Origin of the sequence: Shewanella sp. SM29 (assembly GCF_025654245.1) — a bacterium.
GTDB classification, from domain to species: domain Bacteria; phylum Pseudomonadota; class Gammaproteobacteria; order Enterobacterales; family Shewanellaceae; genus Shewanella; species Shewanella oncorhynchi.
In genome coordinates, this window is the sequence record NZ_JAKKRN010000002.1 from 1 (window position 1) to 57,671 (window position 57,671).

Genomic DNA, 57,671 nt, shown 5'->3' on the forward strand with positions numbered 1-57,671 from the left:
GAAGAATCGATAACCGCTGAAAGCATCTAAGCGGGAAGCGAGCCCTAAGATGAGTCATCCCTAGGAATTTAATTCCTCTAAAGAGCCGTTCGAGACTAGGACGTTGATAGGCATGGTGTGTAAGCGTTGTGAGGCGTTGAGCTAACATGTACTAATGACTCGAGAGGCTTAACCATACAACCCAGATGGGTTTTACTGAAAATGTTCCAGACATTTTCTAGCACTTCCTCCTTCCATGGAGGTCGTACGAAAGCCTTAGACAGAATACAGATACTTGATAAAGTGTGAACTCAAACAAAGCAAATCAGCTTTCCGAATTATTATTAACGTGAGCCAGAGATGGACACGGTAATAAACAGAATTTGCTTGGTGACAATAGCCTTGTGGAACCACCTGATCCCATCCCGAACTCAGAAGTGAAACGCAAACGCGCCGATGGTAGTGTGGGGTCTCCCCATGTGAGAGTAGGTCATCGCCAAGCATCCAAATAAACACAAAAGCCCTAGCCTAAACCGCTAGGGCTTTTGTGTTTTACGCTTCGCGAAAACTTATCTCGATGTCAACCCGCCGCTGAGCGGGGTTCCCAGCTGCGCAATACATTGCTCCGCGCGACACATCATCAAAATGCTGCGCATTTTAGGCAATGATGACTCGCCCACATGTATCCCCTTCGGGGATAAAAGAAAGTAGGTCATCGCCAAGCGCCTAATTATCTCATTGAGATGCAACGAAGCCAGCTGAATAAGCTGGCTTTTTTGCGTCTGGAATTTGCACGTTTTAGTATTTTTGAAAGGGCTTTATTGGTTAGGACGTTGATAGGCTTAAATTACATTAAGCTGTGAAGTGGGAATGGGTTTACTGAACGCTTTCTTAATGAGATTAAGTTTTACTAAGTTCTCATTTTATGAACTGTAATAGAGCCGCCAGCTCATAGTGACACTAAGCTGGCGGTCTGAAATAGATAGCTGAAGCAATGTTGATGGTTAGAGGACAAATATCCTCTTCAACGCTTGCGTGCTCTATGCATCACTCTTTGTTGATTTTGGCTTTGAAGCTGGCTTTGGTATTGTCGTTAGCTTGTTTGTACCAGTAATCCAGCATTTGACTGATTTCAGCTTGGCTAGGTGTGGTCGCAGGAGTAGTTTGTTGAGCCTTATCATTGTTCGCTGTGGCTGCTGACGACATAACAGCTGGCGCGATCAAGCTCGTGGATGTGACTACTGCTGTTTGGCGTATTTGTGGCTGGCTTGCCAATACGGGTGCAATGGCGTCGCTTGCTTGCGTTGTTGCGGTATTCATAGTGAGATTTAATGAAGCAGGATGATTGCTAAGGTTGTACTGCAGTATCTCGTGTTCGAAATCCCGTCCCAGTTGAATGCCATTCTTAATCAATTTATCGCTGGTAAAACCCACGGCTTCATCTTGAGCATTTAATAGTGTCAGCTTAGGTGACTCATCAAATTTCTTTGCATCTCTGGCTGAGTTGATGGCGGGAAGTGTCAGCGTGAGTGTTTGTGCTGACGCATCAAAACGGACGATGAGCACGTCGGAGAGATAATGTACTGAGTCAGCTTGTTGTCGATATTGCGCGGCATAACGGAAGGCAATCTGATTGGTCCCATCAGCTAAAACGAGATCGCCACTCTTTACGGCTGGCTTGCCATTGACCGTTAGCACTTCAGCATTTTTAGGCAGATTGAGATGAACATCGGCCGTTGCAGGTTGCACTGCGCCCAGCATTAACGCAGTGGCACATAAGATTGATTGATATTTCATAAGCTTTCTCTGTTGTTGCGAGGACGCCGCTAAATAATAAGGCAGATATTTGGCGACACAAAGCAGGTTTAACCTTTAGTGTGGAGCATGATGAACTAAATGGCGACACACTGTTTATAGCGCGCAGATTAGCGTTAATTTAATCGGTAGGGAATAAAAAAGGCTCACGATGAGCCTTTTTGAGCATGATATTTCGGGATTGAACGCTTATTTGGTTAGGTTGATGCTATAAACGGCGAAACCCAGTTCATCTTTGCTTATCTTCTTCATTTCACGTTGTTTATTGGCTTCGATAAAGGCAGCGGCTTTGTCACTGTCTTGGGTTTCGAAGCGAATGTCTAATGTGACGTTGGTAGTGATGGTTTTGAAATCCCAGTTGTAATCGGCACTTGGATTGACCATAGCTTCGTACTTACCTGTGGTTTCGTTGTACTTAGATTGCGCTGTGATATAAGCAGCTAGCGCTTCACGGTTAGTATCGGGCAGTTCAAGTACCACATGGTCGCTACCAGTACCAGCAAACTTACCCCCAAAGGCGCGGTAGTTATTTGAGGTGACGATAAATTCTTTCGCGGCAAATTCTTCACCTGTGATGACTTTGCCGTTTTCGTCTTTATAGCTTAAATCAACGATACGGTTTGCGTTGGCATTAACGACGGCGCAATCGCGGTCAAACTTGCTCGGTTGGGTCACATCAATTTTATAGGTTAAGCCATCCAGTACGTCGAAGTTGTAGGTTGGATGACCATCCCAATTGATTAAACCTTGTGGGGTGGTTTTTGCAGGGTCAATTTGATTGAACTGGTTCGCTGAGCACTCGAGCCAATCTTTCAATTCGGCGCCCGTTGCTTTGACGGCCACCATAGTATTGGGATACAGGTACAGATCGGCGGCGTTTTTGAAGGTCAGTGGGCCTTTATCAACTTGCACAAATTGATCGGCATCACTGGTTGTACCGTGGCGACCGCCCGCTTTAAAGGGGGCGGAGGCTGATAGCACTGGCAACCCTTTTAATGCTGCAGGTAATTTCGCTTTCACGTTAGCGATTTGCGCATCGGAAACGATTTGTACCGTAGGGTCGTCCTGCACTAAGGTAAGGAAGCTGTACATGTCGGCTGCGGCAACGCCGATAGGTTCATCCACAAAGGCGAGGGTTCCTTGGTGCTCGGCTGCGACTGCATCTTTAATTGCGGGATCTTGGCTAACTAACTCTTCCTTAGTCGCACCATTATATATGGGGCGAGCTTGCGTTTTCGAACTAAGGACATGCCATTTACCATCTCTACGTTCAAGTTTAAAGTCAACAACCCCTAAGTTATCACCCCAACGACCTGGCATCACTGCTGGGACGCCGTTCAGTAGGCCCTTAGTGACATCGGTATTGGGTAAGTCGGCATACTTAGTATCAGGGAAGATAGAGTGGCTGTGGCCGAATAGAATCGCATTGATACCATCAACATAAGTCAAAGCGTAAGTGGCATTTTCAGCCATAGGATCGCCAGGATTTTCCGTTGAACCAATGCCAGAGTGAGGAATGGCGATAATGATATCGGCCCCTTTGGCTTTCATTTCGGGGACATATTTTTTCGCGGTTTCAATAATATCCTCGACCGTCACTTTACCCGTCAGATTTTGTTTATCCCACAATAGAATTTGCGGTGGCACAAAACCAATATAACCAATGTTAATGGTTTGATTATTACCTTCACTGTCGATGATGTTTTTTTGTTTGATGATATAAGGGGTGAATAAATGCTCACCTTTTTTAACCTCATTCCAGCAACCATTTTCGTCGGCGCAATAAACGTTTGAGTTGATATAAGGGAAATCTGCACCACTAATGGATTTATTTAAGAAATCTAAACCATAGTTAAATTCATGGTTACCGATATTACCGACTTCATAATCTAATAGGTTCATGGCTTTATAGGCTGGATGAATATCACCCATTTGCAGGCCAACTTTAGCCATGTAATCGCCCATTGGGCTGCCTTGCAGCAGATCGCCGTTGTCGACGAGTACGCTGTTTTTGGCTTCGTTGCGTGCAGCGTGGATTAAGCTTGCAGTACGGGCTAGACCGATAGTTGGGTCATTTTTGCCACTGTAGTAGTTGAAATCCATGATATTTGTGTGCAGATCTGTGGTTTCGAGTACCCGTAAATCGGCTTGAACGACTTTGTCGTCATCAGAATTACAGGCGCTTACACCAAGGGCGGCAGTGATCATCACTGCGAGTATTTTCTTATTTAACATAGTTATCTCTATTTATATTTATTTGACCCCAATGCATGCTCCGTAAAAGAACATGCCCATCATCCCGTTAATTCAGCGTAATTTAACTGTTAGGTTAATTTGCCGCTAAGTTAACGAGCGGGAATTATAAAGACATTTGATGATCTGAATGTGACATTAATCGGATAAAAGCTGTTTCAAATTGTGACTCAAGGTTTGCTTGCCTAAATAGTGAGCCGTTTAGCCTGTTTATTTGTTACGGCAATGTTTAAATAATTACAGTAAACAGTTTATTAAGAAGAATTAATATTTGTTATTGGAATGGCATTTTATTTGCTCAGCCCCTTGTCTACGTCGGGGATATTTGACGTAAAACTTCAGTAGAATTGTTTTAAATAATTCTTTTACATCAAATTTTAGCCAATGTTGATCACTTATGCTCGCATGTCTCTTGGCTTGATTGAGGTGAGTTAGGTTTAGCGTAGCGTTGGCATAGGCTTATTTAGACGGGTAATACACATAAAGTGATACAAATTAGCTGTGCTCTGGGCGGGTAAAACTTGGCTGAAATGCGCGTAACTTGTTAAGGTAGTTCATCGAAATTAACGACCGTAGCAACAAGCGTTCGTTGACTCAGACTGTTTTAAACTGAAAGCCAAAATCCGTTAGCGCGCACCTTTCACCTTAAAAATACAATCGAAAGGGCAGCAACATCCAAGGGAGTTAATATGCGTAAGTCCGTTATAACCACAGCCGTGGCCGCGGCTTTGTTACTTGGCGCTTGTTCAGACAAGCCAGCCGCCAGTGCCAATGAAGCCAAAAATGCCGTAGCGACTCAAACCGCTGCTAAAGCGCAAGCAACCAATGTGTTGCTGAGCAAGAGTCCACTGCAGGATCAAGCGCCACAATTTAACCTTATCCATACTGCAGATTATGCTCCTGCCTTCGAGCAAGGCATTAAAGCCCATGATGCTGAAATCGCTGCCATTGTGAATAACAAGCAAGCGGCCAGTTTTGACAACACCATTCTGGCGATGGAAACCTCAGGTGAATTATTAACGCGGGTGTCGCGGACCTTTTTTAATCTTGCCGGTCTGATTTCTGATGATGATTTCCAGAAAACCGAAGCAGATCTTGCACCTAAGCTATCTGCCCATCGCGATAATATTTATCTCGATCCGACGTTATTTGCCCGTGTTGAAGCGGTATATCAACAAAAAAGCAGCTTAAATGCGGAAGATCAGCGTTTAGTTGAATACTACTATGAGCAGTTTGTTCGCGCTGGTGCGAAATTGTCGGCTGAAGATAAAGCTAAAATGCGCGACTTTAACGCCGAGCTTGCAACCTTAGCGACGGACTTTTCACAAAACAGCTTAAAATCATTTAAAGATGATGTGATTGTTGTGACTGATAAAGCCCAGTTAGCTGGTTTATCTGACAGCGAAATCGCCACCTTAGCCGCTGCCGCCAAAACTGCTGGAAAAGAGGGCTATTTGATTACCTTAGTGAACACGACTCGCCAGCCTGTGCTTTCTAGCCTGAGCAACCGTGAACTGCGCCAAAAAGTGTGGGAAACCTCGGCGCACAGAGCTGTTGCAACTAATGGCCCATTGATTGTTAAAATGGCGCAAATTCGGGCTAAAAAAGCCAATTTACTGGGGTTCGATACTTGGGCATCCTATGCGGTTGCCGATCAAATGGCGAAAACCCCAGCCGCTGTGTATGAAATCCTCGACGATTTAGCACCAAAAGCCTTAGCACGTGCCAAAGTGGAAGCGGCTGATATTCAAGCTGAAATCAAAAAGGCGGGCGGTGATTTCGAACTGCAACCTTGGGATTGGGCTTATTACGCCGACAAAGTGCGTAAAGAGAAATACGATCTCGACGAAAGCAGCATCAAGCCTTATTTCGAGTTTAATACTGTGCTGCAAGACGGGCTGTTTTTCGCGATGCATAAACTGTATGGCATCAGCTTAAAAGCGCGTACCGATTTACCCGTGTGGAATCCCGATGTCTTAGCCTTTGAAGTCTTTGATAAAGACAACAGCTCTATTGGCTTATTCTACCTTGACCCTTATGCCCGCGAAGGCAAAGGTGGCGGTGCGTGGATGGATGAGTTCGTCACCCAAAGCGGTCTGCTTGGCACTAAGCCCGTTGTTTATAACGCGCTGAATATTCCTAAGCCAGCCGATGGCCCAACGTTAATGACCTTCGATGAAGTGACCACTATGTTCCATGAAATGGGTCATGCGGTTCACGGTTTATTCTCGCAGGTGAAATACCCAAGCGTGGCTGGCACATCAACCGCACGTGACTTTGTTGAGTTCCCATCCCAGGTTAACGAAGATTGGAATATCGATCCTGCTGTGATTGCTAACTATGCCAAACACTACAAGACGGGTGAGCCAATTCCTAAGGCACTGCTTGATAAAATCTTAGCCTCAAATAAGTTTGGCCAAGGTTTTGATACCGTTGAGTATCTGTCAGCTGCCTTGTTAGATATGGAATGGCACTCTATCAGCGCCGATACTCAAATTAGCGATGTAGAGAAGTTTGAGCACCAAGTGTTAGCTAAACACGGCCTCGATTTTGCGCCAATTCCCCCGCGTTATAAATCGAGCTACTTTAGCCATGCCTTCTCCGGCGGTTATTCAGCTGGATATTACGCGTATTTGTGGACCGAAGTGTTTGCCGCCGATGCCTTTGCCTACATGGGCGAGCACGGTGGATTAAAAGCCGATAATGGTGACAAATTCCGTAAGGAAGTCTTATCTAAAGGTAACAGTGAAGATCTCATGCAAGATTACATTCACTTTACCGGTAAAAAGCCGACAACCGATGCACTGTTAAAGCGCCGCGGTTTAGTCGACTAATCGATTCGTTGTAAAAAGGCCCAAAGGCTTGTTAGGGAAACCTAGCAAGCCTTTTTTATTGATGTCGGGGCGGATTTATTCATCATTTTTTCAAGACAGGAAGTTAGAGGACGGGGAAATCTACCGATAACGCTCCGATCACAGTTCCAAAATAGTTTGTTGAAATGTTGGTGAAAGGCAGCATTGAACCACTTTATTATTTTAATCAAATGTTTATGTTTGATTTTCACGCATAAAGTTAGCAATAGTGTCCTCCTTACGTTGACTCTCTAATAGCCACTCAATCCTCCATTCTGTTAGGCGCTCACCCGTTTTATGAATGAATTTTCCAGCTTCAGGTTCATCAATCCATTCAAGCTGTTTAACAAGTACTAAAGGCGCTTCAGACCCGTCAGTTTCATTCGAAAATTCAAGTGCTTCATTATAAGTATGAAATGCGTAATAGTAGATTTCACCATCAAATTCATCTGGAGCACCTTGCCAAGGGCGACACCAAACACGATATTCTAGGACTTGATCATAGAAATGACCGCCGCCTGATTTTGTTTTCGCTGGATACTCTCCAACCCTATTCTCATCGATTGAATCAGGATACATCTACAATCCCTCAATGGAATATAACGCCATATGCAACAGTGGATAAGGTTTACCCTGTCCATCAACGGGTGAGCGACCCGTTACTGAAAAACCAATATGTTGGTAAAAACCTAATGCTTGCTCATTCTGCTCATTAACATCCACCTTTGTGGCTCCTAGTTCTTTAATGGCATGTGTCGCTAGCATGGAACCAATACCTTTTCCGCGCGCGTCAGGTGAGATGAACAGCATTTCAATATTGCCATCATGTACGCCGCAGAATCCGAGTATTTCTCCATTGTCATTTTTAGCGCACTTTAAGTGAACGGCATCAAAATACTGTTCGAGGAGCAGCGGCTTTAATTGTTGTAGATCTTCTTCTGCTAAAAAGTCATGGGTTGCTCTTACCGATGCTTCCCAAATATCGAGCAGACTAAGATGATCTGCTTTTTCTACCATCTCAATATTCATCATATAACTCTATTGAAGATTTAATGTCGCCTAAGCGGTGAATTAAAGTGGGTTAACATGTGAAGCGGAAACGTACCAACATTTACGAATCCGCCTTTAAAAAGGATATGATTACGGACGGGATCCGCAGTAACCTTGTCGACAATTATGATAGAAAAGTTATGTTTTTCAAAATTTATCTGACATCGACGCCTAATTGCTCATCGTCACCCATTATCTTTTTTGGTTATATTATGGCGTGTTGTTAATGTTTTCTAATGATAAATATACTTAAACTAATATCAGATAATAGAGCTTGTATTTACTGTGCTTACTTAAATATTCGTTTTGCTAAGCTTTGTCTAAACACGATTGGATCCTTGCGTAGAGTTTCGTAAAAGCAAGGAAGGTTAGATATTTAGCAGACGACATTAACCAGTTCGCTAATAACGGAAAAATAACAAAGCAAAGAAAAATCCAGGTTTGTTTGTGTTCAAGAACTAATAAAAATAGTAAGTAACAAATGAGTTGAAAATAGACGTTTATTTTATTGATTTTAACTGCTCTAGGTCTACCTCGTATAATCAATACGTTTGGTATAACAATACTCAGGGTCATGATCACTATACTTGATGCGAAAAGGGTACCAAACTCTTCGTGTGTTAATTTACCGAATAGCGTTTCAATCGTAAGGAAAAGTAAAGGGCCGATAGCACCCGCACCAAACATAAGGAACATGATTACTGCAATACCAACGACAAATACGCCGATAGATAAGTCATGTTTCTCAAAAAATATATCTGACATTGACGTCTAGCTCCCTATAGAGACAAATTATTATTTTGTGAACCTTGACATTAAAACCAGAATTCACTGCATTTATACTAATTTAGTAGCTGTATAGGTACATTAGCAGCCTTTAATTAATACGAGATAATGGTGGTCTTTACTTTCACTGTACTTACTCAAACATTCTTTTTGCTATGCTTTGTCGAAATCCGATTGGATCTTTGCGTAGAGCTTCATGATAGGCAAGAAATGCTTGGTACTTAGTCGATAACATTAACCAGTTTGCAAATAGTGGTAAAATCACAAAAATTAGGAGAAACAAATCATTTTTGTTTTGAAACGTTAATAAAAATAGTAAGTAACAGATAAGCTGGAAATAGATATTTATCTGGTTGGCTTTAACGGCTTTAGGTCTGCCTCGTATAATTAATATGTTTGGAATAACAATGCTTAGGGTCATTATTAATTCACTCGAGACTAAAAGGATACCAAATACTTCGGATGTAAATTTGCCCAATAGTGTCTGCAACGTTAAAATCATCAGGAAACATACAATCCCTGCGCTAATCAAAATCAACATGATGACCGCAATACCAACGACAAACATGCCGATAGATAAGTCATGTTTCTCAAAAAAGTTATCTGACATCGACGCTTAACTCCTCATATATGCCTACTGCTAAATTTTTTATTGTCCCGCCGTATGCACTACCACTAATACTTAAACTGGCGCCCACTGCATCTTTAATATTGAGCGATATGGCATTCACGAGAGCTTGGCTGCTGTAGCGTGTTGTTAACTTACCAGAGTTGGTGAGTGTTTTAAGCACGCTTTGGCTAATGCCTGGTTGATTCAGCCTTTGAATTTCTAGTGTTAGGCGCTTTCGGTCTGCGCGGCTCAAACCCTTTAATATTTCTGTTAGCGACTTGGATGTGGTTTTCCTAAGGGTTTGTACCATTTTAATCGTTGTAGCACCTGCTGCCGCTGCGCCGCCCAGAGAAATGATATCCAACGCAGTATTTGCAGCATTATACCATTCCTGCTCTTCTAACCAGTCTAGGTCTTCTGGATAACGGGCTTCAGCTATTGAACGTACTGCGCCATTTAAACATTGTAAGGATGATGCAGTTGCGGCAGCTACACCGAGATAGGTGACTGCGGTACTGGCACCGCCAGTGATCGGAATCGCAGTCGTCGCACCTAGCACAACGATCCAACTCAACACAGCAGCACCACAGCTCAATCCAGTATTTAGCAATTCACCAGTCAGCTTGCTTTCACGGCGTGATGCTTTTAGCTCACTAGCATAGTTCACTGTAGATATATGTCTGGGAGGTTCGCGTAATATCAATCGAATCGGAAGTTTGCGGCAAATAGGTTCAAAGGAGCGCAAAGTTACAACGGTAAATTCATGGTCTATAAAAACCACTCCAGCACCAATTGTATTTGGATCAGCATCCAGAGCTTTGAATATTCGAGTGGTATTGAGTTCGTTCTGTAATCGCAGTGTGAGCAGTTTTTCTTTATTTGCTTGAAATGGAGAGCTTAGTAGGGCATTAGACATAATCATTTCCATTGATAATTTTAAAAATATCCTTATATGCGGCAACACAGTACTAAAATATTGAGCCAATTAATAGGTTATTGTAGAAGTTGCTGAATAAAATTATAAGAAAACGGGAGCCGAAGCTCCCGTTGTTTATTTTGCCTTTGGCAAATGATTAGCGATTACTCGGCCAGTAATCCACGGCTACGCAGCAGCGGCTCTATGCCGGCTTCTTTACCGCGGAAGTTTTTATACATCAGCATAGGATCATCGCTGCCGCCTTTCGACAGGATATTATTACGGAAGGAGTCCGCAGTGGCCTTGTCGAAAATGCCGTTTTCTTTAAAGGCTTCGAAAGCATCCGCGCCTAAAATATCCGACCAAAGGTAGCTGTAGTAGCCTGCAGAATAACCGCCTGCGAAAATATGCGAGAAGTAAGTGCTGCGATAGCGTGGGCTAATTTCTTCAATCAGTCCCATTGCCGCTAACGAGTCCGCTTCAAACTTGGCCGCATCCTTTGGCGTAGTGTCGGTCAGTGTGTGCCAATCTAAATCGAGCTTAGTGGCCGCCATGTATTCAACGGTGGCAAAGCCTTGGTTGAACTTGCTGGCCGCTTGGATTTTCTGCACTAGCTCTTGCGGGATCACTTCGCCGGTTTTGTAGTGCTTGGCAAATTGGGCTAACACTTCTGGCTGAGTCATCCAGTTTTCATTTACTTGCGATGGGAACTCAACGTAATCGCGAGGTACGGCGGTGCCGCCCTGTGAGCGATATTCCACGTTCGATAACATGCCGTGTAGGGCGTGGCCAAATTCGTGGAATAGGGTGCTGGCTTCATCGAAGGTCAGCAGCGCTGGCTCATTGCCCGCTGGGCGAGGGTAGTTCAATACGTTAACAATAATAGGTTTAGAATCAACGCCATTCATATTGTATTGTTTGCGGAAGGAATTCATCCAAGCGCCGCCACGTTTGCTGTCGCGGGTGAAATAGTCACCCATAAAGATGGCCATCAGCTTGCCGTCTTTATCGTAAACTTCCCAAGTACGAACTTCGGCATTGTATTTGGGTAAGTCGGTACGTTCTTTAAAGGTCAAACCGTATAAACGGTTAGCCGTGTAGAACACACCTTTTAGTGTACTGTCGAGAGAGAAATACGGGCGGGTTTGTTGCTCGTTAAAGCTGTACTTAGCGACACGAATTTTGTCGGCGTAGTAATCCCAGTCCCACGCTTGCAGCTTAAATTTTCCACCCTGCGCGTCAATCATGGCTTGCATATCAGCCACTTCGTTTTTGGCTTGGGCTAATGCCGCTGGCCATACTTTGTTGAGTAAGCCATAGACGTTTTCTGGCGTTTTAGCCGTGCGTTCTTCTAACACGAAATCGGCATGGGTTTTATAGCCCATCAGTTGAGCACGTTCAGCACGCAGGGCGGCAATCTTCGCGAGGATAATCTTGTTATCGTTGGCGTTATTGTTGTTACCGCGCTCGATATAGCCTTTATAGAGTTTTTCACGTAACTGGCGGTTATCAGCATAGGTTAAAAATGGCGTGATAGAAGGGCGAGAAGTGGTGAATACCCACTTGCCTTCATGGCCACGTTTTTTGGCGGTTTCAAAGGCGGTCGCAATCACATCTTCTGGTAAACCAGCGAGATCGGCTTTGCTATCAACCACTAATTCGAAGGCATTGGTTTCGGCTAATAGATTGTCACCAAAGGCTAAATTGAGTTTACCGATTTCTTCGTTCAATGCCCGCAGTTTGGTTTTATCTTGCTCGCTTAAGTTAGCGCCGCCACGGGTGAAAGATTTATAGGTATCTTCCAACAATTTGGCTTGTGCAGTGCTGAGTTTTAGGCTGTCTTTCGCGTCGTGAACGGCTTTGACTTTTTGAAACAGTTTGTCATTGAGCAGGATATCGTCTTCGGCGGACGATAACATAGGCGACACTTCTTTGGAGAGTGCTTGCAATGCTGGCGTAGTATCGGCGCCTGTCAGGTTAAAGAAGACGTTAGAAACGCGGGTCACTAGATCGCCAGAAAACTCCATGGCTTCAATGGTATTGGCGAAGGTGGGTTTGGCTTTATTATCAACAATCGCTTGAATTTGCTCGTGTTGCTGAGCTACGCCCGCCTTAAAGGCTGGGAGGAAATGCTCTGGCTTGATCTTATCAAAGGCCGGAATTTCCATAAACGTATCATAGGGCTTGAAGAATGGATTGGTCGCATTCTGACTGATAATTTGCGCTGACACGGCATTGGGTGCCGCGTTGGCTTGAACACTGGCTTCGGGTTGTTGTGTGCTACAAGCGCCCAAAGTTAAGGCTAAAGCGATGGCACTTAGCGTGAGCTTAGCCGTGCGGGCTTGCGGTTTAAGGGTTAGTCCCTTCATTATTTGTTCCCCGTTAGGTCGATTATTGTTATGGGTGATTGTTTGATGATGGCCATGGATTTCAGCAAAAATTGAAGTCTACGCGCGGCTAAAACCATTAATTTATCTTAATGTGACTGTTTAACATGTATCGGACTAGGGGTTCCATCGATTTTGTGTTTAGTTTGTAACAAATGTTTTGTTTCAGGCTTTTAAGCAAAATAATATGGCAAACTGGCTGAGGCTTGTTATCGGGTCTCGGTGCGCTTTCTTGGCAACATCATTGGTCAAGGCTGTAGTCGAAGATAATAGCCGCAAACACGTCGCAGATGACAGGCGTAAGCCACACGTTGCACTAAACCAGCTTAATCCATTTTCAACCGTCTCTTGCAGTACGGTCCTAAAACACGAATAACAATAATAGGATCTTCTATGTCTCAATCTGGTATTCAACATGCTCGCGTGCGTCGAGCGTTATCCTTGGCATTACTGAGTGCGTCCAGCTGGGTTATGCCGCAGTGTATAAGGCCTGAACGGAGACACCCAGCCTCAATGGTGCAGTAGTTAACCTCCGACTATGCTTTGATTAAGCATTCAACAAGGAGGTTTTTATGCCGCGCCCTCGTAGAACTCAGATTAGTCTTGAAGACACTCCCTTTTATCATTGCTGTAGCCGTGTTGTTCGGCGGGCATTTTTATGTGGGGATGATGCTTATTCAGGTAAAAACTATGACCATCGCCGAGCTTGGGTTGAGTCGTTACTGTTTGAACTTGAGGCGGTTTTTGCTATTGATGTGGCGGCCTTTGCGGTGATGTCGAATCATCTGCATGTGGTGTTACGCATTGATATCGAGACGGCGAATCGCTGGAGTGACATAGAAGTGCTTGAACAATGGCATAAACTGTTTAAAGGCGATGAATTAACGCGTAAGTTTGCTGAAGGTGAACTGGTTGACGCTTATGAGGTTAATAGATTAAGGCATTCTATCGCGACATATCGAAGCCGTTTATGTGACATCAGTTGGTTCATGCGCTGCTTAAACGAACCGATTGCAAGGCAAGCAAATCAAGAAGATAACTGTACAGGTCGTTTCTGGGAAGGGCGTTTTAAATCGCAAGCCTTGCTCGATGAAACTGCCGTTTTAACCTGCATGGCCTACGTGGATTTGAATCCCATCAGAGCCAAGATGGCTGATACGCCAGAAAAATCAGACCATACTAGTATTCAGCTACGTATTCAGGCGGCGATAAAGGGGGAGCAACCGAACAGACTATTGCCTTTCATTGGCAATGAGCACGGTAACCAGCCCAATGGTATTGCGTTTGTGCTCAAGGATTATCTTCAGTTACTTGAGGATACAGGGCGGATTATTCGAGCGGATAAACGCGGCTCAATCAGTGAAATGAATGCTAAGTTGCTAACAAGTTTAGATATTACCCAAGATAACTGGCTTAAGCTAACCACTGAGTTTGGTAAATTATTTCATGGCCCAGTGGGTACTTTGCAAGAACTCACCACTTACTGCGAACACTTAGAGAAGCGACGTCGGCACTTTGCTAAATGCTGCCACTACCTCAAAACGGGTTGATCTCAAGCCTATTTCATCGACTTTACCTTTCAAAATGGCCAACCAGACAATGGCTTGGATCATTCTTGCAAAAAATTACCTTTTTTCAATCAAATAGCCCGATTTAGCTAAACATCATCCATTTATCCCATACCTTATCAGCCTTTTTCGCTACTCATGTGGCTTTCCGTTGCTTGAACCTAAACGCAGAGTACATTATGTAGTTTTATTATGGGTGGCCTGATTTTACTTCAGCCTGATTTTACTTCAAGTATCGTAACTGATTTTGGTCAACTACCAAGTTTAGCTAAGCAAGCAGAACGGTTTTTCAATCATGCACGCACCTAACAAGCGCAACGCTTTCTGCGAGCGTTCAAGCGATTTATGCCCTGCAAACAGCGCAGCGCATAAATACTAAGACGTTATGCATTAACGGAGAAATTAGTAATTGAGCACAGAAAAGAAAACACGAGACGAAAGAGTTACGTTTCAAGTGAATAAAAATGTAAATAAGATTTCGTTTACGTATGACCCTCTACGAGACGGCTTAATAATTCCTGAGGCAGATCCTAGTACGATTCGTGTTGAGCGCAGTTATGAAAGGGCTTCAGGCAAGCCGAAAGTTTTAAGCAGTGTTCAAGGACATAGTGAGTTCGCAGCATTTGATGTAGATACAATGTTACTGGAAGAATACGATTACATCATTAGTGTTGACACCAATTCTCGCGAATACAATGGTCAGAAAATTAGCATTTGTACTTGTTACCAAGTGACAGGAAAAGTTTCGCAGTATGTGGGTACCGAAGGTGTTCCTTTTGTTCACCTTGGCTCGTTCATTATTGTAAACCCGCAACCTCACATAAACCCTGAGCTTATAGGTTGGCATCTTGTAATCACCAACTTTTTACGATTTCCATTTGATACAGGTAAAGAAATGCTCGCTATCATTGTTGATAGCGAAAAAGATTCATTACCAGAATTTAACAAGCGTATTAAACCCTATTTTAAATCGAGTTATCTACACCATCAGGTAAAGCTTTGTTATGCGTCAGACAAAGATAAGGATACGTTAGCAGGGCAAATGCTCAAAATGTGTCATAACACGTCAAATCAGATCTTTAGACAAATTCAGAGTGAGAAAACAGTTCTACCCAAACTAACTAATGGATCAGGCTTCTGTGATGGTTTCGTGCAAGTTGCGAGCACAAATGTATAACAAACGGTTTAAGAGGGACTGCCAACGCGTGGCGGTTTTTGTTCAAATCAGCATTTGTGATTACGGCTGTTATTTTAGGTTCAGTGTTTAGCGTTGTCAGCCCCTTAACCGGGCGTTACCCATAGAAATCTTAATCCGAAACTGACGAGTTAAAATTAAGTCTTTAACTCGGAAATGTCCAAAAGCGTGCTGGGTATCTCCTTCATACAGACAGGTTACACTAGTGCCAAAAAGGTGAGCCATGGTGATTAGCGAGACGACCGTCCGCCCCATGGATGGGGCGGTCGAGCATCCACGGACGGACTGGCTGCGCGTCGATGAGTGAATGCCATGGCAAGCCTATATGAGTGGATACCAGCCAACGCAAGTGTCCCAACGATAGAAATAACTGGCCACCCAGTACAATTCACCTACATGTTTTGTCTTGAAGTGAGTGGTGTTTAGTATGATATTTCATGATTCAGTTGCAGCGTCACTAAAGTAAAAAACAATGCAAATTAGCACAATAACTTTTCCACACAATAAAAAGCCCTGCTTATACAGTGATTTATAGCAGGGCTTTTTTAAGCGAGAGTGTGCATTCGTTGAGCGGAAGGACAAGCTTTACTCAGGGTTTATGACCTATATCGAATAGGTCATCTCTTCTCTTCCACTTATCTCATTAACTCATTTCTTTCACTAAAATCGGCATCATGGGGATGCTAGTAGCCGATGGCTTCGCTACCTGAGTGACGCGGATCAGAGGCGCCAAAAATCCCTTGTTCGGTCACCATGATTGATTGCGTACTGCCCATAGCGGATTGTACTTTCACTTTGTGTCCTTTGGCTTCGAGCAGGGAAATGGTATCGCGATTAAAGCTGGACTCGACTCGCAATTCATCGGGTTGCCATTGATGATGAACCCGCGCCGCATTACTGGCTTCCGCGATATTCAATCCATGATCAATAACATTCATGATGATCTGCAGTGTGGTGGTGATAATGCGCGAACCACCTGGACTGCCAGTGACGAGGAAGGGTTTGCCATCCTTCATCACTATTGTTGGGCTCATTGAACTGAGTGGGCGCTTATTGCCCTCGACCGCATTGGCATCACCGCCGACTAAACCGTAGCCGTTTGGCACGCCGGGTTTGGCCGAGAAATCATCCATCTCGTTATTGAGCAGAATCCCTGTTCCCTTCGCCACTAAACCTGAGCCATAGCTGAAGTTTAAGGTGTAAGTATTTGAAACTGCATTACCCCATTTATCGACTACCGAGAAGTGAGTGGTTTGATCGCTCTCATAGGGCGCGAGCTTGCCGGGCTTGATTTCAGCGCTCGGTGTTGCCTTATTCATCGCAATTTGGCTGGCGATTTTTTGGGCGTAGTCCTTACTGGTTAAGGCTTTGACGGGTACCTTATAAAAGTCGGGATCGCCTAAGTATTCGCTGCGATCGCTATAGGCGTACTTCATGGTTTCTGCCATCAGATGAATCGTCTGCGCGGTATTGTGACCGAGTTTGTCTATCGGGAATTGCTGCAATACGTTGAGCATTTCGATGATGTGTACACCGCCCGATGATGGCGGTGGCATAGACACAACTTGGTAACCGCGGTATTCGCCGCGCACGGGTTCACGTTCCACAACCTTATAATTTTTAAGGTCGTCTAAGGTCATAATGCCGCCAGCTTCTTTCACCGCATTGATGAGCTTAGTGGCGGTTTCACCTTCGTAGAATCCTTTGGTGCCTTTTTCAGCGATAAGACTTAACGAATGGGCAAGTTCAGGTTGTTTAAGAATATCATCCACTTGATAGTCACTGCCGTCAGCTTTGTAGAAGATAGCGGCCGTGGTTGGCCATTGGGTCATGCGGCGTTTGAGGCCTGCAAGGGATTGGGCAAGATCTGGCGTTACGCTAATGCCTTCCTGCGCCATTTTAATCGCGGGCGCGGCGACTTGGGCGAGTGTCATAGTGCCATATTTTTCAAGGGCTAAGCTCATGCCCATCACAGTACCTGGCACACCCACGGCAAGACCGTGTTCGCGGCTTAGTTTTTCAACTGCGTCGCCATTTTCGTCGAGGAAAATGTTTTTCTTGGCTTTAGACGGCGCCATTTCACGGTAATCGATAGCGATGGTTTTGTTTTCTTTGGCAATATGCACCAGCATAAAACCACCGCCGCCGATATTGCCAGCACGGGGTAAGGTGACTGCCAAACTGAAGGCGACAGCCACGGCGGCGTCAACCGCATTACCGCCTTGCTTTAGGATCTCAACGCCGGTGCGACTGGCGAGAGTTTCTTGGCTTGCGACCATGCCATGCTTAGCCCACACAGGTTGTGCGGTGGCCATCTGGCTGAAAATTGGCGATTCATCGGCAAGCAGACTGGGAGATGATAGTAAGGGAAGCGCCATCGCAATGGCGAGAATAAGAGGTCTAAAAGGTCTTGTTGGACGCATACTCAATCCTGAATTTATTTTAATTATGGCTATGCAATGTGCCGAGAATTAGGCTTAATTGCAACCTCGTATACTTGTTCACACCAGTAAAGGACGATAATTTACCCAATGAGACAGCTTATTTTGGCTTTTGCGAGCTCAATGTCGGATATTTCGGCCAGTGCGTGGAATGCCGCCATGGGTGAGGCGAATCCCTTTTGCCGCCATGAGTTTCTGTTGGCACTCGAGCAAAGCCGCTCCGCTTGCACTGCAACCGGTTGGACGCCTCGACATTTATGCGTGTTCGATGCGGGTGACACATTAAATGATGTCGCCAGTAAGGATAAAAGCTTGTCGCTTTTGGCTGAAGGAGGGTTTATCAGTGTGCAAACGGCTAAGCACTTCAATCAGTTCCCACTTATTGCCGTCATGCCCTTGTACCAAAAATCCCACTCCTACGGTGAGTATGTGTTCGATTGGGCGTGGGCCGAAGCCTATGAGCGCCATGGGCTCGATTACTATCCCAAATGGGTGAATGCGATCCCTTTTACCCCAGTGCAAGGTCAACGGATGGGCATTCATCCCGCAGTAGATCGCGCCGAACAACTGCGCGTGGCGGCATTACTGCTGCTGACATTGAATCGCCGACTAATATCAGCGCAGGATAATCTCGTACTTGAGGAAGCTATTCTTAATCAGCCAGGGCTGGGCGACAGCCCGATTTCTTCATGGCATAGCCTGTTTGTTACCCCAAGCCAAACACCGTTATTTGAAGGCTCGCCCAATTCGCTGTTAAAACGCTTAGGCACTCAGTTCCATTGGCATAATCGCGGTTATCGGGATTTTAAGAATTTTCTGGCGGGCTTTAGTTCCCGTAAGCGTAAAAATATCTTGAAGGAGCGGGCGCAGTTACAGCCTTTTAATCTTAAGTTTCAGTTTGTCGAAGGGGAGCAGATCACCGCTTCGCAATGGCAGACTTTTATCCAGTGTTATCAATTAACTTACCTTAAGCGCTCTGGTCATCGCGGCTATTTAACGCCAACCTTTTTTCAGCAGTTGGGGGCGCAACTCGCTGCGCAAGTCCTACTCTTGGTGGTCGAAGATGCAAAGGGCGAGATGGTCGCTGGTGCCTTGTATTTAAAAGGTGAGAATACCCGAGGGCAGAAATGCTTATATGGTCGTTATTGGGGGACGACGGTTGAGCTTGACGGTTTACATTTTGAGGCCTGTTATTACCAAGGTATTCAATATTGTATTGAACATGAGTTTCAAGTGTTTGATGCGGGCGCGCAGGGGGAACATAAGGTGCTGCGTGGCTTTGAACCCGTAGCAATGTATTCCTACCATAACATCGCCCATTTGGGATTTAAGGCGGCGATTACGGACTTTGTTGAGCAAGAAACACTGCAAATGCAGCAATATATGGCGCAGATGCAGGATGTGTTGCCCTACAAAAAAGAGCCTTCATAAAGACCGCGTTAACAGGACTTTATTAGGCTCATTTTAGGTAGAACGGGTTACATTTAAGCGGTTAGTTCAAACCGTTAGCTCATGGCTAACCAAACTCCTACGCCTATCATTAGGCTGCCTGCAATGCGGTTTAACCAGCGAATATTATCGCCACGGCTCAAGAAGATGCGCAGGCTTTTGCCACCACTGGCGTAGGCGAGCATAGAGGTAAATTCGGTCACCATGATAATGCTCAGTAAGGCGAGGAGCTGCGGCGCGACGTCGCGCTCGGCATTGATAAAAGGGGGCAATAGCGACACCATAAATGCCCAACCTTTAGGATTGGCAATGGCGGTAATAAAGCCTTGAGAGATCAAGTTAACATTGCTGGCTCTGGGGTTAGTCTCATCATCACTTAATATGGCCATCTTGCCGCGCGCGCGCCACATCTGTACGCCGATATAGCCTAAATAAATCCCGCCGATCCATTTAAAAATTTGAAAGATTTCGGGATAGTTGAGCATGATACTGGCAACGCCCATCACGGCGGCTGTCGCCACCAACGCCACGCCTACCAGTTCACCCAGCATCATCCACAGGGTGCGGCGCACACCTATACTCATGCCCAGGGTCATGGCGAGTGTCATGCACATGCCCGGCGTGATAGAAACAAAGAAAAAAGTCGGGATAAACACAGCGAGTAAGGCAAAATCAGGCATGGTTTGGTCATTCTTGGGTGAAGATGAGAAGGCCGATAGTGTAATGAAAACGGCGGATTTAGCCAATCTGCTTATTTTGAACTTGCTCTCTTTAAATGTAATCGGTTGTGTTGGCTGGCGATATTTCACGCAAAAAGCATACTGTAGTTATTATTAACAATATGCTCACTAACCCCATTGTGATTAATTCTGCAGTTGTTCGGTTAACAGCGATTAACCTCATAGTTTACAAGATAAGACATTGACTGTAGGTTCTACATCAGTATCGATCAAGTAGACACTATCGGCGCCCACCATATAATAACTGTATAGGTCTTGGTAAATATGTTCGCCTAAGTCACCATAATAAGGACGGCGAGCATTTTTTACCGACTTCCATATTGGCCAAGGTAAAGAAAAATAATCGGCATTAGATTGATTCGTGATATTTAAATCTGAATCAATAGGGAATGGCGTATTGCTTTTATCATGATGTTGAATATCGCTAAAGTTATCACTTATGTTATCTAAGAAGGTTTGATAACTTGACTCATCAATTACTTGTATTCCAGATATCGTTGGGAAATATAATTCCATCGTGAATGCATCGTTATCAAGTTCCTGCCACAGTATGGTTAAAGATAAATGGTCTAATCTGCAACTCAGGTTCGGGTGTGGTTTTAGGTTTCTGTTCAAGGGAAACCAAGGTTGATAAGCCGCTTTAATCATAGCGAAACCTCGTTATATTATTGTGTTAAGAACATATCTTAGTCGTTTGGCTGTTACTTTTTTGCATTATTTTTGCTGAAAGTACCATAACCTAAAAATAACTGAGAAGCATGTTGAGATTATCCAATATTTTTTGAAACTCATATCAACCAAATGCGCCTTATCAATCATAATTTGATTGATATGCTAACCCACATTCTCAAATCAATGGTTAATGACTGTTCTAGGACAGTTCAAAAATGGGTTCAGCACATTATGAAATCGCCTTATTTCTCCTCTTTTAAAAATACTCTCTTGGTGACTGTCGCTTTGGCCGCCAGTATTAATTACGTTATGGCTGACGACAGTGCCTCTGCGTTTAGTCTCGAAAGTAATTTAGCTGATAATTCAAGGTTCCCTCCTGAGTATTATTGGAATCAATTTGGTTGTTCGGGCGAAAATATTGCGCCGCGTTTAACTTGGCAAAATGTACCTGCCGGTACCAAGAGCTTTGCTGTCACTTTATATGACAAAGATGCGCCTACTGGCAGTGGTTTTTGGCACCGTGTTGTGTATGACATTCCGGCACAGGTGTCGACTCTCGCAGGTGGTGTGAATGGCGGAGCGCTACCCAGTGGTGCCATTGAAGCTAATACCGATTTAGGTAAACCTGGATTCTTTGGACCTTGTCCACCAGAGGGACGTGAACACAGTTATGTATGGACAGTGCATGCTTTGGATGTGGCGCAGTTGCCGATAGACAAGGGATCAACACCCGCTTTGGTTGGATTCTATCTTTGGCAGCATAGATTAGGCGAAGCAAGTTTAACGCTTTTAGCTGGCCCACGTTAGGAGGAATGAAGATGACCATATTATCTACGCGCATTACATACCCAATGTTATCAAAGGCTTTTACTCTACTGGCAAGCAGTTTGTTGTGTTCTCACTCATGGGCGACACAGACTGAGCCGCTGGCAAAAATGGAAGTCTTTGCCGAACTTGATGGGGCTGTGGGCGGTATTACTTTCACATCAGATGAACGATTGATTTTCAGTTATCACCCTTTCTATCAACCTAACATTAAGGTGGCAGAGCTTTTAGCGGATGGTAGTACTAAGCCATTTCCTAATTCGGATTGGCAGCAATGCCATGATCCGCAGGGCAAAGCGAAAGAACCTGACACTTGCCTTAATTGGGTTTTAGGGCTGCGAACCGACGATCAAGACAGAGTTAGGCTATTAGACTCTGGCCAGCAGGCGCCACGTATTGAGCCTAAATTAGTGGCGTGGGATACCAAGAAAAACCAATTAGATCGCATTATTCATTTGCCCGCGCCAGTCTCTCTTCCTGAGTCACAACATAATGACTTTGTTATCTCATCTCGATATCAAGCGATTGTGATTGCCGATGAGGGGATTGGCACGGGTCCCATTGGTGAAAAGGCTGCGTTGGTGGTTGTGGACTTAAATACAGGGAAAAGTCGGCGCCTATTACAGGGTGATAACAGTGTGATGCCAGACTTACAGCGGCCACTGATTATCGATAAAGACTCAAAAGATAGAAAGCAGATTGAAGTCTATGTGGGTGCCGATGGCATTGCTTTAGATAAAACCCAAACATGGCTCTACTTTGCCCCGATGAATAAAGACAAAGTTTACCGTGTGCGGATGACAGATCTCATCAATCCTTCGTTAACGCCTGCGGCACTCTCTGCCAAAGTGGAGGCTTATGCCGATAAGCCCGACAACGGTGGCTTAAGTATTGATGAAGCGAATAATTTGTATCTAACGGAAGTGGGAGAGCGGGCCATTGGCGTGATCCCTGCTGATTCTCGCCAGTATCGCACTTATGTCCATGATGAACGTATGGTTTGGCCCGACGGTGTGAGTTATGGCAAGCAAGGTTATTTGTACTCTGGGGCTGCGCAATTACCGTTATCGGCGCCATTAAACAATGGCAAAGCTGAAAACAGTCCACCTTATTATATTTTCCGTTTTAAGCCGTTAGCGGCGGGCGTTCGTGGTAATTAACCTTAACCATTAATCTTATAACCTTACGTCAAGTGCTTATCTGAACTGAATTTATTCACACGATTTTTGCGGATTAAAACGGTTTGGATTTGCACTTGGTTATACCGAGTCACTGAGTCACGACATCCAGAGGATGACAATATGAACATTATCGGATTGGATCACTTTACCATCAGAACCCCCAAACTGGTTGAAACGCTGTTGTTTTATCAAGTCATTCTTGGATTGAAATTAGGTTGGCGGCCACAGTTTGGTTTTCCTGGACATTGGCTCTATGCCTCAAATAAGCCCATTTTGCATTTAGTGGAAGCGGGCGATCAGGCGCTAGATGCCTACTTAGGGGAAAGCAGAAATATTTATGGCTCGGGACGTGTTGACCATTTGTCGTTTCGTGGCACGGATTTACACCAGATGCAGCAGCATTTATGCCAGCAGAGGATGATTTTTCAGGAACGAATTGTGCCTGAGATTGGTGAGCATCAGTTGTTCCTTGAAGATCCGAATGGCATCAAAGTAGAGATGATATTCCCCTATGCAAAGGATAACGCAATCGTAGGGATTGTGATGGATAGGCTCACTATTTTAGACACCAAGGAGCCTGAACATGGCGGAGATTAATGTCTTTAGAAGGCAATTATTGCAAACGTTGGGATTGGGCAGTTTGGCATCATTGGCATTATTTCCTCGAGGTGCGATGGGTATGAATTCATTGAATAAGAGTACAAATATGGAGAGCTCACAGGGTAAGCCGATGATTCGCATGGGAGTGACGGACTTAAGTTTTCATCGCGTCACCGCCGCTGTGGTGGCCCATGTGATAGGGATTATGGGCAAAGAGGTGCAACGAAGCTATGCATTGCACGAGGCTAATTTTGAGCAGCTAGGTGAAGGTAAAGTGGATATGCTGTGTTCAGCATGGCTGCCCCATAGCCATGGGATTTATCGACAAGGTGTCGAAGAGCGAGTTGCTACGCGGCAACTCGGACTACATTATGAGCCCTATGCGCTCTGGGGCGTACCCGATTATGTGCCTGCTGAGCAAGTGTCGAGCATTGAGGATTTACTCAAGCCTGACGTGCAGCAACATATGCGGCCTATCATTCAAGGGATTGGTGAGGGGGCGGGGATCACGCGATTTTCTAAAAATATCATGACGCAATATGGATTAACGGCGGCAGGTTATCAATTTAGAACAGGCACTCAAGCCGACTGTGTCGCGGCTTTTGAGTCTGCCGTAGCGGTAAACGAGTGGGTGATCGTTCCTTTGTGGCATCCACAATTTTTACACCATCAATACGGTATTCGCGATCTTCAGGACCCTAAAGGTTTACTCGGGGGAAAAGATAAAGCGGTATTGCTCGCCCGTGAACGCGAGTTAGCGGTTAATTTCTCGCCCGTACAAATTCAGGTACTTGATAATATAGTATTATCGAATCAAATGGTTGCAGAACTCGATTATGCGGTTAATCGACAAGCAATGACGGAAGATGAGGCCGCTGCGAACTGGCTGACAGTCAATCCTCAGCATTTGACGACCTGGTTAGCCCCGCTGCTTAATCCTGCGAATGCCTCATCTCAGGAGGTGACATTATGATGATCACACCTGAATCGCGGCTAGTAGCGGCAGGGCTTGAACTACCTGAGGTTGCTGCGGCTCTTGGAAATTATGAACCCTATTCAATTGTTGGCAGTCAGTTAATGACCTCGGGTCAGTTTCCCTATTTAGAGGGCGAGCTTCAGTATCAAGGACAATTGGGCGCCGATCATACTGTGAGCGAAGGCTACGCTGCCTGTCGTCTTGCGACCCTAAATGCCATTGCCCAATTGAAACAGGCTTGCGGTGAGCTTTCGCGGATAAAACAAATTTACCGCTTGGAAGGGGTGCTGAATGTGCATCAATCTTGCTTTGAACATCCTAAAGCACTCGATGGGGCTTCGGATTTATTGCTTGAAATCTTCGGTGAAGCAGGGCGTCACAGCCGGATGATTTGGACAAATCCTGTCATGCCGCTGAACAGTTTGTGTCTAGTGTATTTATTTGCAGAACTCTATTGTGATGACGAACAAAGGCAATGACCTTTGTCTCGATTGAGATTGAATGCTTGAATGTGACTCACATTGGCTGTTAGCTAAATGTTCTGTCAGCAAGACGGGTAGTTCATTCAAGAGCATATGAGGCAGTTCTTGAACTTTCATCAATCGATTGTTAGGGTTAGGTCATCATTGACGGAATGTTGACAATACGATGACTGAGAAACAAAAAATGTTGGCGGGCCAGCCCTATAAGGCTTGGGATAATGAGTTATTGGCTGAGCGGATGCGGGCGAAATCCATTTGTCATCAGTTTAATCTGGCCGAACCGACTTTACTTGATGCCCGAATGGAGCATCTTCGTGGCCTGCTTGATATTCAACACTGTGCCCATATTGAGCCTAATTTCTTTTGCGATTACGGCTATAACATCCATATTGGTAAACAATTTTACGCCAATCATAATCTAACCATATTAGATGTTTGCTCCGTCTCGATTGGCGATAATGTGATGTTTGGTCCCCATGTGATGATTTCTACCGCAACGCATCCTATTAATCCTATCGCGCGGCAAACGACGGAATACGGCGCGCCAATTCAAATCGGCAATAATGTTTGGCTAGGCGGAAACGTCTCTGTACTGCCCGGTGTGACCATTGGTGATAATTGTGTCATTGGTGCTGGTAGTGTAGTGAATAAGAGCATTCCGGCGAACTGTGTGGCGGCGGGGAACCCTTGTAAAGTTATCAAACCTATCGATGTGGACTAGCGCAGGAAAGTTAAAGCCGAGTGATTGGTGTCAAAGCTGATAGTGATTTAGATGACGATATAGATATTCGTAGAAAGAAAAACGGTACGCAGTGCGTACCGTTTTTTATTAGTTGGATGACAATTTACAGTACGCCGCGGCGCATTTGGTCCCGTTCAATTGATTCAAACAGGGCCGTAAAGTTGCCTTCACCAAAACCTAAGTTATTCTTACGTTGGATGATTTCGATGAAAATCGGTCCAAACAGGTTTTTAGTAAATATTTGCAATAAATAGCCTGTATCATCACCATCCACCAGAATTTGGTGATGTTTGATGCGCTCACGATTCTCAGTCACTTGAGGCAACTTGTCGAAAATGGTGTCGTAGTATTCAGGGATGATGTCTAAGCATTGGATTGAGCTGCCTTCCATCGCATCCAGAGATTTTACGATATCGCGGCTTCTAAAGGCTAAATGTTGCACACCTGGGCCATTGTATTCCTTCAGATATTCATCAATTTGGTTTTTATCGCTGCCTTTACCTTCGTTGATCGGGATACAGAAGCTGCCATCTGGCGAACGTAGGGCGTAGGACACTAGCGCGGTTTGTACGCCGCTGATGTCAAAGTAGCGCACTTCCGTAAAACCAAAAATGTTTTTATAGAAGTTAGCCCAATGTTCCATTGTGCCTTTGTAGACGTTGTTGGTTAAGTGATCGACCTCGATAAAGCCTTTCTCTTGGGTGATGACTTGCTCGTCTAAATCTTCAAAATCAGCGGCATAGATATTGTTATCTGCGCCAAAGGTGTCGATGAAATAAATTAAGCTGTCACCAATGCCGTAAATCGCAGGATAAGGCAGATCTTTGTTGGCATCATCGGCGGGTTTTGCACCACGTTCAACGGCAACGCGATAGGCAAAGCCGGCATCTTCTACACGCCAGCCCATAGAACAAATGGCTGGGCCGTGGGATTTAGCAAACTTAGCTGAGAAACCTTCGCGTTCAGTGTTGAGCAGAAAATTAATGTCATTCTGTTTGTAGTACAGGATGTCTTTGTTCTTGGCTTTTTTCAGCAGAGAAAAACCAAAGTCGATAAAGACTTTGTGCATAAAATCAGTATCAGGGCTGGCGAATTCAGTGAATTCGATACCTAATAAGCCCAGTGGATTGAGTTCGCTTGCCATGATGTTTTCCTCGTTATTTTAGTGCAACACGCCGTCACTCTAATGACTCCCGCATGGGAGTGCTGGTGGCTTGGGGCTAGTCTTCTAGCCAAGAGCGGTTGTAGTCTTTGCTCATGCAATTTTGTACATGTTCGGTTAATTTCAGTGGGGCGAACGTGTCCACCATCACTGCATATTCATAGGTTTCTTTTTTGCCAATTGAGGCTTCAGTTCGGCCCGGTTGTGGTCCGTGGGCCACGCCTTTTTGATGTAAGGTCATGTAACCCGCTTCAATACCCGTGCGGCTCATAAAGTCGCCATCGACGTAATACAAGACTTCGTCGCTATCTATGTTGTTGTGGTAATAAGGCGCCGGAATCGATTTAGGGTGGAAATCGTAGGGGCGCGGTACGAAGTTACAAATCACAAAGTTATGGGCGGTAAAGACTAAGTGATCAGAAGGGGGGAGATGGATTTTGCCTACCTTTGGTGCGTATTCTGTGATGTTGAATGCCCAAGGATAAACGCAGCCATCCCAACCTACTAAATCAAAGGGATGCCATTCGAGCGTGGTGAGTTGGTATTTATCGCCAAACTTACACACTAAGGGGAAGGCGCCGCGCTCAACCACAGCATCTTGCAATGTAGGTACGCGCAAATCGCGCTCGCAGTAAGGTGCCGATTCTAATAGCTGACCATACTCGTTACGGAAATGCTTAGGCACTTCCACCATAGAGAATGACTCGATGACGAAAAGTCGCACATTGCTGTAATCGTTGAATTTAAGCTGATAAGTCGTGCCACGTGGGATCACGAGATAGTCCCACTTTTGGACCTTAATCGTGCCGTACTCGCTGTAGAGTGTGCCTTCGCCTTCGTGGACAAAAACCACTTCATCGGCATAGGCGTTACGGTAAAACTCGTCGGTATCGGCGGTGACTTTGGCGGTATACAGTGCTAAGTCATTGTTATAAAAAATCTTGTTACGGGCGCTGAAAAAATTACCTTCACGGTCGGCGTCGCGGGAATCGAGTTTATAGTTTTGGACAAGCGAGTCTTCCCAATTGGCACCATGGCCTAGGCTATAGGGCGCCACTTCTAATGCTTTGGTTGGCATGTTGTGGTGATATTTATTGGAATAAATATTGGAAAAACCATGGGTTGAGAACAACTCTTCACGGTAAAGCTCGCCGTTTTCCTTTTCAAATGCGATATGGCGCTTATGGGGAATCTGGCCTTGTTTCACATAAAATGGCATGGAGGATCCTTGGTTTTTACAGCGGCGTGAGATTAGCTCTACTTCGCTTGTCGTTATGGTTATGTGATCTTGTTATCAATTTAGTTGCTTGAATGAACAAAAAAAAGAATAATAAATCCGTTATCTCAATCCAAAAATTAGATGGTATTCTAATCTTTACGAATCGTAGTGTTTCCGTGACATGTTCATTAGAGCCAAGGAGTGACCATGCGCATCGATATTGATGCTTTTAATGTGCTGCAAGTGCTGGTGGAAGAGGGCAGTTTTGCCAAGGCGGCGGAGCGATTACACAAGGCGCAATCGGCGGTGAGTTATCAAGTTAAAAAGTTAGAAGAGCACTTAGGTGTGCCGCTTTTTAGCCGTGAGCAATATCGTGCTGAGCTGACGCAAGAGGGCCGCGTGATTTTGGCCGAGGGACAAAGATTACTGCAACACCTTGCAAACATTGAACATCTTGCCAGCCGTTTCAGTGAAGGCTGGGAGCCAAAGCTAGAGCTAGTGATAGACGGAGCCTTGCCGATGGAGCCTATTATGACGGCTTTAAAGCGTATGGCTGAACATCAAATCCCCACTAAAATTCAGCTCAATATGGAATTTTTAGGCGGCGTACAACATAGATTCGAGCGGGATAATGCCGACTTGATGTTAGTGAAAGATTATCGCACTGGCCCCTATTATCATCCGCAGCCGTTGCCTGCAATTACTAGCGTGCTGGTGGCAAGTGCTTCGCATCCTTTGTCTTTTATTCGCGAAATTAGTTTGTCTGAACTGCAGCAACATGTGGAATTAACTATCGAAGACTCTTCACCCAATAAAAGTTACCGCGATGAAATGCAATTTGGCGGCGATAAAGTGTTTTATCTTTCTGGCTTTATCATGAAAAAGAACGCCTTGTTAAAAGGCTTAGGTTTTGGCTGGTTGCCGGACTTTTTAGTGCAAGAAGAGTTGGTGAAGGGGGAGTTAGTTGAAATCGACTTTGTCGGTGGCAGTCGTTTTACGTTTATTCCACAGCTCGTCTCGACCTTAGAGCGACCGTTAGGTCGTGCGGGACAACTTTTTACCGAGTTGATATTAGAGGAGTTTGCTAAGGCTGAGCAGTTTAATGGTGTGGGTTTAGGTTGATAAGTCTTCACTTGTCATCTTTTGATACAAGTTACCGCATAAAATAATCGCATTTTGACATTTTATGTCATAGATTAATGCCTAGGTCAGATGAAGGTTTAGATTGAGAGTTAAAATAAGGCCTAAATTCAGACTGAGCTTAGATCTAGATTAGGGTCGAGATGAAGAGTGAAATTGAGCCGGGATAGGTAAAGAGTCGTCCATCGGGGTCAATCTAAAAGATAGTAACAAGGAACTGACAGTTAAGGGGAACAGTATGTCTAGACGTTGTCATGAAGTGGATTATGAAATTATCGGCCACAGTATGCAGTTGGTTGAAGTGGAACTCGATCCTAACGAAACCGTGGTCGCTGAAGCGGGCGCGATGAATTACCTAGAGCAAGATATTAGCTTTGAGGCCAAAATGGGCGATGGCTCTGAGCCTGAGTCAGGCTTTTTTGGCAAGTTGGTGGGCGCGGGTAAACGGGCATTGACGGGTGAGAGCATTTTTATGACTCACTTTACCAACCAAGGCAATCAAAAACGTAAAGTCGCCTTTGCCGCCCCTTATCCTGGCACTATCCTAGCGATCGACTTGGCCGAACATGGTGGTGAGCTTATCTGTCAGAAAGACAGTTTTTTGGCTGCGGCTTTAGGTACACGCGTGACGATGAAATTTAATCGCCGCTTAGGTACGGGATTTTTCGGTGGCGAAGGATTTATTCTGCAAAGCCTACAGGGCGATGGTATGGCGTTTATCCATGCGGGCGGCACCTTAGTGAAAAAAGAACTCAAAGGTGAAACCTTAAGAGTTGACACCGGTTGTCTTGTTGCATTTACCTCTGGGATTGATTACGACATAGAGCGTGCAGGCTCATTAAAGTCTATGGTCTTTGGCGGTGAAGGTTTGTTTTTAGCCACACTCAAAGGCCACGGGACTGTTTGGCTACAAAGCTTGCCATTCTCACGTATGGCGGATCGCATTATCGCCCATGCCCCATCAGCGGGTGGCAGTGATCGCGGTGAAGGCTCTGTACTCGGAGGTCTTGGTCGCATGCTCGATGGGCGCTAAATGATAAGCTGACATGCTGTCTTCTCTTAAGGCATTCCAGACTATCCTCTGGGATGCCTTTTTAGTTGAAGCCTGTCATTTCCTTCAACATTTTAAGCGTCTTTAGTTGTTGCTAAGGCAGCGTTTGGTTGTTAAGGCTTTGCTGAATGCGTCTTTCAATTAGTTTAGATATTAGATACATCATCAAATAGCCCGTGCCTAAGGCTAAAATCACCGCGACGACATTCTCCGTATACAGGCGGTAAGCGTAGAAAGTACCGACCAGTACTGCGATACCAGCAAGGCGAATAAGTAGACTTTGAGTAAAGTAGCCATGAGCTTTGATATAAGCTAGCTGGTAGCCATTGAGCATCATAAATATAAAAAACATGGAGAAATGCATTAATACTGGGGCCGCTTTAATGTATTGCTCGGGGAATAACCAAGCGACTAACGGCTTGCTCGCAAAGACCATAACGACAAAAAAAATACCGCTGATCCACAAAGAAACTTTCGTCAGCCATGATTTAATTTGTTGGACTTCGTCAAAGCGTTTTTCTCGTACGCACACTGCGACTTCGGGCAGCACAAAACGGTAGATGGGAAAGACAAAAAGCAGGGTGAGGTAAGTGATCATCGGCCGCACCACCACTTGGAAATCACCCAGTTCATCTATGCTGAAATAGGCAATAGTCAGCAGTACGGTGATGTAAATCATCAAGATACTGGCACCCGCTTCCATGGACGCCGTCAGGCTTTTCTTCATAAAACTGCGTAAACCCGTATCAAAATGCACCGCACTTAAGGGCGGAGTGGCAATATCTTTGCGCCGTTTTAAGTACATATATAAGGCAACAATGAGCGATGACAGTGTCATGCTGTAAAAGAGTGATGCAATGGCGGTTTGTTTTAAGCCATGGAAACATAATAAAAAGCTAGTCACTTGCGCGAGCGGCTCTAACCAAGTGACTCGATTGGAGATGGCATATAGCCGGTACATGGCAATTTGATTGGTAAAATAGACCTTGAGCCCCATACTCAGAATAATCCCAACCAATTGAAAATATTCTACATTGAGCTGAAGTTTGTGTTTGATATAGGGTAAAACTAAGCCCCATGTCAGTAGTACCATAGCGATCAAGCTGTAGCGGAATATATTAGTGATATCCACATCTTGCTTGGTCTGGGAGTAGGTCACCACCATAGAGGAGCGAAATCCCGTCATTAGGATTAGCGACAGTGAGATAATGTCGACCACTGTGTGATAGAGCGCTAGATCGGCTTTGGCAACCCATTGTGCTAGCCAGAGTTTAAATAGAAACCCCACAGAAATACTGGCGAGTGATGCCCAGAACCCCGCAATAATTGCCTGCTTAACCCGTTGAAGTGAGGTGTTTTCCATTATCAAAAATCCAGCGTTAGTCTACGGTCATTATCGGGATGCTATGAATTCAATTAAGATTTTGCCTTAGCCGCATGAGTATTTTTAGGTGACACTTATCTTGTCCTGTTCGATCTCTTTTCACCCTGCATGAGTCTAGCATTTAGCCAATTTACGACCAATAGCCAGATAGTAAAGATATGATAAATATCAATATGTTGCTTTATTGTAAGTTAGAACGTTATTGAGTGAGGACTGGGGTGATAAATTGTCTTACAAACAACGTTTTTGATAGATCAAAGCAGTATTAATAAGTACTCAACGCCCAGATAAGCGCTGGGCGTAGTTGTAAAAGTGTCAGTTATAAATGCCATTTTGCCATGGGAAGTTAATCGGTAATGATATTGACGATATCGAGGATTTTACGGCTGTTATTATCGAGTTTGATTAGTGCACCTTCGACTTGAATGCTAATGATGCCATCTCTGTCTAAGGGCACTACGATGCGGCCGCGATCATAAATATCATGCTCAAGCACATCACCACGCTGGAGTTTTTTCTGCCAACCGGGTGGCAGTGGCTGACCTTGGTCTACTTTTTTCTGTAATCCCGGCGGTAGGCTTTTATCCTTTTTGTGGTGCACATGGTCATCTTTAGCAAAGGTAGAGATGGACATAGTTAAGCTGAGGACAAGTCCTGTGATTACCACTGAGGTCAATTTATTCATCTGTACTCCTAAGGGGCATTGAGTTGATGTTGTGTCCAATGCTGGATGTGGCCAACAATAGGCGATGCTAAATGAACTATAGCTGAACGTTCTAGCTCAAGATTGCTTTCTAGCGGGTTAACATGAGTACGGCTTGCCATTGTTCGGCGGTCACAGGTTGGATACTGAGTCTTGACCCCTTAGAGACTAAATACATGTCCGCCAGTTGGGGTAAACTTTTTATCAAACTTAAGGGAATAATCTCGTTAAATTTTTCGACAAAGCGGATATCCACTCGCAGCCATCTTGGTTTGGTTGGATCTGACTTAGGGTCGAAATACTTCGATTCGGGATCGAAGGCTGTGCTGTCGGGATACGCATTGGTCACAACTTCAGCGATACCGACAATTCCGGGCACTTTGCAGCTTGAATGGTAAAAAAATACCTGATCACCAATCTGCATCTCATCGCGCATAAAGTTGCGCGCCTGATAGTTACGGATCCCATGCCAAGCTTCAGTTTGGTTAGGGCAAGCCTTAAGATCATCTATGCTGAATTCGTCGGGTTCCGATTTCATAAGCCAGTAGTTCATCTTGTTTCCTTTACTCATAGTTGCCGTTAAGCGCTTCAATACCGCTGAGTTTATCTGAATTTTGTCGAATACCCCAGTTCGTCACCCATATCAAATATTGTGAGTTTGATTAAGTTTCCGTTCAGATAACGTGGCTTAGCCTGTTGACAGCAATCTTATTTGGTATGCCTTATGCAAATTCTCGTTTCTAAGGCAAAGCGTCAAATTCGATCTCGGTGTGTGACTGGTGTCGTACAAGTTGTGGCAGCAGAGGCAACCAAAACCTGTGAGGTGTGTTATGGGGACTTCAACAATGACATCCGATTGTGGCTTATACACTAAATATCTTAAGGATTTTACGGCGGGTGATGTGATCTTAAGTCATGAGCGAATGCTGGAATTTATTAATGACCTGACAACGCAAGGTTGGTTATTGGCTAATTTCACTTGGGACTATTGGTATAACAACAGTTACTTAGTCGATAAACCTGCCTATATTCGTGATGCGAGCATCGCACAATGTAAGTTGCTGTTGACGGCCATGACGCGACTCGAGGTTTTTAGCCCCGGCGTGTTAGAAAATATGCGTCGCCAAGGGGTGTTACTGGCCATTGTTGAGCGGTTACAAAGCTTAAATGTGCCTAAGTCGAGTACTCATTTTGAGTTTATCAGCCGTTAGCACTGGGCTTTAATGGATTGTTATCTAATCGTTTGTCTTACTCTTTAGTCTAATAAAGTCCTTTTTTACTTGTGACATGATCCGTGGATTGGTTAGTTTGGACCTCGCTAACCATAATAATAAATGCACGGAGGCCTTAATGTCAGTTCCTACAAGCCAAGTTATAAGCCCGCTCAATGTTAGCGAGTTTAGAGGCGAGTCATCACCGAAACTCGTTGAGAAGACCATAGGTCAATATCTTGATGAGATTGCGGCAACGTATCCCGACCAATTAGCTGTCGTCGTACACCATCAACATATCCGCTGGAATTACCGCCAATATCTTGCCCAAATCGATGCGCTCGCCACAGGACTATTAAAACTCGGTATTAAGTCTGGTGATAGGGTAGGGATTTGGTCGCCTAACAATATCGAGTGGTGTTTAACCCAATATGCGACCGCTAAAATTGGCGCCATCATGGTGTGTATTAATCCTGCGTATCGCCCTGAAGAGTTGCAATATGCGCTGAGTAACGTGGGTTGCCGCGCGGTAATTTGTGCCGATAAGTTTAAATCCAGCAATTATCTTGAGATGCTATATGAATTGGCGCCTGAGCTAACTTCTTGCCCAGCGGGTAAATTACAAGCTAAAGCCGTACCTGAGCTTGAATTTGTGATCCGTATGGGCGCGGAGAAATCCGTCGGTATGTTGAATTTTGATGACTTGATCGTTGATGTGACCGCCGCTGACAGGATAATGCTCGAGAGTATTGCTAAGGAATTAAGCCCGTACGATGCGATTAATATCCAGTTTACCTCTGGCACGACGGGCAGCCCGAAAGGTGCGACCCTATCCCATCATAACATATTGAATAATGGCTATTTAGTCGCAGAGGCGATGAAGTTTACCTGCCACGATAAACTCTGTATTCCAGTGCCTTTATACCATTGTTTTGGCATGGTACTCGGCAGTTTAGTCTGCTTAGCCAAAGGCGCAGCTGCTGTGTTCCCCGGTGAATCCTTCGATCCATTGACGACATTGCAAGTGATTGAGCAAGAGCGTTGCACCGCTTTGCATGGCGTACCGACCATGTTTATTGCCGAGTTGGAACACCCTGAGTTTGCTCGTTTTGATTTGAGTTCCTTACGTACCGGCGTGATGGCGGGGGCAACTTGTCCTGAAGAAGTGATGCGACGTGTACAAAACCTGATGTATATGAAGGAAGTGCTGATTGGTTATGGTCAGACCGAATGCAGTCCGCTCAATCACATTACTGAAATCGACTCACCCGTAGAGAAACGCGTTCTCACCGTTGGCCGTGCTTTACCCCATACCGAAGTGAAAATTGTCGATGAATTTGGCGAAGTGCTGCCAATTAATCAACCCGGCGAAGTCTGTAGTCGTGGTTATTGCATTATGCAGTGTTATTGGAATGATCCTGAGAAAACGGCGGCAACCATAGACAGTCAAGGCTGGCTACATTCGGGCGATATTGGCCAAATGGATGAGCAAGGTTATGTGCAAATTGTGGGGCGCATTAAAGATATGATTATTCGCGGCGGCGAGAATATTTATCCCCGTGAGATTGAAGAGAAACTTTACACCCATAAAGATGTGCAGGATGCGGCGGTCTTTGGCGTTCAAAGCGATAAATACGGCGAGGAGGTGTGTGCTTGGATTAAAGTCCGCTCAGGAGCCGCGATTACAGAGGCTGATATTCGTCATTTTCTCACCGAGAAATTCGCCTACTTTAAAGTGCCGCGCTACATCAAGTTTGTGGATCAGTATCCAATGACAGTGACGGGAAAAATTCAGAAATTCAAAATGCGCGAGCTGATGTATCAAGAGTTATATGAAGATATTAATGCTTAAGTGATGTGATTTTGCGAGTGCGCTTTTTTGACTTTCAAGCCGCGCAATGTGGCTTGAATTTTATTCTATCTAGCTATTTCGGTTAGCAGATAAACGAACAAGCTAATTGGCTAATGAAAAAGTTGGCGAGTCATACCATCAAGTCAAGCTGCATGTTGAGTTAGCTTTCGCTGCTAATGTCGTTATTCTAATTGTAACAAAACTTCACTTCCCCGCTGTGGCTTGATGGCTATACTAAAACTAGTCATAAAATCTAACCAGTCATAAAATCTCGGCAGATAAAAACGAAAGCGTTAAGTTGTCGATGATGTAGTCGTAAATCCATGTAGGCAAAGGAGTACTAAATGGTTCGATGGCGTTCAATGCTCCTTGTGTATTGTCTTTCCTTTATGGGATTGAGCGTAGCTAAAGCGGATACCTTAATGCTCACTTCTTTACTTTGGCCGCCTTATTCAGGAGAGCAATTAACGGAGCAGGGTGCCAGTATTGCCGTGGTACGGGCGGCGCTGAACGTTATGGGACATCAGTTAAAAGTGGATTTTTATCCGTGGAGCCGCGCTGTCAAACTTACGACTATGCCGAACTCTGACTACATAGGTTATTTTCCTGAATACTATGTAGAGACAGAAAAGTTTATCTTTTCAAAACCGATTGGCGAAAGTCCATTGGGGCTGGTGGAGCAAAAGTCCCATCCAGTAAGTTGGAATTATATTGAAGATCTTAATCGCTATACCTTAGGTGTGGTGAAAGATTATGTGAATACTCAGGCCTTAGATCGCATGATCGTTTCCGGTGTACAGCGGACTGAAGCTGTGACTTCGGATGAGCATAATGTCAAAAAAGTTGCCGCAGGTCGGATTGATGCCGCGGTGATTGATGTCAACGTTCTGCACTATTTACTCAAGCAAAAGCCCTTACAGCCGCTGGCGACAAAGTTGCAAATCAATCGGCAAATTCTGGCGAATAAGCAGCTCTATATCGCGTTTCGTAATACAGAAGAGGGACGGCGTTGGCGAGATATTGTTGACCAAGGTTTAGCGCAGGTTGACGTAGAAACCATCATTGGAGAGCTACTTTATCGTGAAGACTAATGTAGGGTTTTAGGATAGTTTATTCTTTGTTTTACTCGTTATTTTTCTGCTTATTTCCCCGTACAGTCACTTCTGATATGCAGTTTGTCATCATTTTGTCTTTGTTCACTATTAGTATCACTTTAACGGCATGAGTTGTTCTCTCATTTTATTGATTAAGGTGACATGAAGAAACTTCCTTTTGAGCTTCCATTTGAGTTAGATACGCTGCAGCAACTCATTGATACTCATCATCTTAAGTTAGATTATCAGATCCTTGCCGACATTCCATTCCGCCAAGAGCATTTCCCCCTTTACAGTGTTGAGTTAGGTGGTACAGATACGCCTTGTCCGACAGTACTCTTTGTGGGGGGCGTGCATGGGGTTGAGCGTATTGGATCTCAAGTTATTTTGGCATTGTTAAACAGTTTATTGCAGCGGCTTGTTTGGGATAAACACCTACAACAGATGTTAACGGGCCTGCGGTTAGCTTTTGTACCTGTAGTGAATCCTGTTGGGTTATTCATGGGAACGCGGGGCAATGGTAATCAAGTGGATTTGATGCGTAACGCTCCGATAGAATCCCGTGAAAAAGTGTCCTTTATGGTGGGAGGACAGCGTATATCGTCACGGCTGCCCTGGTATCGCGGTATTGGGGGAATGGAGCTGGAAACTGCGGGTTTAGTTGCCTATGTACAACAACTGTTGAGTCGCAGCACAAGTTTGATTTCGCTCGATGCCCACTCGGGATTTGGCTTGAGTGATCATATCTGGTTCCCCTACGCCCATACCCGTACCGCCTTCGAAAATGCCAATTATATTTTTCATCTAAAACAATTATTTGAACAGAGTTATCCCCATCACGGCCATTATCGGTTGGCGCCGCAGAGCCAGTTTTATCGCACTCATGGTGATATTTGGGATTATCTCTATCGCCAGCACCAAGTGGCTGATCCTTCTGCTCAGGTGCCATTTTTACCTTTGACATTAGAGATGGGATCTTGGGCATGGATAAAGAAGAATCCTAGACAAATATTTAATTTTGCTGGCTTTTTTAATCCACAAAAAACACATCGTCACCATAGGATTTTACGCAGGCATACAGTACTCATGCAATTTATGATGGAAGCGGCCTATGCCCAATCGTTAGAGCAGTTAACACCTGAACGTTTGACTGAGCTGACAGAGCGTGCGCGGCATTATTGGTATCGGGAGTCTCAGTCATGACAACTTGGGTGTTATTAAGGGGATTAATGCGTGATCAGCGCCATTGGAATGGTTTCGATCAGCGTCTGCGACAAAAGGGATTGCGAGTGCTGACACCGGATCTTCCGGGCAATGGGACGCTATCCCACGAATTAAGTCCGCTTAAGATTGCTGATTATGCCCATGCCGTGTGGCAGCAATTAGATGAGCAGGTACAGGAAGGGGAGACTATTTATCTCCTCGGCTTGTCTATGGGCGGTATGTTGGCGTTGGAAATGGCATGCCAGCGACCTTGGCAGATAAGGCATGCCTTTGTATTAAACAGCAGTGCGGCGAATTTATCGTATTGGTATCAAAGATTTAATCCGCTGAATGCATTGAAGGCTTTTTTCATGCGTGCTCGGGGTAACGCTTTACATCCAATCGAGTCGACTATAGTGCGTTTAACCAGTTTTCGTCATCGGCGAGACCGAGAGTTAATTGTCAAGTGGAGTGAGTTTCGCCGCGATACCACACCAAGTAGACGTAATGTATGGCGACAACTTTGGGCGGCTTTTCAATACCAATGTCCATTGACAGTGGAAGTACCGATAACTGTGCTCTGCGGTGACCGTGATGCGCTGGTGAGTATGGCATCGAGTAAGGCGTTAGCACGGCATTTTTACACCGATTTGATTGTACTCGCGTATTGTGGTCACGATGCCGCTATAGATACACCCGCAAAACTGGCGCATTATCTGTTGGAAATTGTGGGGGCGACTAAGCCGCAAGTGCAGTTTTCTGTGGATAGTGAGCCTGCCAATACTCAATATGATTGCAACGATTTATTGGAGGAAGAAATAGCCTTAAACGAAGCGATATTTGCTGTATGGGATGACAAAGCGCTATCCACTCTTGAAACCAAATAATCGAGAGTGAATAGCGCAGTTAACACATTGTCTTATTAAGCTTTAGCCACTACGGTTTGGCCTATCGGTGTGAGGCTGATTAAAGCTAACTTAAGATGTTGTATCCCAAAGGGAATACCGATAATCGTCACAAAACAAGCTAAGGCGTGGACCAAATGCCCTATGGCTAACCAGATCCCAAACAGTAAGAACCAAATGATATTTCCTACCATGCCTAATGCACCTGTGCCCAAGTCTTCACGTCCAGTTAAGTGGCGACGGTTCATTTGTTCTTGGCCGAAGGGCCAAAAGGTCATTTCGCCGATAACAAAACAGGCGCGGCCGAAGGGAATACCAATGATACTGATAAAACACAGGATACCTGCGAGCCACCAAGCGAGTCCCATCACAAATCCGCCGAGTACAAACCAAGCTATGTTGAATATTAAGCGTAATACAGCCATTGAAAGCTCCTTATGTTTACCCTGTTAGCCTTTATCGTTAGCTTCGATAAATTGAATATATGTCAATGTCTAAGCGATAACTATGCCAACTATTTAAATTGTTCATAATCAATTGGTTAATTATATGTATTCGAGATTCATGTGTCATTTTCACTAGTTTTTCGCCAAATTGATAATTTCTTAAGGGCGTAACAGGAAGGGCGGAGTTACACTAGCCTTCCCTTAACTGGTTTAAAAACCAGAGAATTTAATCGTTTGAGTAGCTTGATGTTTGCAAATTCCCCTGTCGATACATTTGCCTTTGCTGGCAGAGACATATTCCTAAAACGTGATGATTTACTGCATCCGGCGTTTAGTGGCAATAAAGCTCGCAAATTCGGCTATTTTTTAGATCATGAATTTGCAGGCATCAGCAAGGTGATAGGTCACGGCTCGCCATTGGCTAACTCACTGTATTCATTGTCAACATTAGCGAAGATGAAAGGCTGGCAATGTGATTTTTATGTAGATCATATTGCCAGTCAAGTGGTTAAACATCCTACGGGCAATTACGCTGCCGCTTTAGCGAATGGCGCTAATATTATCGATTTAAGTGTGTTAATAGCACAAAAGCAGGCGTGCACTCAGTCGCAATCTGAGCCTCACGTTTTGTCAAATCTTAATGCTAGGCCTGAGCCTACTGCGCAAGTGGGCGATGTGCGACTGAGTTGCCCAGATTATATCGAGGCTCAAGTACTCGTGAATGAGCCGACGGCGCTTTTTATCCCAGAGGGTGGTCGCTGTGCTTACGCCGAATACGGGGTTAATAGATTGGCGCAAGAGATAGTACTGTTTGCGAATGCGAATGGATTGGTTGATTTAACGGTGTTTTTACCATCGGGGACGGGAACGACTGCGTTATTTTTAAATCAGTATTTTATCCGTCAGCAAACGGATATTCGCGTCGTGACTTGTGCTGTTGTCGGTGGCGATGATTATTTGCGCTTGCAATTTTCCTTACTTAATTCCAATACCAGTGAGCATCCACAGATTGTTAATGTCGGCAAGAAATATCATTTTGGTAAACTTTACCCCGAATTTTATGCCATGTGGCAGCGGGTCTGCGCCTCAGGCGTGCAGTTTGAATTACTCTACGATCCCTTAGGTTTTATTGTGCTTGAAGATTATTTACAACGTAGTGAACCAGGTCATGTGATGTATTTGCATCAAGGCGGATTATTGGGGAACGAGACCATGTTGCCGCGTTATCAGCGTAAATTTGGCCAAAGTGGCTAATCCTGTGCCTCAGATCATTGACTTAGTGACACTAAGACATAATATGTTTGAAGCTGTGTAATGCTAAGTTAAGCTGATGATTTGGAACGATGGGGAATATCAATGACTGAAGCGGAATATCTCGCCAATTACAATCCTAAGGTTTTTAAGGCTCAGCTACTGACAGTGGATGCCGTATTGTTTACCTATCACGATCAGCAACTTAAAGTACTCTTAGTACAACGCTCAAATCATCCATTTTTAGGTTTATGGGGATTACCTGGAGGGTTTATCGATGAAAATTGCGATCAATCCCTTGAGCAAACTGTATTACGTAAACTGCATGAGAAAACCGCAGTAGTGCCACCTTATATTGAGCAGCTTTGCACTGTGGGTAATAGTCGTCGCGATGTCAGAGGCTGGTCGGTGACTGTGTGTTATACCGCCTTGATGAGTTATCAAGCTTGCCAAATTCAGATTGATTCAGTGAGTGATGTTAAGTGGTGGCCATTAGCGGATGTGTTGCAGATGCCCTTGGCGTTTGATCATTTGCAGTTAATCGAGCAAGCGCGGGAACGCTTAACACAAAAAGCCTTATATTCTTTAGTGCCAGGATTTGCACTGTCTGAACCTTTTACCTTGCCAGAATTGCAGCATGTACATGAGGTTTTACTGGGCAAGCCTATCCAAGGTAAATCTTTTCGTCGGCGGGTTGAACAGGCTGATTTATTGATCGATACGGGATTAAAGCGCACCGAACGTGGTCGTCCTGCTAATTTATACCGCTTGAAACCCAATACCGCATCGTATCGCTTCTTAAGAAATTTAGAATGTTGATCACAGTGAATATGGATTTAAGCAAGATATTCGCCTTGCTCAATATGAGTAACGGCGACTGCTTATGCCTTATTCATGGTGACTTTGAATCAGTAAAGGCTGTTTAATTACTGATTTTGCCTTAATGTCTCCGGTTCTTGTATCACTTGATACCCATATTGTAGCTTCTTAGTTGTCTTTCCCACTAATAGTGTCTAAAAGACACTATGTGCCATTTAAGCATAACATTTCAGGTTGCTCCGTTTGAAATAGTCTAAAAATCAACTTTACACAATAATGTCTTTAAGACACTATTGTTCATGTAGACAACAAGGGCGCCGTCAATTTCGGCAATCTTGCCACAGACAGGAGGTTACTATGTCTCAACGTATTCAAGCGTCTCAACGTATTCAAACGTCTCAAGATGCTTCTCACGCTCAACGTTCGCAAGCCGATTTTTATCGGTTACCCGCAGCTAGCGATGAGACTCACTACCGTTTATTTCAATTTGGTGCGGGGGAAAACCATGTTCAACTACTGGTTCCTCCAGCGAAACGCGTCACAGTTTTCTTCGGTTATCGTGGCGATCATTCCATCATGCAGCTCTTGTTGTTAACTGATGCATTGCGTCGTAGTGGTGCAGAGCAAATTGAGCTGTTACTGCCTTATATGCCGGGCGCTCGCCAAGATAGGGTGTGTAATGCCGGTGAGGCCTTGTCGGTAAAAGTCTATGCTAGCCTAATTAATCAGCAGCAATATGCTTCGGTCACTGTATTTGACCCTCACAGCGATGTCACCGCCGCATTGTTAGACCGAGTTCAGGTTATAGACAATCACAGCTTTGTCGCCGCTATCACTGCCCAATTATCGGGTGAGCTAGTGTTAGTCTCGCCCGATGCGGGGGCGAATAAAAAAGTATTCGGCTTAGCTAAAGCGTTACAGGGAATGCCGGTGATCAGGGCCGATAAACATCGCGATGTGGTCAATGGTCATATTATCGCTACCGAAGTGTTCTGTGATGATTTATCGGGTAAAACCTGCTTAATCGTCGATGACATTTGTGCTGGTGGTAGAACTTTTATCGAACTTGCCATCAAGTTAAAGCAAAAGGGGGCCCAAAGCGTCATTTTGATCGTGTCACATTATGAAGATAAGGCCAGCGAATCGGCTCTGCGCGAGGTGGGCATCGACAGATTATTTTGTACCGATAGTTTAGGTGTCCCTGCACATATTTCGAGCGAGTTCTGTGATTGCCATGCTGTTTTGAGTTATATGAATCATTAAGGAAAATATTATGTACTTGAATCCCGTTACCGCCATTGATGGCTATAAAGTCGACCACCGTCGTCAATATCCCGATAATACTCAAGTGATTTTTAGTAACTTGACCGCCCGTAAATCCCGTCGTGGTTATACAGACCAAATGGTGTTTTTTGGCTTGCAGTATTTTATCAAGCATTTCTTGATCGACAGTTGGAACCGTGATTTCTTTCAACAACCTAAAGATCAGGTCATTCGTCAATTCTCCCGCCGTATCAATAACTATCTCGGGCCGAATAATGTTGGCACTCAGCATATTGAGGAGTTGCATGATTTAGGTTATTTACCAATTAAAATTATGGCATTACCTGAAGGCTCAGTGTATCCATTAAAAGTGCCTTGCTTGATTTTGTACAATACCGATGAGCGGTTCTTTTGGTTGACCAATTATCTCGAAACCATCCTTTCCGCTAATGTGTGGGGTATGTGTACCAGTGCTACTACCGCGCTGCAATACCGCAAAATATTTGAGACTTACGCGCTAGAAACCGATGGTGACATCGCATTTGTTGATTGGCAGGGCCATGATTTTAGTTTCCGCGGCATGTATGGTGCAGAGGCTGCGGTAATGAGCGGCGCCGCCCATTTACTCAGTTTTATGGGTACAGATACCATTCCCGCGATTGATTTTCTTGAGCAATATTACCTTGCCGATAGTGATAATGAACTCGTTGGCGGCAGTGTGGCCGCAACGGAGCACAGTGTGATGTGTGCAGGTGGCATGGAGAATGAATTAGAGACGTTCCGCCGTCTGATTGAAGATATTTATCCTACGGGCATTGTCAGCATTGTTTCAGATTCTTGGGATTTTTGGCAGGTGATGACAGAATTCACCTTAGCGTTAAAAGACCGCATTCTTGCCCGCGATGGCAAAGTGGTGTTTAGGCCTGATACCGGTTGCCCTGTGAAGATCATTTGTGGCGATCCACAAGCACCAATCGGGAGTCCTGAATATAAAGGCGCTATTGAGTGTCTGTGGGACGTCTTTGGGGGTAGCACAACTGCCAAAGGTTACAAAGCGCTGAATAGCCATGTTGGACTGATCTATGGCGATTCAATCACCATAGAACGTGCTGAAGCCATTTGTGCTGGTTTAAAGGCCAAAGGTTTTGCGTCAACCAATATTGTGTTTGGGATTGGCAGTTTTACCTATCAACACGTGACCCGAGATACTGACGGTTATGCCGTGAAAGCGACCTTTGCGAAAGTTGATGGTAAAGATAGAGAAATATTTAAAGATCCTAAAACAGATGATGGCACTAAAAAATCCGCTAAGGGTTTAGTAGCGGTATTTAAAGATGAGCAGGGTCAATTTTATCTTAAAGATCAAGCCAGCTGGCAAGATGTCAACAATTGCGAGTTTGTTCCCGTATTTGCCGATGGTGAACTATTAACGGAATATTCTTTGGCAGATATTCGCGCAAGGTTGGCAGAGTCTAGAAGTTGAGCTTATCGATTTGTGATTTTTAACGGCTATCGACAATAGCGAAGATAAAACTGGCAATGTGATTTCTATTAGGGTCATATTGTCAGTTAAGTTTTGAATTTATTTTACGTCGTGTAAGTAAAGCGCCCCATAAATAGTCAAATGCAAATACAAGCGATTAAGACAGTAACTGGTTCCGTTTAAGAATTTTATAGGTACGACGGCCAATGTTTTCGAGGTTTTTTAAATCTTTTAGGCTAGGCGCCACCTCACTAAATTGCCAATAACTGATTTCGGCATCTAACATTTCCAGCATTTTCTTCGAACAACCTAAACATTGTCCCTGGCACAGTTGTGCTTCTTCTAAATTGAATGGAATAGTCTCTTTGATCTGGTTTATCAAGGTTTGCATGGCAATTTGAGTATTGGGTTTTGGCATAGATGATGTGCTGAACAGTATTCATGTGTATGAATATTAGCGGATGCTGCAATGGAAAGAGGTGATCTAACGCTGGATTTGACTCATTTGGTTCGGCAGGTATCTGTGTGAGAGAGATACAGCCTGAACCAAATGTGCTCGTCATAATGACGTAAAAAAGGATAGCGTGTTCGTGACATTCGGCTATCAGTCTACTTAAGTGCTCGGTACTGCGAAGATAATGGAAACCGATTAAATACACTTGAGTAAACGGGTACTGCGGTATTAATTTTTAACTTATCGTTTTACTTACTTTTTGACTTATTTGTTCGCGGACAATAACCATTTCATAAAGCTGATGGCTTCTGTACGTTTAGAAAAAGTCTGTCTGTTTTTACCTTGACGATCGGTAAAAGCAATTGAGGTTTTATTTACTGAGATTGAATCTACAGGGAAGTTCACTGTAATTTCATGTCCATTAATTTTGTATGACATATGCCACACTCCTTTTTGTTAATTCACCCATAGGTGAGATAGTTGTAACTATAAAATATCCTTAGCAATTGTGCGAAAGATTCGTTCTATTGAGTATCGAGGTTACCCCATCTTTGATTCATTAATCAAGAGATGCTTAATCGATAAATATTTCATGTTGTCGATTACGTCAATGGAATAACTCGATTCAACCAGTTGACCATAGCTTAATGACAATACTATGACAACAAGGAGAACGGTAAGTTCACAGACATAACCACATGATTTTAGTGATATCGAATGATTGAGCTTATGGGGTTTTGCTTGTAGTAGGCTTTCTTTATGAGGACCGAACTCTGATTGCTAAATATCAGGCTGGGTTAAAAAGGTAAACAACAAGGTGTATCTCAAAACGACGTGCAGTATATCAATAAAAATGGCTTATGCAAGTTTAATTTTTATTCGATGTCATTATTTATTTGCTAATGTTGAATTAAAGTGTATTTTTCGTGGCTATTTACTTGATTTAAAGAGGTATAGTTAGGTCTGTTTATGGGTTGTTTTTTATTTTTGTGGTAATTGACTAAGGTTAATATTGCCGTTTTATAGGTAAATGTTATAAAAAATCCCACTAAAATAGGTCATTTTAATGGGATTAATCGTAGTCAGTTATGTAATGGACTCATTAAACTGAATTTATAAATGAATCTATGCGTTTGCTGTTGTTTAAAAACTCAGTCAAAAGGTTTAATAAATCAGTTCACCTATGGGATTGAGTAGCTTACTCAGACCTTTGGTAAAATGCAGCGGTGCATCTAATACTGTGTAGCATAAGCAACCGTTAATGGTTTTCGGTGAGTGATGATGTTGGCCGTCAAGCACGATAAAATCACCTGGCACATAGACACCATTAAGATCGGAAAACTCTCCGGCTAGCAATAGTGTTAGTTCATAACCTTTATGGGTATGTTGGGGGATTTCACCTTGGGCATCTATATGCAATAGGCTAGCGCGGGTGTTCGTTTCGTCGACATCAAAACGCATGCGACTGACTTTGCCTAATATTTGCCATGGACGGGCCAAATGCTGACGAAACACCGAGGGCACAGTGTAATGCTGTTGCTTTATGTCGACATCGATAGGGGCGTTATTAGGCACATTTGTCGCTGCCGGTTGAGCCATGATTTGCGCCATCATAGCGTCAATGTCCAATGCCGATTCTTGATTGTCGCCAGAGTGTTGCACCTCAACATACTCTCTGTGCATCAACTCTTCGCCCGTATCATTTGCAGCATGACCGCCATCAGGATTTAATGCTAAATTTGCAGCTTGTTCTGTGAATAGGGCAAGCTGCTCTCGACAAGTCTCACATAGGTCGCAGTGTGCGGATATTGCTATCGCCATTGATAAAGGTAAGTTCCCATTGGCATGGCTGACGAGTAATTCTTGTTGGGGATGATGCTTAATCATTGTGTGTCTCCAAGAAGCTTTTCAACTTTTCTAGCCCTAATCTTAAACGGGACTTTATGGTCCCTATTGGTACCTTTAGGGCATCGGCTAGCTCTTGTTGAGTGAGTTCTTGCATGTAAATGCCTTGCACAACTTGTCTTTGTGCTATGGGAAGGGCATCAAGATGTTGGAGTAATTTAGCCGTCAACTTGTGATCAGTGAGTGTGTCTTGAGCCATGGTCGCATCACACAGCGGCCAAATATCATCACCGAAAGTATCTTCTCTATTGTGTTGTACCCGTCTAAGCATATCGAAACATTGATTACGCATGATGGTAAACACCCAAGTTGTCACTGACCCTTTTTCTGCATTATATAGATGAGCCTTAGTCCAAACGCTGGTCATGGTTTCTTGTACTAAATCCATCGCCAATCCTTGTTGATTCAGTCTTTGTAAACCAAAGGCTCGGATCTTGGGCATGAAATGCTGAAATAAGTGACCAAAGGCGGCTCTGTCTCGGTTGTCTGCTACTTGTAGCATAAACGTGATTAAAGCATCCGCTTGAGGCTCGCAGGTTTGGGAAGCTGGAATTTCGTTATCCATAGCCGAATTAGTCAGAGACGTGATTGGGACATGATACCGAGTTTGCCTGCTTTGTGATTGAATATTTTCCATTATTTTCGCTCTTATCCCAGTCGTGAGTGCTGAGTGTGATATCAGTAACGACAAAATTGAGAAGTGTGTTGTACTTCTGAGCCCAGTTTTGCTGTCAAACTTTCAATCAATACGAAGTGGCTTAAATAAAGGATCATTCACAGTATTATTTAATGACGGCCCGCAATAGATCTCGGGTCATAATATGATCTAAGGCATTAATGCAGGTGTACTTTTCGGATGCTTGTACGGGTAATATTTCTAGCCAGCGCTGGCAGACCCAAGCGATATCATCGAACTGTTCTGTTTGGTAGTGCTTGAGATGTTGCGGATATTCCTTAAGAATGTTTTGTAACATTTGACTCAAGTAACGTTCATCGGTCGCAATACGTACAGCAGGCCAATTGTCGATTAAACTGACGTCTCCGCGCTTTAAACCATCAGCTTCGACACTGATTTTATCAAGTTTAAAGCGTTTTGAACCTTGAATACTGATCCCTAATAGTCCGTCTGGTAAGGTTTCAAAATCAATAATATGCACTAAGGTGCCTATGGGCTGAATGGTTTTACCATCCTCTTCAAGCATACATAAGCCAAAGCCTTGGCCTGACTTTAATGATTCGGCGACCAAGCGCTTATATCTAGGTTCAAATACCCGCAGTTGCGTGTAACCTTCGGGCAATAAACAAATGGGTAATGGAAAAAGAGGTAATTTCATCGTGGCCTCTGGTGAACTTATGTTCCTATCATTACGTACCATAATGGCAGTTCGATCAGTAAAATTATTCAACAGTAGTTTACCCATAGTGAGAGGATGGCATGAAATTAAATCCATTTGAGAAAAAGATCGTTCAGCATCCATTACGTTTTTGGCTACAAAATCATCTCGAAGCGCCCTTATTGACCTCTATGATGCCAAAACCTATGGCTTTGTGCGAACGCGCGTTAGAAATAGGTTGTGGGTTTGGTAACGGCATTCAGTTGATCCGCGAACATTTTGGCGCGGGACATATCACGGCCGTGGATATCGACCCTGACATGGTTGCCTCCGCACAATCCCGCTGGCAATCTCGGCCGCAAGGATTAAAAGGGCTGAGTTTCTCGGTTGCTGATGCAACATGTTTACCCTTTGCCGATAGCGAGTTTGATATGGTGTTTGATTTTGCCGTATTTCACCATATTCCAGAGTGGCAAGCGGCCATTAAGGAAGTTGTAAGGGTGCTGAAACCGAACGGATACTTTGTGATAGAGGATTTATATCGTGCCGCAATTTGTAACCCATTGAGCCGGCGCTTATTTGAGCATCCACAGCAGAATCGCTTTGATCATAGTGATTTGTTAACGGTATTGCGCCAGCTGGGATTTGAGATTGTCCGCGATAGAAATGCCTTTAATCTTGCGGGTATGGTGCTCGCCCAGAAAATATTGCGTTAGGCGTTAGAGTTGATGCTTAACCTAAATTGAATCGTTAGGATTAAATGATAGCGTTAACACTAAGACCAAATATTAGCAATGCCGCGTATTATCTGAAGATATCAGCTTAGGGATGCAGATATCTGAGATGCGCTAAACGAAGTTTATGGCCGAACTTTGCGAGAGTGGTTGTAATTTTTAGATAAAATAGACTCTCGGCATGGTTCTTCATGGGAGTTTACCGCTATAATTTGAGCTAATCCGTCGCATGTGGGGAAAGGATTTTCCTCAAGAGTAGAGAAGCAGCATTATGGCAAACGTACTTGCAACCGTAGATCAGCGTACCAAACTCGTTGGTGAGAACCGACTTGAGTTGTTGCTCTTTAGCATTAATTCCACGCAGTTATTTGCCATTAACGTCTTTAAAGTCAAAGAAGTCGTCAAGCTTCCTCCCTTGAATGCGATGCCGGGTAGTCATCCGCATATTTCTGGTGTTGCTAATATTCGCGGAATTTCTATCCCCGTGATTGATTTACGTTCGGCCATAGGGTTTAAGCCCGTGCCGCCTAACGAAGATGCCAATATGATCATTACAGAATATAACCGCAGTGTGCAGGGTTTCTTAGTCGGTAAGGTTGAACACATTATCAACATGACTTGGAGCGATATTATGCCGCCTCCGAAAACGGCTGGGCGTAATAATTATCTAACGGCAATTACTCGCATAGAGCATCAAGGTCAGTCGCAGTTAGTGTCTATTATCGACGTAGAAAAAGTCTTGGCGGAGATCATTCACTACGATATCCGTTTATCTGAAGGTGTACTCGACGAAACCTTAGTCCATGAAATGCCAGGCAGAAAAATCCTGATTGTGGATGATTCATCGACCGCCAGACGTCAAGTGCGTGAAACGTTAGGCCAACTGGGTATCGAAATTATTGAGGCATCTGATGGCTTACAAGCGCTGACGTTATTGCAGAAATGGCGCGATGAAGGTAAACAAGTTGCCAAAGAATTATTGATGATGATTACCGATGCCGAAATGCCCGAAATGGACGGTTACAAGCTCACTTCTGAAGTGCGTAGCGATAAAGCTATGTCGGATTTATTCATCACCTTAAATACTTCGTTGAGTGGCAGTTTTAACCATGCCATGGTTGAAAAAGTGGGCTGTGATAAGTTTATTTCTAAGTTCCAACCGGATTTGCTGGTGGAAGTGGTGCAAGAAAGATTAAGACAAGTGATCAATCACTGATCGCATTTTGAGATTCGAACTATCGGTGATTGACCTTGAGTCGATCATCGGTAGGTTTAGTGTTTTTAAGGAACGCTTTAATAACAGTTTTTAATACGGTCTTTGAATCACATTCTTTTAACTGCTACCTTTTCAACTGCTTTTCTGCAAACATCTGCCAACCCACTACCTATAACTCGCTCGATTATAACGCTAATTCGGCTGCTACATCGTCTAATACTTGGCGCTTCATTTCTTTGGCGGCGGCGATATGGATACGGGCGAGCCTTAAGGCATAGTTGAATCTTGCTCGACCGACGAGGCGCACAAGTTCGGCAAAAAACTGTGGATCTAAAGTGAATTGCGTCGAATAGTATTGGATAGCGGCATTGACTGAATTAAAAGTCACGCCATCGAATTCAAAACCTGCGCTATAACCTTGGTCGTCAATTTCTTCGCCCTCTAATACCAGTGGCCAACCGGGTGCATTGATACGGTCGCGGGCAATTTGGTACATCATCCAAGCACTTTTTTTAAAACCTTCAAACACTTTGCAGGAGAATTCGGACTCAGCAAGCTCTTCTTCGGTCCAATTAATCCCAATGGCGAGGTGTTTCGCATAAATACGCATCAGTGCATCTTTGACGGCCATACGACAATCCCAAATGGAGCTAAGAGTATGTTGTTTGGCTAATCGCAAACATTCGCTGCAGGCGGGCACAGCTAATGAAGAATGTGGTGTATGTGTGTGTGCAATATATTCGAAGTGTTGATGGCTCGGTTCGCCACAAAACCAGCAGGTATGGCGTTTGTCGAAGGGAATATCGATAAGCGGAATAGCAGACATCAAGGAATGAGCACCTCAGTCCTTGATATCATCAATGGCATACTGAAGCGATTAAACTTCTTCAACATCAACCAAATCTTTTGCTAAAACAATTGGATCAAGTTCAAGACAATCTTCATCGGTTTGCCAATCAACACCGATCAATACACCATCGTCGTTTAGATCTGAGACCCAATATTCTAGAAATTCTTCTAATGAAATAGAAACGGGTTGATAGTCGTGCCATTCGTCGCTGCAATGGGATTTTGCAGTAGCTTCATTTGACCATAATGGCATCACATCTGTGTCTTCAAATTCTGAAGAATCACAAACGACCCAGCCTTCGCCAGTTTCATCCATTAGACCCCAAAGCGTCTGATGTTGTTTTACATTTTTGATAAAGCCAGCCAAAGCCGCATTGATTTCAGTCATGATAGGTCTCTTTGATGTGTGCTGTTAACTTATCCATTATACGGTAACGTGCTGCGATACCAAGGGATTCTTTGTTAAGAATTTTTTTGTGTTGGATAACTGAGCAATAAGCCTATGCCGCAAGGTATTTATGGCGATAAGGATTGTGTTACGTGTCACTATGGGTCAGGATTATCGATAATGAGTCGCCTTGGTACAGGCTGTTTTACTGACTAAATGTGGCTTAGATAGGGGCTTTACGTAGCGGAGAAACGTGTCTTCTATGCTTTTGGCCGTTAAAGGTGTTTTGGATTCTAACCTTTAACTCGTTATGCCAAGGCGAATATCTCTCTAGGGCAATTCCCTCTTGAAGACGGAATATTGTCGTGTTTAGCCACAGCAGTGTGATTACTGTGTCATTGTTGTGAGATCAAATATTGGAGTTGTTGATTTGATTAAAATTAAAGGGTTAACTTATCTGTTTGCGAGTATTGCCGCCTGTGTCAGTCTGAGTGCCTGTTCAAGTGCGCCAACGGCGAGTGCTAATGCAACCAGCTCTAAAGCAAGTGGCATAGCTGCTGAAGTCAATCAAATGCCCGATATCAGTGTTAGTGTACAATCTAATGCTGAGGCGTTTCCAATGTGCTTGACTGGACTGCAAGCGCGGGCACGTGCAGAAGGCCTGTCAGAGGCGACGATAAACTCTACCATTGCGAACTTGAAATTTGTCCCTCGAGTGATTGAGCTGGACCAACAGCAACCCGAATTCAGCCAGACATTTGATAATTATTTCAGTAAGCGCGCGACCGAATGGCGGGTCAATGAAGGCCGCCGCTTATTGCAAAAGCACAGTGTTCTACTCAATCAATTAGCGCAAAAATACGGCGTTCCGCCGCAATATATCTTGTCTTTTTGGGGGCTGGAAACGAACTACGGTTCCTATAAAGGCAAAATGTCGGTATTGAATTCGCTGGCGACTTTGGCCTGTGAGCCACGCCGTAGCAATTATTTCACCATAGAGCTGATGCAAGCCTTAAAACTGAAAGAAAAGTATCAGTTCGATGATGACACTATGGTGGGATCATGGGCAGGTGCTATGGGACATACGCAATTTATGCCTTCTGCGTATGCCAAATATGCGGTCGATGGCGATGGCGATGGTAAGGCCGATTTATGGAATAGCACTACAGATGCGCTCACTTCTGCCGCGAATTTTTTGCAGCACTTAGGTTGGCAGCGTAATCAGCGTTGGGGGCGTGAAGTCTTGTTGCCAAAGGATTTTAGTTACAGTCATTTAGGTGCGAAACAGCCCTTGTCGTTATCTGAATGGGCTGCGCTCAATGTAACGCAGTCGAATGGGCAACCTTTGCCTGCCGTCGATATTCAAGCTGCGCTGTATTTGCCTGCGGGACACACAGGCCCAGCCTTTTTAGGTTATGAGAATTTTAATGTGATCATGCGTTGGAATCGCTCCGAATTTTATGCCATTACGGTAGGGCACTTGGCCGATCGTATTAATGGTGGACAACCCTTGACAGTCAGTCCGCCTGAGCAACCACGCCTAAGCCGCGAGCAAGTAAAGCAACTGCAAACAAAACTGAACGAGGCTGGATTTGATGTTGGTAAGCCTGATGGCGTGTTGGGACGTAACTCTATGGCAGGGTTGCAAGCCTTTCAACGTAGCAAACAGATGATTGCCGATGGCTTCCCAAGCCCTGAGGTGTTTACTGCTTTAGGACTATCACTGTAGCCACTGTCACTGTAGTTACTGTAGCCAAAGAGCGCTCGCTGCCGGTTTTGAGCGCTTTTAGGCCGGATAAAAAAGTGGAGTGAAAAGCGCAGTTTTGTTAAGCTCGGCCCACAATTGAAATCGAAGAAAATCAAAGGATATTCGATGAGCATTAAAGACGATATGGTTGTGCAGTTTAACTACACACTGCGCGACGAGAAAGGTGAAGTGATCGAGACGAACGAAGGTCGCGATCCGATTGCCTATTTACACGGTCATGACAACATGATGCCAGGTGTAGAAAACGCGATAAACGGTAAAGCCATAGGTGAAAAGTTCACTGTGACCTTGCCTGCCGCTGAAACCTACGGTGAGCGTGTAGCGGATGCTGACGCACACCAACGTGTGTCAGTTAAGCATTTACTGGGTGCGACTGTGTGGAAACCAGGCATGACAGCAGTGGTTAATACCGACCAAGGTCAGCGCCAAGTGACTATCGTTAAAATGGGTAAGTTTATGGCGACTGTGGATGTAAACCATCCATTAGCCGGCCGCGAACTGACATTTGATATTGAAGTCGTAGGTGCCCGTGATGCGAGTGATGAAGAAATCGCCCACGGTCATGCCCATGGTGCAGGTGGTCATCACCACTAATCTTTAGGTTTCGGGCTCGGCTTCGAACTTGGCTTTTATCTGACTCCATGTGAGTGGAGTATAAGTTCAGTATGAGTTGAATGAATCGAGGCTAAAGATTAAATAGCAAAAGCCCAAACCTAGGTTTGGGCTTTTTGTTTTTATGGTGCTAATGGCTTAATGATTGTCGCAACCGCTAATGGCTCCTTATCTCGCTAATGGCTATGTTCATGCTCGAGTGGTTTGTCGGCAAACATCATATCTAGGCTTGCTTGGGTTTGGGGATGGTAGCCGCTGTGAGCCTTGAAATAGACACTCTTGGCCCAGTCGTATTTATCAGAGCTTGCTAGCTTTTGATATAAAGGCACGATTAAGCGCATGCGGCCAATATGGGTTAAGTGTTGTTTTAATGCGGGTAGTACTGCGTAATAGCCATTGTCTAGGGCCAGTGAATACCATGCAAAAGCAATTTCACTGTTGCCAGTGCCCGTAAAATGTAACGCCTTATCTAGCTCGGCAAGTTTGGTTTGATCTAGATTAATCCTTGGCATTTCATTGATGAATCTTAACCACTGGTGGACTGTCCAAGTGCTGGTTTTCAACTCGCTTGCACTGAGTTTACCCTCAAGCCAAGTTTGTCTTTGGGCATCGATATCATCGAAGGCGTGGGAATTGGGCGGCACAAGAAATGACGGTAAACCTTGACCTTCAATCCAAGTATCCACTTCACCTTCACTGACAAGATGTGGATATTTGTTTAATAGATTCAAAGATAAATATTCACGGAATTGCGCCGTAGTAATACTCTGAAATGCAAAATGATTGAAGTAGCTTTTCACAAAAGTGTCGAAGCGTTCACGGCCAAATTTTTGCTCTAAAAATATTAAGAACAACTGGCCTTTTACATAAGGGACACCGCTGAAGGCTTCGTCGGGCGAACGTTTACCGAGATTGAGATGTAGCACTGAATCGGCAGGAGTAAGTTCTGCAAGCTCGGCAAGCAATTCAGAGTAGCCGATGGTTTGCTCCATCAGCGCTCGGTCACGACCATAGAGATCTTCCATGATGCGGTTCTCAACATAGGTCGTAAAACCTTCATTAAGCCAGAGATCGCGCCAAGTGGCGTTGGTCACTAAATTACCTGACCACGAGTGCGCAAGTTCGTGGGCGATGAGGCTCACTAAGCTTTTATCACCCGCGATCACTGTGGGTGTAATAAAAGACAAACGCGGGTTTTCCATGCCGCCAAAGGGGAAACTTGGTGGCAAGATAAGCAAGTCATAACGTCCCCAAGGGTAATCGCCATAACGTTTAGCCGCGATTTTGATCATTTCTGGCGTGTCGGCAAATTCTTTGCTCGCTTTGTCGAGGATCTCTGGCTCAGCCCAAATGCCCGAGATGTTATCTAAGGGAGCAAACTTTAAATGCCCGGCCGCAATGGCAATCAAATAAGCTGGAATAGCCTGCGGCATAGTGAATTGGGTCTGAGTGCTCGACAGGGTTTTGCGATCTGCACTCATGACCACAGTGATGGCTTTATCGGCAGTAATTGTGGCGCTATAGGTTTGGCGAACGGCTGGCGTATCTTGCAGTGGGATCCAACTGCGAGCATGAATCGCCTGACTCTGACTGAACATAAAAGGCAACTGTTTACCTTGGGTTTGCTCTGGAGTTAACCATTGAATACCAGACGGATTATTCGATGTGTGGTAATTGATTTTGACCTTTTGACTATTTTCATCAGCAAGTTTGATGGTTAGCGCGGCGCCTTTTACAGCGTCCGCTTTGGCTAACGTGAAGGGTACGCTTTGCCATTTCCCCGCTGTATTTAAAGCACTTACGCTGTTAATCGTCAGATCTCGAGTATCTAAGATGAGTTCTTTCCCCGCCTTATGCCAAGCTAAATCGAGGGTGGCTTCACCGGATAAGCGGTTTTGCTTAAAATCAACTACAAGGGCTAGTTCCAAATGACTCACGCTGACTTCAGTGTAATTGGCGTAGGTCAGTGCATCTTGGTTCTGCTGCGTATCAGCTTGTACAACAGTGGCAGTAGGCTCAGTGGTTAAGGTATTTGGAGTGCTATTGGCATAAGTGCAGGGAAGTAGTTGCAGGGCAAAGACTAGGGTGCTGCAAAGGACGGTTCGACGAAGTGAAAGCATTATTTATAGTAGCCTAATGATGAAGTATGTTAGTTCGAGTTTGGGGTGATAAGACCATCAATTCAGCTTGGTTTTCTGTTAACCCACTCTATATAGCGCAAAAGTTTACCTGATAATTCACTGGATTTGTTATCTCACTGTTAGCTCAAATGTAATCAAACTTTAATGGCTTGGATGTTGGTCAGGAAATGCCATCGGTAAAAGAGCACAAGTTTGCTATGATGACGGCGTTTTCACATAGGGCGGTTATCAAAATGGTGTTAGATTTTTCGCAGGGTAAGTTAATCGTTACTGAGTTCGAGGTTCAAGTGCGCCTCAACGTTGCCAGTATCGTACTGCAAGCGAGTGCTGAGGATATCGGCTTGAGACGTCAGCCTCCTATGCTGATCGCCGATGGTGGCGGTGTACGTTGGAGCTTAGTATTGGACTCAAATACTCAGTTACGTGCGATTCAAGATGTGCTGGGCATGGATGCTGAATAACCTGTGCCCGAGTGGTGATGAGTGTTTAACGTATAGATTTATCATCATTTTTTAGTTGATGAGTGTTTAATATCGAATTGGGAATTTTTAGTATGTCAGTTTCTCTTGAGCGTATTGTTGTCGAACCTAAGACGCCTGCTACGGCTGTGGTTATTTGGTTACATGGATTAGGGGATTCGGGGGCAGGATTTGCTCCCGTAGTGCCTGCATTAGGCTTACCTGTAGATCATGCTATTCGATTTATTTTTCCCCATGCACCAGAGCAAGCCGTGACCATTAATGGTGGCTACGTTATGCGCGCTTGGTACGATATTAAAAGCATGGATTTGCATGACAGAGCCGATATGCAAGGCGTGCTTGAGTCGGAGAAAATGGTTGCCGCATTAATTAATGAACAAATCGCGGCGGGTATTGCGAGCCAACGTATCGTATTAGCGGGATTCAGTCAGGGTGGAGTAATGAGTTTATTCTCTGGACTGCGTTTCCCTGAGCCACTTGCAGGGATTATGGCGTTGTCTTGCTATTTGCCGACGGGCGATGTGTTACCCGCTGAATTAAGTGCGGCGAATCGCAATACACCCATATTACAGCAACACGGTCTACAGGATGATGTTGTACCATTATCCGCTGGAATGTTAGCAAAAGAAGCCTTAACGGCGGGCGGCTATCATGTTACGTGGCAGACTTATCCAATGCCTCATTCTGTCATTCCTGAACAATTGAAAGCGATTTCTAATTGGTTATTACAGCGATTTGAAATGTAGATAAGTCTAATTGCTTATAAAAACAGCATGCGGTAAGTTGAAATTTACTCATGCTTGTTTTTTTAAAGGAACAATCGCGATGTTTTTTCATATTTCTTAAGTTATTTATAACAAACGATTAAAATCCATTTATTCCATTTTTATTTTGTATTCTCTAAATATATAAAAATCAGTCATTCAGCTTATTTTTTATATGAAACAAATCCTTCTTAAAATGCCCGCCAAATTTCATATAAATGTCAAGTTTTTAATAAAAATGACACAATTTATCTTTATTATTTGCTATTATCCGTGACGCTGAACTTGATGGAGTTCACGGCAATCTTTCTATGATAAAATAATTAAAATCAAGGGGTTGATGTAATGAGACATATGCTTATTAAAGGATTAGTTGCAACTGCTGTTCTCGCTGCACTTGCGGGTTGTAATAATAGTGATGACGATAAAGTTCCAACAACGTGTGCTGAAGCGGGAAGTGCTTGTAAAACCTTTACCGTTTTACATACCAATGACAACCATGGCCGTTTCTGGGAAAACAGTGATGGTGAATACGGTTTAGCCGCTCAGAAAACTCTGGTTGATCAAATTCGTGCAGAAGTGAGTAAGAATGGCAGTCAAATCTTATTATTATCTGGTGGTGATATTAATACGGGTGTACCAGAATCTGATCTTCAAGATGCCATACCAGACTTTACGGGCATGAATAAAATTGGTTACGACGCCATGGCTGTTGGTAACCATGAGTTTGACAATCCGTTATCAGTACTTGATATGCAGCGTCGCCTTGCTGAATTCCCTATGTTAGCGGCGAACATTTACCGTAAAAATGCCGAAGGCAAACCTGGCGAACGTTATTTTGATGCTTATAAAGTATTTGACATTAATGGTCTTAAAGTTGCAGTTATTGGTTTAACGACAGAAGACACTGCTAAGATTGGTAACCCAGAATATATTAGCGATCTAACATTCACCGATCCCAAGGTGGAAGTTGCTAAAGTGATTAAAGAAATTAAAGATGCCAAAGCGGCAGATATCATTTTCGCTACCACGCACATGGGTCATTACGCAGATGGTAAAAATGGTAGTAATGCCCCTGGCGATGTGGCTATGGCTCGCGCATTGAAAGAAGGGGATTTACAAGTTGTTATCGGTGGTCATTCACAGAATCCAGTGTGTATGGAACCGGGAACTGACAACAAAGCCTATGCAGCCTTTAAGCCTGGTGATGCATGTGCACCTGATAAACAAAATGGCACTTGGATCATGCAAGCCCATGAATGGGGTAAATATGTTGGCCGTGCAGATTTTGAATACTTTAACGGTGAACTCCATCTAGCGAG

53 protein-coding genes and 2 rRNA genes (1 of these 55 running past the window's edge) are annotated in these 57,671 nt (G+C 44.3%); 30 read left to right on the plus strand and 25 right to left on the minus strand.

From position 1 onward, the window contains the following. Both L5L77_RS01360 and rrf read left to right on the plus strand, forming a co-directional pair. Positions 1-176: ribosomal RNA gene (locus L5L77_RS01360) — 23S ribosomal RNA — on the plus strand; the annotation flags it as partial. A 189-nt stretch (positions 177-365) separates the two neighbouring features. After that, positions 366-481 (plus strand): 5S ribosomal RNA (gene rrf / locus L5L77_RS01365). 545 nt (positions 482-1,026) lie between these two features. On the opposite strand, the gene L5L77_RS01370 is transcribed toward rrf, so the two are convergent. Together L5L77_RS01370 and L5L77_RS01375 are read right to left on the minus strand one after the other, a co-directional pair. Beyond that, positions 1,027-1,776, minus strand: coding sequence for a DUF2057 domain-containing protein (locus tag L5L77_RS01370; protein WP_263221878.1), 750 nt, complete (start codon positions 1,774-1,776; stop codon positions 1,027-1,029). Between the two features lie 207 nt (positions 1,777-1,983). Continuing rightward, positions 1,984-4,029: a bifunctional 2',3'-cyclic-nucleotide 2'-phosphodiesterase/3'-nucleotidase gene (locus L5L77_RS01375; protein ID WP_263221880.1), complete on the minus strand. Its 2,046-nt coding sequence runs from the start codon at positions 4,027-4,029 to the stop codon at positions 1,984-1,986. Between the two features lie 707 nt (positions 4,030-4,736). Between L5L77_RS01375 and L5L77_RS01380 the strand changes: the two genes are divergently transcribed. Continuing rightward, entirely contained in the window at positions 4,737-6,881 is a 2,145-nt protein-coding gene (locus tag L5L77_RS01380; RefSeq protein WP_263221883.1) for a M3 family metallopeptidase, read from the plus strand. Positions 6,882-7,094: 213 nt separating this feature from the next. On the opposite strand, the gene L5L77_RS01385 is transcribed toward L5L77_RS01380, so the two are convergent. The 6 genes from L5L77_RS01385 to L5L77_RS01410 all read right to left on the minus strand — a co-directional run bounded on the left by L5L77_RS01385 (position 7,095) and on the right by L5L77_RS01410 (position 12,630). Continuing rightward, a complete protein-coding gene (locus tag L5L77_RS01385; protein WP_263221886.1) occupies positions 7,095-7,478 on the minus strand; it encodes a GCN5 family acetyltransferase in 384 nt (127 codons plus the stop codon). Further along, positions 7,479-7,928 carry an acetyltransferase gene (locus L5L77_RS01390; RefSeq protein WP_263221888.1) on the minus strand — a complete coding sequence of 150 codons (450 nt, stop codon included), beginning with the start codon at positions 7,926-7,928 and terminating at the stop codon, positions 7,479-7,481. 330 nt (positions 7,929-8,258) lie between these two features. Next, positions 8,259-8,714 carry a hypothetical protein gene (locus L5L77_RS01395; protein WP_263221891.1) on the minus strand — a complete coding sequence of 152 codons (456 nt, stop codon included), beginning with the start codon at positions 8,712-8,714 and terminating at the stop codon, positions 8,259-8,261. Between the two features lie 154 nt (positions 8,715-8,868). Beyond that, positions 8,869-9,345: a hypothetical protein gene (locus tag L5L77_RS01400; protein ID WP_263221893.1), complete on the minus strand. Its 477-nt coding sequence runs from the start codon at positions 9,343-9,345 to the stop codon at positions 8,869-8,871. Further along, entirely contained in the window at positions 9,335-10,261 is a 927-nt protein-coding gene (locus L5L77_RS01405) for a hypothetical protein (RefSeq protein WP_263221895.1), read from the minus strand. The genes L5L77_RS01400 and L5L77_RS01405 overlap by 11 nt, the downstream gene beginning before the upstream one ends. Before the next feature lie 164 nt (positions 10,262-10,425). Further along, the gene (locus L5L77_RS01410) at positions 10,426-12,630 is read right to left on the minus strand and encodes a M3 family metallopeptidase (protein WP_263221897.1); all 2,205 of its coding nucleotides are present in this window, start codon (positions 12,628-12,630) and stop codon (positions 10,426-10,428) included. Between the two features lie 590 nt (positions 12,631-13,220). Between L5L77_RS01410 and L5L77_RS01415 the strand changes: the two genes are divergently transcribed. Together L5L77_RS01415 and L5L77_RS01420 are read left to right on the plus strand one after the other, a co-directional pair. Then, on the plus strand, positions 13,221-14,198 hold the full coding sequence (locus L5L77_RS01415; RefSeq protein ID WP_263163047.1) for a transposase: 978 nt from the start codon (positions 13,221-13,223) through the stop codon (positions 14,196-14,198). 427 nt (positions 14,199-14,625) lie between these two features. Then, positions 14,626-15,393 (plus strand): hypothetical protein, encoded by a 768-nt coding sequence (locus L5L77_RS01420; RefSeq protein ID WP_263163044.1) that lies wholly within the window; start codon positions 14,626-14,628, stop codon positions 15,391-15,393. A gap of 701 nt (positions 15,394-16,094) precedes the next feature. Here the strand turns inward: L5L77_RS01420 and ggt are convergent. Next, positions 16,095-17,834 (minus strand): gamma-glutamyltransferase, encoded by a 1,740-nt coding sequence (gene ggt / locus L5L77_RS01425; protein ID WP_263221900.1) that lies wholly within the window; start codon positions 17,832-17,834, stop codon positions 16,095-16,097. Between the two features lie 108 nt (positions 17,835-17,942). On the opposite strand from ggt, the gene L5L77_RS01430 reads away from it, so the two are divergent. Beyond that, a complete protein-coding gene (locus tag L5L77_RS01430; RefSeq protein ID WP_263221901.1) occupies positions 17,943-19,283 on the plus strand; it encodes a GNAT family N-acetyltransferase in 1,341 nt (446 codons plus the stop codon). Between the two features lie 74 nt (positions 19,284-19,357). On the opposite strand, the gene L5L77_RS01435 is transcribed toward L5L77_RS01430, so the two are convergent. Both L5L77_RS01435 and L5L77_RS01440 read right to left on the minus strand, forming a co-directional pair. Then, positions 19,358-19,981, minus strand: coding sequence for a LysE family translocator (locus tag L5L77_RS01435; RefSeq protein WP_263185756.1), 624 nt, complete (start codon positions 19,979-19,981; stop codon positions 19,358-19,360). Between the two features lie 219 nt (positions 19,982-20,200). Next, positions 20,201-20,689 (minus strand): hypothetical protein, encoded by a 489-nt coding sequence (locus tag L5L77_RS01440; RefSeq protein WP_263221903.1) that lies wholly within the window; start codon positions 20,687-20,689, stop codon positions 20,201-20,203. Between the two features lie 255 nt (positions 20,690-20,944). Between L5L77_RS01440 and L5L77_RS01445 the strand changes: the two genes are divergently transcribed. The 6 genes from L5L77_RS01445 to L5L77_RS01470 all read left to right on the plus strand — a co-directional run bounded on the left by L5L77_RS01445 (position 20,945) and on the right by L5L77_RS01470 (position 25,498). Continuing rightward, a complete protein-coding gene (locus tag L5L77_RS01445) occupies positions 20,945-21,520 on the plus strand; it encodes a YbhB/YbcL family Raf kinase inhibitor-like protein (protein ID WP_168827397.1) in 576 nt (191 codons plus the stop codon). An 11-nt stretch (positions 21,521-21,531) separates the two neighbouring features. Further along, positions 21,532-22,698: a major royal jelly family protein gene (locus tag L5L77_RS01450; RefSeq protein WP_263221904.1), complete on the plus strand. Its 1,167-nt coding sequence runs from the start codon at positions 21,532-21,534 to the stop codon at positions 22,696-22,698. 141 nt (positions 22,699-22,839) lie between these two features. Continuing rightward, the gene (locus L5L77_RS01455; protein WP_028759587.1) at positions 22,840-23,316 is read left to right on the plus strand and encodes a VOC family protein; all 477 of its coding nucleotides are present in this window, start codon (positions 22,840-22,842) and stop codon (positions 23,314-23,316) included. Next, on the plus strand, positions 23,303-24,292 hold the full coding sequence (locus L5L77_RS01460; RefSeq protein WP_263221907.1) for a glycine betaine ABC transporter substrate-binding protein: 990 nt from the start codon (positions 23,303-23,305) through the stop codon (positions 24,290-24,292). The genes L5L77_RS01455 and L5L77_RS01460 overlap by 14 nt, the downstream gene beginning before the upstream one ends. Next, a complete protein-coding gene (locus L5L77_RS01465; protein WP_198573679.1) occupies positions 24,289-24,774 on the plus strand; it encodes an Atu1372/SO_1960 family protein in 486 nt (161 codons plus the stop codon). The genes L5L77_RS01460 and L5L77_RS01465 overlap by 4 nt, the downstream gene beginning before the upstream one ends. Before the next feature lie 169 nt (positions 24,775-24,943). Then, positions 24,944-25,498 carry a sugar O-acetyltransferase gene (locus tag L5L77_RS01470; RefSeq protein ID WP_219251665.1) on the plus strand — a complete coding sequence of 185 codons (555 nt, stop codon included), beginning with the start codon at positions 24,944-24,946 and terminating at the stop codon, positions 25,496-25,498. A gap of 124 nt (positions 25,499-25,622) precedes the next feature. On the opposite strand, the gene hppD is transcribed toward L5L77_RS01470, so the two are convergent. Further along, positions 25,623-26,663 (minus strand): 4-hydroxyphenylpyruvate dioxygenase, encoded by a 1,041-nt coding sequence (hppD, locus tag L5L77_RS01475; RefSeq protein WP_263185764.1) that lies wholly within the window; start codon positions 26,661-26,663, stop codon positions 25,623-25,625. A 76-nt stretch (positions 26,664-26,739) separates the two neighbouring features. Continuing rightward, on the minus strand, positions 26,740-27,900 hold the full coding sequence (locus tag L5L77_RS01480) for a homogentisate 1,2-dioxygenase (RefSeq protein ID WP_011919144.1): 1,161 nt from the start codon (positions 27,898-27,900) through the stop codon (positions 26,740-26,742). A 207-nt stretch (positions 27,901-28,107) separates the two neighbouring features. Between L5L77_RS01480 and L5L77_RS01485 the strand changes: the two genes are divergently transcribed. Together L5L77_RS01485 and L5L77_RS01490 are read left to right on the plus strand one after the other, a co-directional pair. Beyond that, on the plus strand, positions 28,108-29,022 hold the full coding sequence (locus tag L5L77_RS01485; protein WP_263180317.1) for a LysR family transcriptional regulator: 915 nt from the start codon (positions 28,108-28,110) through the stop codon (positions 29,020-29,022). A gap of 256 nt (positions 29,023-29,278) precedes the next feature. Continuing rightward, positions 29,279-30,073 (plus strand): TIGR00266 family protein, encoded by a 795-nt coding sequence (locus tag L5L77_RS01490; RefSeq protein ID WP_113940919.1) that lies wholly within the window; start codon positions 29,279-29,281, stop codon positions 30,071-30,073. Positions 30,074-30,185: 112 nt separating this feature from the next. On the opposite strand, the gene L5L77_RS01495 is transcribed toward L5L77_RS01490, so the two are convergent. The 3 genes from L5L77_RS01495 to L5L77_RS01505 all read right to left on the minus strand — a co-directional run bounded on the left by L5L77_RS01495 (position 30,186) and on the right by L5L77_RS01505 (position 32,731). After that, positions 30,186-31,454, minus strand: coding sequence for a lipopolysaccharide biosynthesis protein (locus tag L5L77_RS01495; protein WP_263180315.1), 1,269 nt, complete (start codon positions 31,452-31,454; stop codon positions 30,186-30,188). Between the two features lie 367 nt (positions 31,455-31,821). After that, complete coding sequence (locus L5L77_RS01500; RefSeq protein WP_263180314.1) at positions 31,822-32,160, minus strand: hypothetical protein; 339 nt, start codon at positions 32,158-32,160, stop codon at positions 31,822-31,824. A gap of 109 nt (positions 32,161-32,269) precedes the next feature. After that, entirely contained in the window at positions 32,270-32,731 is a 462-nt protein-coding gene (locus tag L5L77_RS01505) for an EVE domain-containing protein (protein WP_131525022.1), read from the minus strand. 277 nt (positions 32,732-33,008) lie between these two features. On the opposite strand from L5L77_RS01505, the gene L5L77_RS01510 reads away from it, so the two are divergent. From L5L77_RS01510 to L5L77_RS01530, 5 genes are all read left to right on the plus strand, one after another. Then, positions 33,009-33,389 (plus strand): DUF6508 domain-containing protein, encoded by a 381-nt coding sequence (locus L5L77_RS01510; protein ID WP_028759597.1) that lies wholly within the window; start codon positions 33,009-33,011, stop codon positions 33,387-33,389. A 139-nt stretch (positions 33,390-33,528) separates the two neighbouring features. Then, positions 33,529-35,241, plus strand: coding sequence for an AMP-binding protein (locus L5L77_RS01515; RefSeq protein WP_263185765.1), 1,713 nt, complete (start codon positions 33,529-33,531; stop codon positions 35,239-35,241). Between the two features lie 344 nt (positions 35,242-35,585). Further along, positions 35,586-36,332: a substrate-binding periplasmic protein gene (locus L5L77_RS01520; RefSeq protein WP_212601317.1), complete on the plus strand. Its 747-nt coding sequence runs from the start codon at positions 35,586-35,588 to the stop codon at positions 36,330-36,332. Positions 36,333-36,497: 165 nt separating this feature from the next. After that, positions 36,498-37,538 carry a M14 family metallopeptidase gene (locus L5L77_RS01525; protein WP_168827414.1) on the plus strand — a complete coding sequence of 347 codons (1,041 nt, stop codon included), beginning with the start codon at positions 36,498-36,500 and terminating at the stop codon, positions 37,536-37,538. Continuing rightward, positions 37,535-38,425, plus strand: coding sequence for an alpha/beta fold hydrolase (locus L5L77_RS01530; RefSeq protein ID WP_263176605.1), 891 nt, complete (start codon positions 37,535-37,537; stop codon positions 38,423-38,425). The genes L5L77_RS01525 and L5L77_RS01530 overlap by 4 nt, the downstream gene beginning before the upstream one ends. A gap of 35 nt (positions 38,426-38,460) precedes the next feature. Here L5L77_RS01530 and L5L77_RS01535 read toward each other — a convergent pair whose 3' ends face one another. Further along, positions 38,461-38,868 carry a YccF domain-containing protein gene (locus L5L77_RS01535; protein WP_263163022.1) on the minus strand — a complete coding sequence of 136 codons (408 nt, stop codon included), beginning with the start codon at positions 38,866-38,868 and terminating at the stop codon, positions 38,461-38,463. Between the two features lie 267 nt (positions 38,869-39,135). Here L5L77_RS01535 and L5L77_RS01540 point away from each other — a divergent pair, with 267 nt between their 5' ends. From L5L77_RS01540 to L5L77_RS01555, 4 genes are all read left to right on the plus strand, one after another. Further along, a complete protein-coding gene (locus L5L77_RS01540; RefSeq protein ID WP_263221909.1) occupies positions 39,136-40,143 on the plus strand; it encodes a pyridoxal-phosphate dependent enzyme in 1,008 nt (335 codons plus the stop codon). Positions 40,144-40,245: 102 nt separating this feature from the next. Beyond that, positions 40,246-40,959, plus strand: a complete 714-nt coding sequence (locus L5L77_RS01545; RefSeq protein WP_263171919.1) for an NUDIX hydrolase — start codon at positions 40,246-40,248, stop codon at positions 40,957-40,959. Between the two features lie 357 nt (positions 40,960-41,316). Continuing rightward, positions 41,317-42,222 (plus strand): ribose-phosphate diphosphokinase, encoded by a 906-nt coding sequence (gene prs / locus L5L77_RS01550; RefSeq protein WP_263148923.1) that lies wholly within the window; start codon positions 41,317-41,319, stop codon positions 42,220-42,222. A gap of 10 nt (positions 42,223-42,232) precedes the next feature. After that, positions 42,233-43,705: a nicotinate phosphoribosyltransferase gene (locus tag L5L77_RS01555; protein WP_263221910.1), complete on the plus strand. Its 1,473-nt coding sequence runs from the start codon at positions 42,233-42,235 to the stop codon at positions 43,703-43,705. A gap of 157 nt (positions 43,706-43,862) precedes the next feature. Here L5L77_RS01555 and L5L77_RS01560 read toward each other — a convergent pair whose 3' ends face one another. The 5 genes from L5L77_RS01560 to L5L77_RS01580 form a co-directional block, all read right to left on the minus strand. Continuing rightward, positions 43,863-44,123, minus strand: a complete 261-nt coding sequence (locus tag L5L77_RS01560; protein ID WP_263142482.1) for a hypothetical protein — start codon at positions 44,121-44,123, stop codon at positions 43,863-43,865. Positions 44,124-44,423: 300 nt separating this feature from the next. Next, a complete protein-coding gene (locus tag L5L77_RS01565) occupies positions 44,424-44,597 on the minus strand; it encodes a hypothetical protein (protein ID WP_006082106.1) in 174 nt (57 codons plus the stop codon). 726 nt (positions 44,598-45,323) lie between these two features. Beyond that, on the minus strand, positions 45,324-46,046 hold the full coding sequence (locus L5L77_RS01570) for a ChrR family anti-sigma-E factor (RefSeq protein WP_263163017.1): 723 nt from the start codon (positions 46,044-46,046) through the stop codon (positions 45,324-45,326). Further along, positions 46,039-46,701: a sigma-70 family RNA polymerase sigma factor gene (locus L5L77_RS01575; RefSeq protein WP_028759609.1), complete on the minus strand. Its 663-nt coding sequence runs from the start codon at positions 46,699-46,701 to the stop codon at positions 46,039-46,041. Before L5L77_RS01575 ends, L5L77_RS01570 begins: the two co-directional genes overlap by 8 nt. Before the next feature lie 145 nt (positions 46,702-46,846). Next, positions 46,847-47,398 carry an LON peptidase substrate-binding domain-containing protein gene (locus L5L77_RS01580; protein WP_028759610.1) on the minus strand — a complete coding sequence of 184 codons (552 nt, stop codon included), beginning with the start codon at positions 47,396-47,398 and terminating at the stop codon, positions 46,847-46,849. 101 nt (positions 47,399-47,499) lie between these two features. On the opposite strand from L5L77_RS01580, the gene L5L77_RS01585 reads away from it, so the two are divergent. Next, complete coding sequence (locus L5L77_RS01585) at positions 47,500-48,114, plus strand: class I SAM-dependent methyltransferase (protein ID WP_168827428.1); 615 nt, start codon at positions 47,500-47,502, stop codon at positions 48,112-48,114. A 289-nt stretch (positions 48,115-48,403) separates the two neighbouring features. Further along, complete coding sequence (locus L5L77_RS01590) at positions 48,404-49,348, plus strand: chemotaxis protein CheV (RefSeq protein ID WP_105252200.1); 945 nt, start codon at positions 48,404-48,406, stop codon at positions 49,346-49,348. Between the two features lie 184 nt (positions 49,349-49,532). Here the strand turns inward: L5L77_RS01590 and L5L77_RS01595 are convergent, their stop codons facing one another. Both L5L77_RS01595 and L5L77_RS01600 read right to left on the minus strand, forming a co-directional pair. After that, a complete protein-coding gene (locus tag L5L77_RS01595; RefSeq protein WP_131525011.1) occupies positions 49,533-50,174 on the minus strand; it encodes a hypothetical protein in 642 nt (213 codons plus the stop codon). A gap of 51 nt (positions 50,175-50,225) precedes the next feature. Further along, on the minus strand, positions 50,226-50,585 hold the full coding sequence (locus tag L5L77_RS01600) for a DUF2750 domain-containing protein (protein ID WP_028759614.1): 360 nt from the start codon (positions 50,583-50,585) through the stop codon (positions 50,226-50,228). A 430-nt stretch (positions 50,586-51,015) separates the two neighbouring features. On the opposite strand from L5L77_RS01600, the gene L5L77_RS01605 reads away from it, so the two are divergent. Together L5L77_RS01605 and L5L77_RS01610 are read left to right on the plus strand one after the other, a co-directional pair. Further along, positions 51,016-52,314, plus strand: coding sequence for a lytic murein transglycosylase (locus L5L77_RS01605; RefSeq protein ID WP_168827435.1), 1,299 nt, complete (start codon positions 51,016-51,018; stop codon positions 52,312-52,314). A 144-nt stretch (positions 52,315-52,458) separates the two neighbouring features. Beyond that, the gene (locus tag L5L77_RS01610; protein WP_105252202.1) at positions 52,459-52,947 is read left to right on the plus strand and encodes a peptidylprolyl isomerase; all 489 of its coding nucleotides are present in this window, start codon (positions 52,459-52,461) and stop codon (positions 52,945-52,947) included. Between the two features lie 194 nt (positions 52,948-53,141). Here L5L77_RS01610 and L5L77_RS01615 read toward each other — a convergent pair whose 3' ends face one another. Beyond that, positions 53,142-55,085, minus strand: coding sequence for a M1 family metallopeptidase (locus tag L5L77_RS01615; RefSeq protein WP_263221913.1), 1,944 nt, complete (start codon positions 55,083-55,085; stop codon positions 53,142-53,144). A 254-nt stretch (positions 55,086-55,339) separates the two neighbouring features. Between L5L77_RS01615 and L5L77_RS01620 the strand changes: the two genes are divergently transcribed. The 3 genes from L5L77_RS01620 to ushA form a co-directional block, all read left to right on the plus strand. Continuing rightward, entirely contained in the window at positions 55,340-55,567 is a 228-nt protein-coding gene (locus L5L77_RS01620) for a DUF3389 family protein (RefSeq protein ID WP_106651841.1), read from the plus strand. 92 nt (positions 55,568-55,659) lie between these two features. Then, positions 55,660-56,331, plus strand: coding sequence for an alpha/beta hydrolase (locus tag L5L77_RS01625; RefSeq protein ID WP_131525009.1), 672 nt, complete (start codon positions 55,660-55,662; stop codon positions 56,329-56,331). Positions 56,332-56,694: 363 nt separating this feature from the next. Next, positions 56,695-57,671 carry the 5' portion of a bifunctional UDP-sugar hydrolase/5'-nucleotidase UshA gene (gene ushA, locus L5L77_RS01630; protein ID WP_263221914.1) on the plus strand. 742 nt of this gene lie beyond the right edge of the window, so the window shows 977 of its 1,719 coding nt (coding positions 1-977); the start codon lies at positions 56,695-56,697; its stop codon lies off the right edge, out of view.

Coding starts and splice junctions, on each gene's coding strand:
- L5L77_RS01370 (WP_263221878.1), bottom strand. CDS start 1,776: ATGAAATATCAATCAATCTTATGTGCCACTGCGTTAATGCTGGGCGCA.
- L5L77_RS01375 (WP_263221880.1), bottom strand. CDS start 4,029: ATGTTAAATAAGAAAATACTCGCAGTGATGATCACTGCCGCCCTTGGT.
- L5L77_RS01380 (WP_263221883.1), top strand. CDS start 4,737: ATGCGTAAGTCCGTTATAACCACAGCCGTGGCCGCGGCTTTGTTACTT.
- L5L77_RS01385 (WP_263221886.1), bottom strand. CDS start 7,478: ATGTATCCTGATTCAATCGATGAGAATAGGGTTGGAGAGTATCCAGCG.
- L5L77_RS01390 (WP_263221888.1), bottom strand. CDS start 7,928: ATGAATATTGAGATGGTAGAAAAAGCAGATCATCTTAGTCTGCTCGAT.
- L5L77_RS01395 (WP_263221891.1), bottom strand. CDS start 8,714: ATGTCAGATATATTTTTTGAGAAACATGACTTATCTATCGGCGTATTT.
- L5L77_RS01400 (WP_263221893.1), bottom strand. CDS start 9,345: ATGTCAGATAACTTTTTTGAGAAACATGACTTATCTATCGGCATGTTT.
- L5L77_RS01405 (WP_263221895.1), bottom strand. CDS start 10,261: ATGTCTAATGCCCTACTAAGCTCTCCATTTCAAGCAAATAAAGAAAAA.
- L5L77_RS01410 (WP_263221897.1), bottom strand. CDS start 12,630: ATGAAGGGACTAACCCTTAAACCGCAAGCCCGCACGGCTAAGCTCACG.
- L5L77_RS01415 (WP_263163047.1), top strand. CDS start 13,221: ATGCCGCGCCCTCGTAGAACTCAGATTAGTCTTGAAGACACTCCCTTT.
- ggt (WP_263221900.1), bottom strand. CDS start 17,834: ATGCGTCCAACAAGACCTTTTAGACCTCTTATTCTCGCCATTGCGATG.
- L5L77_RS01430 (WP_263221901.1), top strand. CDS start 17,943: ATGAGACAGCTTATTTTGGCTTTTGCGAGCTCAATGTCGGATATTTCG.
- L5L77_RS01435 (WP_263185756.1), bottom strand. CDS start 19,981: ATGCCTGATTTTGCCTTACTCGCTGTGTTTATCCCGACTTTTTTCTTT.
- L5L77_RS01440 (WP_263221903.1), bottom strand. CDS start 20,689: ATGATTAAAGCGGCTTATCAACCTTGGTTTCCCTTGAACAGAAACCTA.
- L5L77_RS01445 (WP_168827397.1), top strand. CDS start 20,945: ATGAAATCGCCTTATTTCTCCTCTTTTAAAAATACTCTCTTGGTGACT.
- L5L77_RS01450 (WP_263221904.1), top strand. CDS start 21,532: ATGACCATATTATCTACGCGCATTACATACCCAATGTTATCAAAGGCT.
- L5L77_RS01455 (WP_028759587.1), top strand. CDS start 22,840: ATGAACATTATCGGATTGGATCACTTTACCATCAGAACCCCCAAACTG.
- L5L77_RS01460 (WP_263221907.1), top strand. CDS start 23,303: ATGGCGGAGATTAATGTCTTTAGAAGGCAATTATTGCAAACGTTGGGA.
- L5L77_RS01465 (WP_198573679.1), top strand. CDS start 24,289: ATGATGATCACACCTGAATCGCGGCTAGTAGCGGCAGGGCTTGAACTA.
- L5L77_RS01470 (WP_219251665.1), top strand. CDS start 24,944: ATGACTGAGAAACAAAAAATGTTGGCGGGCCAGCCCTATAAGGCTTGG.
- hppD (WP_263185764.1), bottom strand. CDS start 26,663: ATGGCAAGCGAACTCAATCCACTGGGCTTATTAGGTATCGAATTCACT.
- L5L77_RS01480 (WP_011919144.1), bottom strand. CDS start 27,900: ATGCCATTTTATGTGAAACAAGGCCAGATTCCCCATAAGCGCCATATC.
- L5L77_RS01485 (WP_263180317.1), top strand. CDS start 28,108: ATGCGCATCGATATTGATGCTTTTAATGTGCTGCAAGTGCTGGTGGAA.
- L5L77_RS01490 (WP_113940919.1), top strand. CDS start 29,279: ATGTCTAGACGTTGTCATGAAGTGGATTATGAAATTATCGGCCACAGT.
- L5L77_RS01495 (WP_263180315.1), bottom strand. CDS start 31,454: ATGGAAAACACCTCACTTCAACGGGTTAAGCAGGCAATTATTGCGGGG.
- L5L77_RS01500 (WP_263180314.1), bottom strand. CDS start 32,160: ATGAATAAATTGACCTCAGTGGTAATCACAGGACTTGTCCTCAGCTTA.
- L5L77_RS01505 (WP_131525022.1), bottom strand. CDS start 32,731: ATGAACTACTGGCTTATGAAATCGGAACCCGACGAATTCAGCATAGAT.
- L5L77_RS01510 (WP_028759597.1), top strand. CDS start 33,009: ATGGGGACTTCAACAATGACATCCGATTGTGGCTTATACACTAAATAT.
- L5L77_RS01515 (WP_263185765.1), top strand. CDS start 33,529: ATGTCAGTTCCTACAAGCCAAGTTATAAGCCCGCTCAATGTTAGCGAG.
- L5L77_RS01520 (WP_212601317.1), top strand. CDS start 35,586: ATGGTTCGATGGCGTTCAATGCTCCTTGTGTATTGTCTTTCCTTTATG.
- L5L77_RS01525 (WP_168827414.1), top strand. CDS start 36,498: ATGAAGAAACTTCCTTTTGAGCTTCCATTTGAGTTAGATACGCTGCAG.
- L5L77_RS01530 (WP_263176605.1), top strand. CDS start 37,535: ATGACAACTTGGGTGTTATTAAGGGGATTAATGCGTGATCAGCGCCAT.
- L5L77_RS01535 (WP_263163022.1), bottom strand. CDS start 38,868: ATGGCTGTATTACGCTTAATATTCAACATAGCTTGGTTTGTACTCGGC.
- L5L77_RS01540 (WP_263221909.1), top strand. CDS start 39,136: ATGTTTGCAAATTCCCCTGTCGATACATTTGCCTTTGCTGGCAGAGAC.
- L5L77_RS01545 (WP_263171919.1), top strand. CDS start 40,246: ATGACTGAAGCGGAATATCTCGCCAATTACAATCCTAAGGTTTTTAAG.
- prs (WP_263148923.1), top strand. CDS start 41,317: ATGTCTCAACGTATTCAAGCGTCTCAACGTATTCAAACGTCTCAAGAT.
- L5L77_RS01555 (WP_263221910.1), top strand. CDS start 42,233: ATGTACTTGAATCCCGTTACCGCCATTGATGGCTATAAAGTCGACCAC.
- L5L77_RS01560 (WP_263142482.1), bottom strand. CDS start 44,123: ATGCCAAAACCCAATACTCAAATTGCCATGCAAACCTTGATAAACCAG.
- L5L77_RS01565 (WP_006082106.1), bottom strand. CDS start 44,597: ATGTCATACAAAATTAATGGACATGAAATTACAGTGAACTTCCCTGTA.
- L5L77_RS01570 (WP_263163017.1), bottom strand. CDS start 46,046: ATGATTAAGCATCATCCCCAACAAGAATTACTCGTCAGCCATGCCAAT.
- L5L77_RS01575 (WP_028759609.1), bottom strand. CDS start 46,701: ATGGAAAATATTCAATCACAAAGCAGGCAAACTCGGTATCATGTCCCA.
- L5L77_RS01580 (WP_028759610.1), bottom strand. CDS start 47,398: ATGAAATTACCTCTTTTTCCATTACCCATTTGTTTATTGCCCGAAGGT.
- L5L77_RS01585 (WP_168827428.1), top strand. CDS start 47,500: ATGAAATTAAATCCATTTGAGAAAAAGATCGTTCAGCATCCATTACGT.
- L5L77_RS01590 (WP_105252200.1), top strand. CDS start 48,404: ATGGCAAACGTACTTGCAACCGTAGATCAGCGTACCAAACTCGTTGGT.
- L5L77_RS01595 (WP_131525011.1), bottom strand. CDS start 50,174: ATGTCTGCTATTCCGCTTATCGATATTCCCTTCGACAAACGCCATACC.
- L5L77_RS01600 (WP_028759614.1), bottom strand. CDS start 50,585: ATGACTGAAATCAATGCGGCTTTGGCTGGCTTTATCAAAAATGTAAAA.
- L5L77_RS01610 (WP_105252202.1), top strand. CDS start 52,459: ATGAGCATTAAAGACGATATGGTTGTGCAGTTTAACTACACACTGCGC.
- L5L77_RS01615 (WP_263221913.1), bottom strand. CDS start 55,085: ATGCTTTCACTTCGTCGAACCGTCCTTTGCAGCACCCTAGTCTTTGCC.
- L5L77_RS01620 (WP_106651841.1), top strand. CDS start 55,340: ATGGTGTTAGATTTTTCGCAGGGTAAGTTAATCGTTACTGAGTTCGAG.
- L5L77_RS01625 (WP_131525009.1), top strand. CDS start 55,660: ATGTCAGTTTCTCTTGAGCGTATTGTTGTCGAACCTAAGACGCCTGCT.